46 protein-coding genes are annotated in these 52,304 nt (G+C 62.3%); 28 read left to right on the top strand and 18 right to left on the bottom strand.

Annotated features, from left to right (window positions below):
* Positions 1-230 (top strand): PQQ-binding-like beta-propeller repeat protein (locus GY725_08270; GenBank protein ID MCP4004174.1); only part of this gene is annotated, 230 nt, incomplete at its 5' end.
* Between the two features lie 57 nt (positions 231-287).
* Here the strand turns inward: GY725_08270 and GY725_08265 are convergent.
* Positions 288-1,100, bottom strand: a complete 813-nt coding sequence (locus tag GY725_08265) for an enoyl-CoA hydratase (GenBank protein MCP4004173.1) — start codon at positions 1,098-1,100, stop codon at positions 288-290.
* The gene (locus tag GY725_08260; protein ID MCP4004172.1) at positions 1,100-1,882 is read right to left on the bottom strand and encodes an enoyl-CoA hydratase/isomerase family protein; all 783 of its coding nucleotides are present in this window, start codon (positions 1,880-1,882) and stop codon (positions 1,100-1,102) included. Before GY725_08260 ends, GY725_08265 begins: the two co-directional genes overlap by 1 nt.
* 78 nt (positions 1,883-1,960) lie before the next feature.
* On the opposite strand from GY725_08260, the gene GY725_08255 reads away from it, so the two are divergent.
* The 3 genes from GY725_08255 (at position 1,961) to GY725_08245 (ending at position 4,251) form a co-directional block, all read left to right on the top strand.
* Positions 1,961-2,830 carry an SDR family oxidoreductase gene (locus GY725_08255; GenBank protein MCP4004171.1) on the top strand — a complete coding sequence of 290 codons (870 nt, stop codon included), beginning with the start codon at positions 1,961-1,963 and terminating at the stop codon, positions 2,828-2,830.
* A gap of 135 nt (positions 2,831-2,965) precedes the next feature.
* Positions 2,966-3,592, top strand: coding sequence for a cysteine hydrolase (locus GY725_08250; GenBank protein MCP4004170.1), 627 nt, complete (start codon positions 2,966-2,968; stop codon positions 3,590-3,592).
* Positions 3,589-4,251 (top strand): NUDIX hydrolase, encoded by a 663-nt coding sequence (locus GY725_08245; protein ID MCP4004169.1) that lies wholly within the window; start codon positions 3,589-3,591, stop codon positions 4,249-4,251. Before GY725_08250 ends, GY725_08245 begins: the two co-directional genes overlap by 4 nt.
* Before the next feature lie 12 nt (positions 4,252-4,263).
* Here GY725_08245 and GY725_08240 read toward each other — a convergent pair whose 3' ends face one another.
* A complete protein-coding gene (locus GY725_08240; protein ID MCP4004168.1) occupies positions 4,264-5,391 on the bottom strand; it encodes a hypothetical protein in 1,128 nt (375 codons plus the stop codon).
* Between the two features lie 32 nt (positions 5,392-5,423).
* A complete protein-coding gene (locus tag GY725_08235) occupies positions 5,424-8,894 on the bottom strand; it encodes an indolepyruvate ferredoxin oxidoreductase family protein (GenBank protein ID MCP4004167.1) in 3,471 nt (1,156 codons plus the stop codon).
* A 169-nt stretch (positions 8,895-9,063) separates the two neighbouring features.
* Here GY725_08235 and GY725_08230 point away from each other — a divergent pair, with 169 nt between their 5' ends.
* From GY725_08230 to GY725_08220, 3 genes are all read left to right on the top strand, one after another.
* Positions 9,064-9,897: an LLM class F420-dependent oxidoreductase gene (locus tag GY725_08230; protein ID MCP4004166.1), complete on the top strand. Its 834-nt coding sequence runs from the start codon at positions 9,064-9,066 to the stop codon at positions 9,895-9,897.
* Between the two features lie 267 nt (positions 9,898-10,164).
* A complete protein-coding gene (locus GY725_08225; protein ID MCP4004165.1) occupies positions 10,165-12,162 on the top strand; it encodes a response regulator in 1,998 nt (665 codons plus the stop codon).
* Between the two features lie 227 nt (positions 12,163-12,389).
* Positions 12,390-14,294 carry a beta-lactamase family protein gene (locus GY725_08220; protein MCP4004164.1) on the top strand — a complete coding sequence of 635 codons (1,905 nt, stop codon included), beginning with the start codon at positions 12,390-12,392 and terminating at the stop codon, positions 14,292-14,294.
* Between the two features lie 178 nt (positions 14,295-14,472).
* Here the strand turns inward: GY725_08220 and GY725_08215 are convergent, their stop codons facing one another.
* From GY725_08215 to GY725_08195, 5 genes are all read right to left on the bottom strand, one after another.
* The gene (locus GY725_08215) at positions 14,473-15,900 is read right to left on the bottom strand and encodes a hypothetical protein (protein MCP4004163.1); all 1,428 of its coding nucleotides are present in this window, start codon (positions 15,898-15,900) and stop codon (positions 14,473-14,475) included.
* Complete coding sequence (locus tag GY725_08210; protein ID MCP4004162.1) at positions 15,897-16,418, bottom strand: GNAT family N-acetyltransferase; 522 nt, start codon at positions 16,416-16,418, stop codon at positions 15,897-15,899. The genes GY725_08215 and GY725_08210 overlap by 4 nt, the downstream gene beginning before the upstream one ends.
* Before the next feature lie 199 nt (positions 16,419-16,617).
* Positions 16,618-17,703, bottom strand: a complete 1,086-nt coding sequence (locus tag GY725_08205; protein MCP4004161.1) for an MBL fold metallo-hydrolase — start codon at positions 17,701-17,703, stop codon at positions 16,618-16,620.
* A gap of 223 nt (positions 17,704-17,926) precedes the next feature.
* Entirely contained in the window at positions 17,927-18,844 is a 918-nt protein-coding gene (locus GY725_08200) for an LLM class F420-dependent oxidoreductase (GenBank protein MCP4004160.1), read from the bottom strand.
* Positions 18,845-18,848: 4 nt separating this feature from the next.
* Complete coding sequence (locus GY725_08195; protein MCP4004159.1) at positions 18,849-20,183, bottom strand: DUF1329 domain-containing protein; 1,335 nt, start codon at positions 20,181-20,183, stop codon at positions 18,849-18,851.
* A gap of 416 nt (positions 20,184-20,599) precedes the next feature.
* On the opposite strand from GY725_08195, the gene GY725_08190 reads away from it, so the two are divergent.
* Genes GY725_08190 through GY725_08150 form a run of 9 tightly spaced genes read left to right on the top strand, consistent with a single transcriptional unit; the run spans position 20,600 to position 29,840 of the window.
* On the top strand, positions 20,600-21,526 hold the full coding sequence (locus GY725_08190; GenBank protein ID MCP4004158.1) for a hypothetical protein: 927 nt from the start codon (positions 20,600-20,602) through the stop codon (positions 21,524-21,526).
* A 51-nt stretch (positions 21,527-21,577) separates the two neighbouring features.
* Positions 21,578-22,795, top strand: a complete 1,218-nt coding sequence (locus GY725_08185; protein MCP4004157.1) for an acyl-CoA dehydrogenase — start codon at positions 21,578-21,580, stop codon at positions 22,793-22,795.
* Between the two features lie 11 nt (positions 22,796-22,806).
* Complete coding sequence (locus GY725_08180; GenBank protein ID MCP4004156.1) at positions 22,807-23,784, top strand: acyl-CoA dehydrogenase; 978 nt, start codon at positions 22,807-22,809, stop codon at positions 23,782-23,784.
* A 9-nt stretch (positions 23,785-23,793) separates the two neighbouring features.
* Positions 23,794-24,684, top strand: a complete 891-nt coding sequence (locus GY725_08175; protein ID MCP4004155.1) for an SDR family NAD(P)-dependent oxidoreductase — start codon at positions 23,794-23,796, stop codon at positions 24,682-24,684.
* Between the two features lie 4 nt (positions 24,685-24,688).
* The gene (locus GY725_08170; protein ID MCP4004154.1) at positions 24,689-26,110 is read left to right on the top strand and encodes a 3-hydroxy-3-methylglutaryl CoA synthase; all 1,422 of its coding nucleotides are present in this window, start codon (positions 24,689-24,691) and stop codon (positions 26,108-26,110) included.
* Between the two features lie 3 nt (positions 26,111-26,113).
* Positions 26,114-27,271, top strand: a complete 1,158-nt coding sequence (locus GY725_08165; GenBank protein ID MCP4004153.1) for an acetyl-CoA acetyltransferase — start codon at positions 26,114-26,116, stop codon at positions 27,269-27,271.
* Between the two features lie 33 nt (positions 27,272-27,304).
* On the top strand, positions 27,305-28,111 hold the full coding sequence (locus GY725_08160; protein ID MCP4004152.1) for an enoyl-CoA hydratase/isomerase family protein: 807 nt from the start codon (positions 27,305-27,307) through the stop codon (positions 28,109-28,111).
* Positions 28,111-28,881 (top strand): enoyl-CoA hydratase/isomerase family protein, encoded by a 771-nt coding sequence (locus tag GY725_08155; GenBank protein MCP4004151.1) that lies wholly within the window; start codon positions 28,111-28,113, stop codon positions 28,879-28,881. The genes GY725_08160 and GY725_08155 overlap by 1 nt, the downstream gene beginning before the upstream one ends.
* Before the next feature lie 53 nt (positions 28,882-28,934).
* A complete protein-coding gene (locus tag GY725_08150; GenBank protein MCP4004150.1) occupies positions 28,935-29,840 on the top strand; it encodes a hypothetical protein in 906 nt (301 codons plus the stop codon).
* 46 nt (positions 29,841-29,886) lie between these two features.
* On the opposite strand, the gene GY725_08145 is transcribed toward GY725_08150, so the two are convergent.
* Entirely contained in the window at positions 29,887-31,278 is a 1,392-nt protein-coding gene (locus GY725_08145) for a phosphotransferase family protein (protein ID MCP4004149.1), read from the bottom strand.
* 75 nt (positions 31,279-31,353) lie between these two features.
* Between GY725_08145 and GY725_08140 the strand changes: the two genes are divergently transcribed.
* Genes GY725_08140 through GY725_08115 form a run of 6 tightly spaced genes read left to right on the top strand, consistent with a single transcriptional unit; the run spans position 31,354 to position 37,812 of the window.
* Positions 31,354-32,025 (top strand): TetR/AcrR family transcriptional regulator, encoded by a 672-nt coding sequence (locus GY725_08140; GenBank protein ID MCP4004148.1) that lies wholly within the window; start codon positions 31,354-31,356, stop codon positions 32,023-32,025.
* Positions 32,026-32,403, top strand: coding sequence for a hypothetical protein (locus GY725_08135; protein MCP4004147.1), 378 nt, complete (start codon positions 32,026-32,028; stop codon positions 32,401-32,403).
* Entirely contained in the window at positions 32,396-34,114 is a 1,719-nt protein-coding gene (locus GY725_08130) for an NAD(P)/FAD-dependent oxidoreductase (GenBank protein ID MCP4004146.1), read from the top strand. The genes GY725_08135 and GY725_08130 overlap by 8 nt, the downstream gene beginning before the upstream one ends.
* A gap of 37 nt (positions 34,115-34,151) precedes the next feature.
* Entirely contained in the window at positions 34,152-35,783 is a 1,632-nt protein-coding gene (locus GY725_08125) for an NAD(P)/FAD-dependent oxidoreductase (protein MCP4004145.1), read from the top strand.
* Entirely contained in the window at positions 35,780-36,274 is a 495-nt protein-coding gene (locus GY725_08120; protein MCP4004144.1) for a hypothetical protein, read from the top strand. The genes GY725_08125 and GY725_08120 overlap by 4 nt, the downstream gene beginning before the upstream one ends.
* Positions 36,271-37,812, top strand: coding sequence for an aromatic ring-hydroxylating dioxygenase subunit alpha (locus tag GY725_08115; protein MCP4004143.1), 1,542 nt, complete (start codon positions 36,271-36,273; stop codon positions 37,810-37,812). The genes GY725_08120 and GY725_08115 overlap by 4 nt, the downstream gene beginning before the upstream one ends.
* Before the next feature lie 49 nt (positions 37,813-37,861).
* Here the strand turns inward: GY725_08115 and GY725_08110 are convergent, their stop codons facing one another.
* The 4 genes from GY725_08110 to truD are packed head-to-tail and all read right to left on the bottom strand — an operon-like array spanning position 37,862 to position 42,747.
* The gene (locus GY725_08110; protein ID MCP4004142.1) at positions 37,862-38,317 is read right to left on the bottom strand and encodes a nuclear transport factor 2 family protein; all 456 of its coding nucleotides are present in this window, start codon (positions 38,315-38,317) and stop codon (positions 37,862-37,864) included.
* Between the two features lie 34 nt (positions 38,318-38,351).
* The gene (locus GY725_08105; GenBank protein ID MCP4004141.1) at positions 38,352-39,815 is read right to left on the bottom strand and encodes an AMP-binding protein; all 1,464 of its coding nucleotides are present in this window, start codon (positions 39,813-39,815) and stop codon (positions 38,352-38,354) included.
* Positions 39,816-39,862: 47 nt separating this feature from the next.
* Complete coding sequence (locus tag GY725_08100; GenBank protein ID MCP4004140.1) at positions 39,863-41,533, bottom strand: acyl--CoA ligase; 1,671 nt, start codon at positions 41,531-41,533, stop codon at positions 39,863-39,865.
* A 56-nt stretch (positions 41,534-41,589) separates the two neighbouring features.
* The gene (gene truD / locus GY725_08095) at positions 41,590-42,747 is read right to left on the bottom strand and encodes a tRNA pseudouridine(13) synthase TruD (protein ID MCP4004139.1); all 1,158 of its coding nucleotides are present in this window, start codon (positions 42,745-42,747) and stop codon (positions 41,590-41,592) included.
* A gap of 117 nt (positions 42,748-42,864) precedes the next feature.
* Here truD and GY725_08090 point away from each other — a divergent pair, with 117 nt between their 5' ends.
* The 3 genes from GY725_08090 to GY725_08080 all read left to right on the top strand — a co-directional run bounded on the left by GY725_08090 (position 42,865) and on the right by GY725_08080 (position 45,620).
* Positions 42,865-44,043: an acyl-CoA dehydrogenase gene (locus GY725_08090; protein MCP4004138.1), complete on the top strand. Its 1,179-nt coding sequence runs from the start codon at positions 42,865-42,867 to the stop codon at positions 44,041-44,043.
* 4 nt (positions 44,044-44,047) lie between these two features.
* Entirely contained in the window at positions 44,048-45,178 is a 1,131-nt protein-coding gene (locus GY725_08085) for an acyl-CoA/acyl-ACP dehydrogenase (protein MCP4004137.1), read from the top strand.
* Positions 45,179-45,278: 100 nt separating this feature from the next.
* On the top strand, positions 45,279-45,620 hold the full coding sequence (locus GY725_08080; GenBank protein MCP4004136.1) for a hypothetical protein: 342 nt from the start codon (positions 45,279-45,281) through the stop codon (positions 45,618-45,620).
* Between the two features lie 79 nt (positions 45,621-45,699).
* On the opposite strand, the gene GY725_08075 is transcribed toward GY725_08080, so the two are convergent.
* Together GY725_08075 and GY725_08070 are read right to left on the bottom strand one after the other, a co-directional pair.
* On the bottom strand, positions 45,700-46,053 hold the full coding sequence (locus tag GY725_08075) for a PilZ domain-containing protein (GenBank protein ID MCP4004135.1): 354 nt from the start codon (positions 46,051-46,053) through the stop codon (positions 45,700-45,702).
* Positions 46,054-46,115: 62 nt separating this feature from the next.
* Positions 46,116-46,730: a leucyl/phenylalanyl-tRNA--protein transferase gene (locus tag GY725_08070; GenBank protein ID MCP4004134.1), complete on the bottom strand. Its 615-nt coding sequence runs from the start codon at positions 46,728-46,730 to the stop codon at positions 46,116-46,118.
* A gap of 155 nt (positions 46,731-46,885) precedes the next feature.
* Between GY725_08070 and GY725_08065 the strand changes: the two genes are divergently transcribed.
* On the top strand, positions 46,886-48,247 hold the full coding sequence (locus GY725_08065) for a hypothetical protein (GenBank protein ID MCP4004133.1): 1,362 nt from the start codon (positions 46,886-46,888) through the stop codon (positions 48,245-48,247).
* A 204-nt stretch (positions 48,248-48,451) separates the two neighbouring features.
* Here GY725_08065 and gor read toward each other — a convergent pair whose 3' ends face one another.
* Together gor and GY725_08055 are read right to left on the bottom strand one after the other, a co-directional pair.
* Entirely contained in the window at positions 48,452-49,810 is a 1,359-nt protein-coding gene (gene gor / locus GY725_08060) for a glutathione-disulfide reductase (protein ID MCP4004132.1), read from the bottom strand.
* Between the two features lie 155 nt (positions 49,811-49,965).
* Positions 49,966-50,352: a dihydroneopterin aldolase gene (locus GY725_08055; GenBank protein ID MCP4004131.1), complete on the bottom strand. Its 387-nt coding sequence runs from the start codon at positions 50,350-50,352 to the stop codon at positions 49,966-49,968.
* 120 nt (positions 50,353-50,472) lie between these two features.
* Here GY725_08055 and GY725_08050 point away from each other — a divergent pair, with 120 nt between their 5' ends.
* Both GY725_08050 and GY725_08045 read left to right on the top strand, forming a co-directional pair.
* Positions 50,473-51,369, top strand: a complete 897-nt coding sequence (locus GY725_08050) for a LysR family transcriptional regulator (GenBank protein MCP4004130.1) — start codon at positions 50,473-50,475, stop codon at positions 51,367-51,369.
* Positions 51,369-52,151 (top strand): hypothetical protein, encoded by a 783-nt coding sequence (locus tag GY725_08045; protein MCP4004129.1) that lies wholly within the window; start codon positions 51,369-51,371, stop codon positions 52,149-52,151. The genes GY725_08050 and GY725_08045 overlap by 1 nt, the downstream gene beginning before the upstream one ends.
* The last annotated feature ends 153 nt before the right edge of the window (positions 52,152-52,304 follow it).

The following is a 52,304-nucleotide window of genomic DNA, read 5'->3' as shown; positions in this document are numbered from 1 at the left end:
TGATCTTCATCGGCGCGGCCCTGGAAAAGGCTTTCCGCGCCTTCGACGCGGAGACCGGTGAAGAGATCTGGAACACGCGCCTGCCCTTCGGTCCACAGGCCACACCCATGACGTATTCCGCAGGCGGACGTCAGTTCGTGGTCATCGCGGCGATGGGCTATCAACGGGGCGGGGTCGAGGTCGGCGACCGGCTTCTGGCTTTCGCACTACCGGAGTCGCAGGCGCGCTGAAACAGAGATCGGATTCGGCTTCGCTGAGTCGGCTTCCCGAAACGAATCTTCCCTGAACTACTGTCCCTTGAAGCGGGGTGGCCGTTTCTCGCCAAACGCCCGTACCGCCTCTCGGTAGTCTTCGGTCATGGCTCCGCGCACCATGCGATCGGCCTCGAAGTCCATGCAGGTCTGTAGGTCTTCTTCCAATGCGCGGTTGAGATTTTGCTTCATCCAGCCCAGCGCGATCGGCGGTCCCGCCGCGATCTGCCGCGCGAGATCCGAGGACTCCTTCGCGAGATCCTCGTCGGGGACCACTCGATTGACGATCCCCAGGCGCTCGCACTCCTCGGCGGCAACCCGGCGGGCCGTGAAATAGATCTCGCGCGCCTTCGCGGTACCCACGAGCCGCGTAAGAAACCAGGTACCACCGTAGTCGCCACTCAGGCCCAACCTGGCGAACGAGGTCAGGATGAAGGCACTCTGCGCCGCGATGCGGATGTCACAGGCGAGCGCGAGCGAACAACCCGCCCCGGCCGCGGACCCGTTGAGCGCGCAGATGACCGGCTTCTTCATCGTGTGCAGTTTCTTCGGAACCTCGTGCTCCCAGCGAAGCTGGCGCTGGCGGTCTTCCATCGACGGGGGATTTCCGTCTCGGGCCATGACTTTCGTGTCGCCGCCAGAGCAGAACGCGCGACCGGCTCCGGTCAGGAGTAGCGCACCGACTTCATCGTCTTCTTCCAGGATCGGAAGCAGTCGATACAGCCCCTTCTTCAGATCCATCGAGAGTGCATTGAGCGCCTCGGGGCGGTTCAGGGTCACAAACGCAACCCGCTCTTCCACGTGGCAGAGCAGTTCGGCCGTCCCGGTATCGATCGTCTGCGCTGCCATCAGCGGCCCCGATATCTGGGCTCCCGCCCCTCGCTGCGCGCCGCCTTCATCTCCGCGTAATCCTCGGACGCGAATACGAGGGTTTGCGTGACCGACTCCTCCTGAAGCGAGAGTTGTACAGCCGGATTCACCATGCGCTTGAGCGTGCGTCGGAACATCTTCACGGAAAACGGCGAGTTCTTTGCTATGCCGTGGGCGATCTCGAGCGCGACGTCGTCCAACTGATCATCGGGCACGACGCGCGAAACCACACCGTGTCGCAGCGCTTCTTCGGCGTCCATCGGTCGCCCGGTCAAAGCCAGATCTGCTGCGAGCCCATGCCCGGCCATCTGAAACAGTCGGGCCGTGCCTCCGGAATCGGGAACCACTCCGTGGCGCAGTTCGGGGAGCATCATGCGCGCACTCTCACCTGCGATGCGCATATCACAGAGCAGCGCTCTTTCGAACGAACCGCCGATCGTCCAGCCCTTCAACGCGCAGACAATCGGTGCGGGCATGCTGAAGAACTGTTGTGTTCCGGCATGTCCGCGTTCGATGAAATCGAACTCCGTGATGTCCTCGGTGCGCACGCCTAGTTCGCTGGTGTCGCGACCGGAAGAGAAGGACTTTCCGTTGCCGCGCCAGACCACGGCCCGCAAGCCTTCGCGCTGGTGAAGCTCGGCCAGGCATTCCCAGAGCCGGGTATCCATGGCGTCGTTTGCGGCGTTGTGCTTGTTTGGCCGGTTGTTGCTCATGACTGCAACTGGACCGTCGTATTCCAGTGTGATCAGTTCGGCGCTCATGTCCCATCCTCCTGGGCGGACAGGCTATCATGGGGAAAGCGACCACACCCAGATCGTCTGAGAAACGCAGGAGAAACCATGGGGCTTTGCGAACCACCCGCACTTGGCGCAGCCGCGCTTCCCGCGGGAACCTACGACGGCCAGGTCGTCGTCGTCACTGGCGGCGGAACGGGCCTGGGCAAGGCGATCGCAGTCGAGTTCGCGAGACTGGGTGCGAAGATCGCGATTCTGAGCCGCAAGGAAGAGCATCGTGCGGCCGGTGTGGCCGCGGTCGAAGCGACCGGAGCAAGAGCGCTCGCGGTCGAGTGCGATATTCGCAATCCAGAGAACATCTCCGCGGCCTTCGATGCGCTGACCGAAGGCCTTGGCGCACCGGGTCATCTGATCAATAACGCCGCAGGCAATTTCCCCGTTCCCGCCGAAGACATGAGTCCAAATGCCTGGCGAACGGTGGTCGACATCGTGCTCAACGGCACCTTCAATTGCTCGCGCGAGTTGGGCCGGCGTTTGATCGCCGCCGACTCTCCCGGGAGCATCATCAACATCGGCGCGTCCTACGCTTGGACGGGCGGGCCCGGGTTTGCCCATTCCGCTGCAGCCAAGGCGGGGGTCAAGAACATGACCGAGTCGCTTGCCGTCGAGTGGGCGCCTTATGGAATTCGCGTGAATTGCCTCGTACCCGGGCTGTTCCCGCACGAGGACGAGGCGCAAGCCATCCGCTCCGTCCCCGAGCGGCGCAAGAACGACGCCGCGCGGAGTCCGGCGCAGCGAGTCGGCTATCCACACGAACTCGGCTGGGCCGCGACTTTCCTCTCTTCCCCTTACGCGTCCTACATCAGCGGGCACACGATGGTCGTCGACGGTGCCAACTGGCAACGCCGCGCCATGCTCATGCCGGAGTTCGTCCCGATCCGGGAGCAACTGGGCAAGGGTCCCTTCGAGGCCTGAGTGCGGTCGAGTGATCCCGAAGCGAAGAAATGGCGCGGAGGGACCGTTCACGCGCAAAAGCCATGCCTGGACCTCGGCCTGGTCCCCGACTGGCGCTGAAAAATGAAATGGGTGGCGTGCTAGTGTGGAGATCGCATGCCCGTCGACCTCGAAGAACTCATTTCCCCGGACCGAACGGCACTGGTCACGCAGGAATGCCAACGCGCAGTGATCGGCGATCTTTCCGCCCTGCCCGACCTCTCCGCTGCAGCCCGGGGAGGCATGATCGAGAACGTGGTGCGCCTGGTCGAAGCCGCACACCTCGTGGGAATTCCGGTGATCCACTGCGTGGCCGAACGTCGCGCCGATGGCCAGGGAGCCAATCACAACGCGCGCTTGTTCCAGTACATGGCGCGCGCAGAGAATCCGTTGATCCCGGGATCTGATGCGGCGGCCCTGGTACCGGAGATCCCGGTCGCAGACTCCGACCTGGTGCTCACCCGCCTGCACGGACTGTCTCCGTTTCACGGCACTGAACTCGACTTCGTACTGCGCAACCTGGGCGTGACTACGATCGTGGGCGTAGGCGTATCGGTGAACGTGGCCATCCAGAATCTGGCCTTCGACGCCGTCAACTCCTCGTACCAGATGGTCCTGCCCCGCGACGCCGTCGCTGGGTTCCCAAAGGAATACGTCGATGCGGTGTTCGAGCACACACTGGGAGCGATCTCAACGCTCGTATCTACCGATCAGATCCTGAAACAATGGCGAGACCCCGCGTGAGCCAGGAACCGAAACCCTCGGCGACGGTCGTGCTCCTGCGCGACTTCGAAACATCCCTGCAACTGCTGCTCCTGCAACGTAGCCCGCGCAACGGAAAGGATGGGCCCTGGGTCTTTCCCGGCGGCAAGGTCGATCCCGGCGATGCCGTGGGCTCGGGCGAAGATGCGCAACAGAACGCGCTACAGGCCGCGCGCAGGGAGACTCGCGAAGAAGCGGGAATCGACATCAACCCTGCGGACCTCACGACGATCTCCCGCTGGATCACTCCCGATATCTCGCCGAGACGCTTCGATACCTGGTTTTTCCTGGGACAGGTACGCGGCGACGAAGAAATTCTTGTCGATGGCGAAGAAATCTGCGCTCATCGCTGGCTCAGCCCCGAGGGAGCTTTGAGCGGACACGAAAGTGGCGAACTGAGTCTGGCACCGCCGACGTTCGTCACCGTGACGTGGCTGGCCGGTTACCGCAATGCGAGCAGCGCTTTCGCAGAACTCCACGAAGAGCCTGTCATCACCTTCCGACCGCGCATCTGCATGCGTCCGGGCGGAGCGATCATGCTCTACCCCGGCGACGCCGGTTACGAAGCCGAAGAGCCCGAAACACCGGGCCCGCGACATCGCCTCTGGGCGATGCCGAACTACCGCTACGAACGCAGCTGAAACTCAGAAGAGTTACGGCGCACCGTCGAGCAGTGACTTGAAGCCCGACGGATCGTGGCGCCCGAAACAGATCGTCTCCAGGGTTCCAATACCCACCCGATCCCCCATGCGGGCTCGGCAGATCTGGTGAACGTGAATGTGTTTGAAATCCAGTGGATCGAGTTCGTGGAGCTCCCAGTGTTCTCCGGCCGTTACCAGTTCGTCATGCCAGACACCATGCCCCCATTCCGGGTGCTGGTAACCAATCCCCAGCAACTGCAGATGGATCATCGGCTCGAGTGAGATCACATGTTTCTCACCCGTGTGCTCCAGGAATTCGAATTCGGCACCGAGCGAGCGCCGTGTGCCCTTCTCCCAATCGATGCGGTGCGTAAACGTAGCCATCTCCCGGTGCCCGGGTTCCTCGTGTCTCGGAATGTCCTCGGGTCGGGAGTAGGTCGGCACAATCGCCGCGCTGACCTGCGTGGGCTTGCCGTCGTGATCCTGAAAAGTTCCGCACTGCGTGCACACGTCGTCGAAGTGAATCGGCGACCAGACCCAGTAGACACCGGGCTCCTTCATGTGCACACCCGTAGCGCCGCCGGCCGGTTCGCCGACGGGACGCACACCCCAGGAGCGGTCCCGCGTTCCCAGCGTCTGTGCAGGCGATACCTCCGTACGACTTCCGTTGACTGTGAAGTGACCTTCCCAGCAACCGAACTGGGTAAAGCGACTCGTATCCATCATCAGCCGCCCGTCCTCGTACATGACGTTCTTCGGTTCCTGTGACGGAAAGGTACGCGCTCGAAAGACCAGGTCGCACTCGATTCCCGTGTCGTTGGGGTCCAGGACGACGCGAATCGTTCGCAAGGGCTGGATGTGTTCGATGCGTAACGGACCGACCTGCGTTTCGGAGCGCTCACGAGGCGCACGACGCGAACCGTGAAAACTGTGCTGTTCCCCGTCAATAGAAACACTGAAGTGGGCGTCCATCACGAAACGATTCGGATACAGGCCAAAGCCGATTTCGAAAAGAAAGGCCGCTTCGCGATCGAACCCGTTGAACCAGAAGCGATCGTAGAAATTGCGGTCGCTCTGGCTGGTCTCGTTGATCGGATTGGATGTCTGGTGGATCAGATGGTCGTCGAAATCACTGATCATCGCGCTTCCCCTGGCTCTGCCCCGTCATACGCTTACGCCTCCCTCGTCCGTGCGCCAAAAACGCAAAGCAGTTCACTCTGCCTGACTCGCATCTCTTCGATCTTGGCTTCCTTGATGTCTCCGAAACCTCGAACTTGCAGCGGAAGCTCCGCGATCTCGACGGCCAGCTTCAGGTTTTCTGAACTCAGACCTTCCAGCAAGGCGTCGAGTGCCCGCTCGTAGTCCTTGATCAATTTCCGCTCGCTGCGACGGTGCTCGTTGAGCATGAGCGGATCCAGCGGCGTACCACGCAGGAAGCGCATGCGGGAAAACACTCCCAGCATCACAGAGACCCACGAGCCGAAAGCAATTTTGCGTGCTCGACCCGTGTGGGCATTTTTCGGCAAGAACTGAGGCGATAGATGATAGGTCAGCTGGTAATCGCCCTCGAATTCCGCTTCCAGTTGTTTGCGAAAAGCGTCATCGGTGTGCAGTCGACCGACCTCGTACTCGTCCTTGTACGAGAGCAGCTTGAAATAGGCGCGCGCGACGGCTTCGGCGAGGACGCGGCTTCCCCCTCCGAGCTCACGCTCGCGAGCGGCCAGAGCATCGACGCGTCTGGCATAGCGACGCGCCAGACGCTCTCCCTGATAGTCGACCAGAAAATCCCGCCTGCGCTTGACGATCTCATCGAGCCCATACGCGGGCCGTTCGCTCCTGGACATCCGCAGCGCCGGGCCGGCAGCTTCTTCGGCCGCCGCTGGATCGTGCGCAGCCAGGCGCCCCCACATCAGTGCGCGCTTATTGATTTCGACCGAGCGGCCGTTCAACTCGATCGCCCGCTCGAGCGCGGGTTGACCGACCGGAATGCGTCCGAGTTGCAACGCATAACCGAGCAGAAACAGATTTCCGGCAATCGCGTCGCCCAGCAACTCGGTCGCGAGTTCGCTGGCCGAAACGAAATGTGCGGCATCGTGTCCGACCGCGAGCCGAATCGCGTCCTTCATGCCGGTGGCCGACAGATCCATGTCGGGATTTGACGTGAAGTCCGAAGTGGGAGCCACGCGCTCATTGACCACGGCCACCGTGCGTTCTGACGAGAGCTTCGACAATCCCTCGATACCGGCGGCGACCACGATGTCGCAGCCCAGGAGCAGATCCGCCGAAGCACTGGAAATGCGCGTCGCGTGCAGATCATCGGGGTCTTGCGCGATGCGCACGTGACTCGTGACGGGTCCGTTCTTCTGCGCAAGACCGGTCACATCGAGACCGGAACAACCCTTGCCTTCCAGGTGGGCCGCCATATTGAGCAATGCACCCACGGTCACCACACCGGTCCCCCCGATGCCGGTAATCAATACGTTGAAGGGCTTGCTACAGGAGGCGACGGACGAGTCGGGCAGGTTGGCGAAAACGGAATCTTCGCCGGTGTCTGTCGCGATCAAGGCCTGCTTGCGAAGTCTCCCACCGCTCACCGTGACGAAGCTCGGGCAGTAACCCTTCAGACAGGAGAAATCCTTGTTGCACGAAGACTGATGGATGGTGCGTTTGCGTCCGAATTCCGTCTCGACCGGCTCAATCGAAATACAGTTGCTCTGCAGACTGCAATCCCCGCAGCCCTCACAGATCAGTTCGTTGATCACCACGCGTCTGTCTGGATCGGGCAGTTCCCCGCGTTTGCGCAACCGCCGGGCTTCTGCAGCACAGGTCTGGTCGTAGATCAGTGCAGAGACACCCTTCTCCAGACGCAACTCCCGCTGGACCCGGTCCAGTTGATCGCGATGGTGCACCGTCGTGCCGGACGGGAGCGCACCGCGCGCGTACTTGGCCGGACGGTCACTGACGACGGCAATTCGCTGGACGCCTTCGGCGCGAATCTGATGGGCCACATCTGGAGTGGCCAACTCACCCGCGAGTTCCTCTCCTTCGATCGGCTGTCCACCGGTCATGGCGATCGCACCGTTGAGCAGGATCTTGTAGGTGATATTCACACCGGCGTTGAGGGCAGCGCGGATCGCCAGGAGACCGGAGTGAAAATAGGTGCCATCCCCGATGTTCTGGAAGATATGCGACTCGTCGATGAACCCCGCCTGGCCCACCCAGTTCGCGCCCTCGCCACCCATCTGCGTGACGGCCAGAGTGGGACGATCCGGCATCCACACGGCCATGCCGTGACAGCCAATTCCACCGAATGCCACACTTCCGTCGGGTAGCGTTGTCGAAGTGTTATGCGGGCAGCCCGAACAGAAGCTCGGAAGACGCATGGGTGCGCCCGCAGGGGGTGGCCCGACAGCCGCTGTCTTCAAGGGTGCCGAGAACTCGGAAGCGTATCTCGACAACCAGCGGCCGAGTACATCGATCACCAGCGCGGGCGTCAACTCGCCTTCGGACGGCACCAGGAGCGCTCCGTCGACGTCGCGCTTGCCGGACAGAGTCGGGCGCTGCGCAAGGTTGTAGAGTACTCGCGCCAGCTGTTCTTCGATCAACGGACGCTTTTCTTCCACGATCAATAGCTGTTCGAGACCAGAGCTGAAGTCCTGGATTCCCTGCGCTTCCAACGGCCAGGGCATGCCTACTTTGTACAACGAGACACCGAGTGCAGCCGCGCGCTCCCGATCGATGCCGAGTTCATCGAGCGCCTGCAGCACGTCGTGGTAGGTCTTCCCCGTGGTCACGATCCCGAGACGACGCCGGGGAGAATCGAGGACGACTCGATCCAGTCCATTCGCCCTGGCAAAGGCCTGTGCGGCCGGCAGGCGCTGCTGGTAGAGACGCTGTTCAACAGCGAGCGGCAGGTTTCCCCAGGCAATGCTCAACCCGCCTTCGGGCAACTCGTGATCGCTCGGCGCAACGATCTGCACTCGCTCGGGATCGATCGAAACAGAGCGCGAGCTGTCGACAGTATCGGTCAGGCACTTGAACCCGACCCAGAGCCCCGAGTAACGCGAAAGCCCGAAGCCGAGAAGGCCAAAGTCGAGATACTCCTGAACATCGGCAGGGTTCAGGATCGGCATACCCAGATGGACCAGTGCGTATTCGCTCTGATGCGCAATCGAAGACGACTTTGCACCGGGATCATCCCCGCAGAATGCGAGCACACCGCCGTAGCGCGAAGTACCCGCGTAGTTCGCGTGTTTGAGTGCATCGCAGGAGCGATCAACCCCGGGGCCCTTGCCGTACCAGATCCCGAATACACCGTCGTAGCGCGCACCCGCGTGCAGATTCGCCTGTTGTGAGCCCCAGACCGCCGTGGCGGCGAGATCTTCGTTGACGCCGGGCTCAAAGCGCACCTGGTGTTGATCGAGGAACGACTTCGCCTGCCACAGGGCCAGGTCGTAGCTGCCCAGCGGCGAGCCGCGGTAGCCCGAAATGAAGCCCGCGGTATTCAGACCCGCGGCCGCATCGCGCTGGCGTTGCATGAGCGGAATGCGCACGAGGGCCTGCACGCCCGTCAGGTATGCGCGCCCCGACTCCAGGGCGTAACGATCTTCGAGCCGATAGTCGGAATCAAAGTCGGGAACCATTGGGGAGCCGTCGCTCAAGTTTGCTCCAACACCGTGGGGTGCTCGTCCGAAGCCATACGGTCCCACAAGATAGAACGTGTTTCAATCTGCTTCAGAAGGCGCGGATCGGCTTGCCCCGCAAGACTGCGGCCGAGACCCGGCGACAAATGCGGGTTAGGATCGAGCGTTCATGAAGATCGGCGTCACAATCCACGCAACGGACCGCTCCATGAGCCCGGTCGAACTGGCGCGCGAAGCCGAAGCGCGCGGATTCCACTCCCTGTACGTGCCGGAACACACGCATATTCCGGTGAGCCGGCGCACGCCCGCGCCGACCGGCGACGCAGAGCTATCCGAGGAGTACCTGCGCAGTCTCGATCCGTACATCGCCCTGGCTGCGGCGGCCGCCTGCACGGAGCGGATCCTGCTGGGGACCGGCATCGGCCTGGTTGCACAGCACGACCCGATCACACTGGCCAAGGAAATCGCGACCCTCGATCTTGTGGCCGGGGGCCGCCTGGTGCTGGGCATCGGCTATGGCTGGAACCACGAAGAGATGGAGAATCACGGCATCGAGGTGAAACGACGCCGCGCGCGCGTGCGCGAGACGATGCTGGCGATGCAGGCGTTGTGGTCGAGCGAAGTCGCGGAGTTCCACGGCGAGTTCGTGTCCTTCGAAGCTAGCTGGCAATGGCCCAAGCCCATCCAGCAACCCCGCCCGCGCACGCTGATCGGTGGCGCCCGGGGACCGAAGCTATTCGCGCACATCGCCGAGTACGCGGATGGCTGGATCCCGATCGGCGGCAGGGGCCTGAAGGAAGCAATTCCAGAACTGCACCGGGCGATGGAGGAACGCGAGCGGGAACCGAGCAGCCTGCACATCGTACCCATGGGCATCCTGCCGGACGCACGCAAACTGGAGTTCTACCGCAGTCTCGGGGTCAGCGAAGCCGTGCTGCGCCTGCCGTCGGCATCCCGCGATCGGGTCATGACGGTTCTGGACGAATTCACCAGCTACCTGTGAAGGGCGAGAAGCGCTCCCGCTGATCGACAAACTCCGCGCGAGTCTCGGAGTGGAAAAGCGGTCTCGCACAGCAATCTCGGGAGACGCGCGCCTTCGACATCGTCTCGCAGTCAAGAGACGAAGCGGTCGCACGCTCCGCGAACGTCGGAATCGATCTCTGAAAGCACTCATGCGGCCCGAAGGCGACGCCGATCATGGAATGGAGACGCCGCTCGATCCCTTTGGGAGGGCGATGCCCTCACTGGTCAGCGACGGGAAATCAGGGAGATGAAGGTGGGCCACGCTTCGCAAGCGGTGAGACGGTCCGGGCTTGGCATTCGCGGCAGGCTCATCCTCTGGTCCAGTGCTCTCATCTTGCCCGTGCTCCTCGCCATGGGCTGCGCCTGCTGGCTCGTCTGGCAGACGGAGAGCAAGATCCAGAGCCTCATGGCTGGTGAGGCCACCCAATCCGAGCAGGCGGCAAAGATTGCAAGCCATACCCTCCAGTGTCGGCGTTACGAAAAGGATGTCCTCCTCAACCTTGACGAGCGCGAGGCCAGGGAGAGCTACGAGCAGAAGTGGGCGGACAGTTTCGCAGAGCTCGAAATAGCTCTCGTCGAGCAGATCCAGAACGCTGAGACGCCGGGGGACGCCAGTCGGTTGCGTGCCTGGTACGCCGATGCTCAGAGCTACCGAACCCACTTCCTGGAGGTTCTCGAGCAGATTCGAAGCAAGGAGATCCGCGACCCGGTTGCGGCCAACTCGGCGCTCGCATTGCACAAGAAGGAGATCCGCAGGCTCATCGAGCGCAGCTCGGAGGCCCTGGAAGGCACCCATCAGGCACTCGCGAAGGCGCGCATTGCCCTACTCGCCGACCTCCGGGTGGGAGGCGTCACACTCGCCACGCTTGGAATCCTCGTGATCTTCTCCGGCATTTTCGTGAGCATCTTGACGGGATCTGCGTTCGCTCGCCGCGTGCTGGCCCTGGACGACGAGACGCGGCGCCTCGCCAGGGGAGATCCCGGGGTCCGGGTGGAGGTCCTCGGAAACGACGAACTCACCGAATTGGGAAAGCGTTTCAACGAGATGGCGGAGGGCATCGAGCAGCGCCAGAGCGAGCTCGTGCACGCGCTCCGCGACGCCCGCGCGGGAACGCGGGCGAAGAGCGAGTTCCTGGCAACGATGAGCCACGAGTTGCGCACACCGATGAACGGTGTGTTGGGAATGAACGAGATTCTGCTCGACACCGAACTCACCGACCAGCAGCGCGATTGCGCGGAGACGATCGCTGCTAGCGGAAGAGGCCTTCTCGAGATCATCGACCAGGTCCTGGATCTTTCGAGGATAGAGGCAGGGGCGCTCCCACTCGAGAATATCGCGTTCGACCTGCACTCGTTGTTGGCAGAGGCGCTCACGCCGATGCTCCCGTTGGCCGCGCAGAAGGAAATCGCGTTTCGCTGGGAGCTCTCCAAAGAGGTGCCGCAACGCATCCTCGGTGATCCTACGCGGATCCGTCAGGTTCTTACGAACCTCGTCGGGAACGCCGTCAAGTTCACGGAAACGGGAGAGGTGATGGTGCGCCTCGGGATCGTGGGAGAAGGAACTGCTTCACGGCTCTCCTTCTCGGTGAAGGATACGGGCATCGGTTTCGACCCCGAACAGCTCGAACGAGTTCTGGAGCCATTCACACAAGCCGACGGCTCGACAACGCGAGAGTTTGGCGGGAGCGGGCTGGGCCTCGCGATCAGTATGCGTCTGTTGGAGTTGATGCAGGGTGATCTGCGCGTCGAGAGCGAGCCGGGACGCGGATCACTCTTCTCGTTCGAGGTTCCCTTCCAAGTGGCGGATGCTGAGCTCGAGCCGATCGACTCTCCTCCGGATCTCGACCCCTCGGAGGACGCGGATCTGTGGGAGGACTGCTGCGTGCTGGTCGCAGAGGACAATGCAGTGAACGCAAAGCTCGTGACGTTGATGCTGAAGAAGCTGGGTTGCCGAGTGGAACTTGTCACGACCGGTCACGCAGCCGTCGAGCAGACCCTGAAGGGCGACCACAACCTCATCTTGATGGACTGTCAGATGCCGGAGATGGACGGCTACGAGGCCACGGCATCCATCCGCGCGCGTGAAGCAAAGGATGGGGGACACCTGCCCATCGTCGCGCTGACCGCCAACGCGATGGCGGGGGATCGGGAGCGCTGCCTCGAAGCCGGAATGGACGACTACCTGAGCAAGCCGCTCTCCCTGAAAAGGCTGCGCCAGACCCTGATGAGGTGGGTCGGCGTCTGAGTTGGACTCGACTCGAGGCTGAGTCGATGCAGCGGTGGCTCAGTCAGCAGCGTAAGCGTCCTGGTAGCTTCTGTCGGTAACCCGCGTTCGCCGAGCGGGACGCGTGCCGACGTGGTTCACCATCCGCTCTACACTCTCCCTACACCATCAGCCGGAGGGTCCGACATGGGCAAGGTCGTCGTCCGTGCGATGATGGAGCAACCGAGCAGCCAGGTTGGGGTGGGAAGATGTCGAACAAGTCACTGCTCCAGCTACTGATCCTGGCTGCGTGGCTGCTGGGCCAGTCCACCGCCTTCGCTCGCTCGACAGGTGACTTCGATGGTCTGGAACCTTACGTGGATGGTGTCATGCGCGCCGGGATGGCGCGGAATGACATCGCCGGGTCCGCCATTTCGATCGTAAGAGGTGGCGAGAGCCTGCTGTCAAAGGGCTATGGGCATGGCGACGTCGCCACCCAGACGCCGATCGACCCCGAGACGACGATGTTTCGCATTGGTTCGATTACCAAGACCTTTACCTGGTTGTCCATCATGCAGCAGGTGGAACGCGGCCGCTTGGACTTGAAGGCCGATGTCGGCGGCTACCTGAAACACTTCACCATCCCCGACACCTTCCCCGAAGCCATCACCTTGAGTCACCTGATGACGCACACCGCGGGCTTCGAGGACAAGATCATCGGGCTGTTCGCGCGAACGGCTGACGACCTGCTCCCGCTCTCGGAAGTGCTCGCCAGGGAACTCCCGGCCCGGGTCCGGGCTCCCGGTCAGTTCATCGCCTACTCGAATCACGGAGCGGCCCTGGGCGGCTACATCGTAGCCATGGCGTCCGGTACTTCGTGGGAAGACTACGTGGAACAGGAGATCCTGGACCCACTGGGGATGGTGCATACGACGCCCAGGCAGCCCATTCCGGAGGCTCTGGCACAGAACATGTCCCGGGGATACGTGTTTCGCAAAGGTGCCTTCATTGAACAACCCTTCCAGTTCGTTCCTACAGCTCCAGCGGGTGTGATGAGCTCGAGTGCGGCGGACATGGCCAGATTCATGACGATGCTGCTGCGCTATGGCGCGGCGCCGAACGGACGGATCTTGACCGAGAAGTCGGGTCGCCAGATGACTTCGACCCTGTTCTCACCCGACCCACACGTAGCGGGGAACGCACACGGCTTCGCAGAGCACCGGTTCAACGGAATGCGCTTCATCGGGCACGGCGGTAGCACGATGGTGTTTCATTCGTATTTCATCATCAACTTCGAAGAAGACTTCGGAATCTTCGTCACTAACAACTCCTCGGGCGCGACCTTCAATCTCTCCGTCATCCATGCGATCCTGGACCGCCTCTACCCCGCTCCCCCCCTCGAGGTTCTCGCCCCGGGCCCCCAGGCCGCCGAGACCGCGGCCCAGGTAGAGGGCGTATACAGCACGCTGCGCCACGAATACCGGGGCGCGGCCAAGATCAGCAGGATCATGCCCATGTCCAGCGTTTACGTAACGGCAGAGGCCGACGGGGCGATTCTCGTGGCGATGCCAGACGCCGGAACTCCGGTCCGCTACGTCGAGACCGATCCGCTCGTCTACCGGGAGGAGAACGGCCCGGAAGTCATCGCCTTCCGCAAGGGTGAGGACGGACTCCCCAGTCATCTCTTTCTCGGTAACACGCCCTACTACGCGTACGAGCGCCAGCAGTATTACGAGACCGCCGCATTTTCGGCCCAGCTAGTGGGTACGGTGCTGCTGCTGCTCACGGTTAGTTTGATTGTGTGGCCCATTCGCGCCGTTGTCCGTATTCGACGCGGCGAAACACCCGAAGCGTACCGAGGGAGCGCGATGCTGCTCAGGGCCTTTGCCTGGTTGGTCTGTGGGCTGCACGTCGCCTTCGTCGTAAGCCTCGCTTCGGCCCTCAGCGACCCGCTGGAAATCGTATTCGGGATGCCTGAAGCGGCCCAGCGCGCCTTCGCAATGACGATCCCGCTGGCCCTGGCGAGCGGTGTTCTGGCGCTGCTTGCCGTTCCGGCGTTTCGAAACAGATTCTGGAGCTTCGCAGGACGCCTACACTACGCCGCCGTCGCGCTGGCGATGCTGGCACTCGTCGCGTGGGAACACTACTGGAACTTCCTGGGACACCGGTACTAGGGAACCTCTGCACAGGGAGGCTGCGGCTGCGAAGCGCGATGCATCCGCCTGCGCTGCGTCGCCCGACCCTCTGCAGATCTACGGATCTGCGATCGGATCACGCTCGACTCCCGCTTCTCGCTCGAATCCTCCCTGTGCAGAGATTCCCTAGCAGGTTGCCAGGGCGTTGACTCGGAAATCACCCGGGCCCGCGCATCAGGGCCGGTGGCATCGCATGGGTGTCGTCGGTACCGGCGGTGAAACGCTCGATCTCGGGCGCGAGTAACGCACGCACCTTGTCGGCGGCGTGCAGTGCGTCCACGTCACTCACCACGTCGGCGAGCTGGCTCGCACCCGGGTTGCGCAGCAATCGAACCCAATCGACCAGACGCTCGATCTCGCCGAGATGGCTGTCGCGAACGCCGTCGCCGCGTTCGACCTGCGTCGGCATCGCGGCCAACAACGAGTCGAGTCGTTCGAGCGAAGCCTCCCATTCTTCGTCACCGTAGAGATCGATTCGGATTTCGGACTCCGTGTGCTCTACGCGCGCCAGCGCTACCAGGGGGCCACCTGCTAGCGAGTGGCTGATTCGATAGCGGATCGGGCCGAGCCCCGGTGACGACGGGTTGGAGGGCAGATCGAGTCGGACCTCGGCAAAGAGATCGCCCCGCGCATCCTTCAGGTAGTAGGCCGTTGCCCGTCGAGCCAGGTCACGCATACGTCGGCGGTCGCCGAGGCCGATCCACGGAAACCCGTCTCGCTGCTCGAGGCCCAGAAAGAATCCGGCCCCCACACGATCGTCGAGCCAATCCGCTTCGACCTGGTACAGGAGGTCGCCGAGCGTCATGGCATCGGCGGCAATCGCGTAGCCATAGCATCCGCAGTGGTGCGCTTGCAGTGCGTCCCCCTGTTCGTCGTTCGCGGCGATCGTGTCGGCGAGTTCCAGGCTGCGTCGGTGGTAGCTGAAGCGACCGTTTTCTCCGGTGCGCTTGTGGTGAATCTTGAGCTTCCCGTCTTCGCTGCGGTACAGCGAGTCAAAGCTTGCCAGGACATCGCCAGAAGAGGCGTCTGTGAAGATACCGTTCTTGCGGCGCCCAGAAACTTCGTACCAGACCGTCAGTTCGCGGCCCGCATCGGCCTCGTGTACCGCTTCGAAGGGCGCTGTGTTGCGAGCCAACTGCTGGCTCGCGAGCCAGGCACGCAACTCATCGTGTTGTTCCCGGTTCAGGCCGGGCTCGTCGCTGGCTACCTCGAGGCCCAGGCCTTCGATCGGTAGCGGTGCCGGAGGAGCGAGTCGAGTGTACTCCTGCCGGAAGGCGGCCCCACCGGGGCCCGCCAGGCGGCCCTCGATCACTTCGCGGCGCGGATAGGGCTGGTCCGCGTCGATCGAGCGCGCCGACGACCCGAGCGTTGCCGATACGTGGTCCGCTTGCAGTACCCAACCACCATCGGTTGCTACGAGTCGGGCAACGACATTGTCATCGATGCGGATCTGATCGGTTCCCTCCGCGCCCCGAACTAGCAATAGAACTGCGGCGCTGTTCGGCGGGGGGGGCGGCGACATCGGTGCGGAGCACGACAAGACGAAGAGCCATGCAATCGCGGCGGGTAGAGGATTTCTCATCACGGCGACGAGTCTAGAAGCGCTGGATCCAGAAATCGAGCAGCGCCGGTATCGAAGGGCTTTACCAGAATCAGCGCGGGGTTCTCAGGTCCCCAGATTTCGACCGATTCCAACAATGGGATGAAGCCGAGTGCGAGGTAGAACTCACGAGTGCGCCGGTAGGGTTCGCAGGGGTCGGAAGGGCCCAACGTTTTTACATGAAACAGCCGGACCCCTCCTCGTTGTCGCAGATCCGTCTCGAGTCGTTCGACGAGTCGTCGCCCGATGCCTTGTTTATGGAATGACGAATCGACCGCGAGCACTTCGATCTCGGCCGATTCGGAGCCGTGCATGCGCAGGCTCGCAAATCCGAGTACGCGGCCATCTCGCTCCGCGACAAACGAACTCAGCTTGCCCAACTCGGCGAGGTATTTTTGATTGCTTTCGGGAATCCCGAACCAATCCGACAGTCCATCGAATATGGTTGCGCAAGCTGCGCGGTCGTCCGGAGAAAACGAACGGATTGCGATATCTGTAGCCATGGCGAAAGACCTCTTGTCGCTTCGGCCCTTGTGGCCAAGCGGTGTCGATGGATCGGAATACGCGACCGAGCCGCGCGTAAGTGTCGATTTCCGAGAGATCTAGGCACGCATGACAACACGAAACTAGCACAATGGATCAATGGTCAGTCGCGGTTCCGGGCACTCGGCTTCTTCCTCCCAATGGAGGAGGACTGAGTCCTCAGAAGAGTCGCGTCTCCCCCACGTCGAGGAGCCAGATGCGGTCGGCCTCGATGCCCTTCTCTCGGGCCGCGGCGCGCATGCGGCGCGGGGGCTCGTCAAGGGGCTCGTCCGAGAGATCGAAGGTTCCGAAGTGGATGCCGAGCACCCGACGCGCTTTCAGGTCGATCGCGGCTTGTACGGCTTCTTCGGGATTCAGGTGAACCGCCTTCATCATCGCAACAGGCTCGTAGGCGCCGATCGGTAGGGCAACCAGGTCGAATGGGCCCAGGGCTGCGGCGATCTCACGAAAGCCGGAGAAGAAACCCGTGTCGCCACCGAAGTAGAAGCGTCGCTCCGGACCGGTGACCGCCCATGACGCCCAGAGCGCACGCCGCCGATCGTTGATTCCTCGCTGGCTCCAGTGCTGAGCTGGAAGACAGTGCACGCGCACACCGGCATGGTCCCAGGTTTCGCCCCAGTCGAGTTCGCGTACGTGGGTGAGGCCTCGCGCCCGGAGCAGGTCAGCGTTTGCAAGCGGGACCAGGAAGACTGCATCGGGGTTTCGGGACGCGATGGCTTCGAGGCTTTCAAGGTCGAGGTGGTCGTAGTGGTTGTGGGAGATGAGCACGAAGTCGATCGGAGGAAGATCTTCGAGGGCGATCCCCGGCGGGACGAAGCGTCGCGGTCCTGCGAAGGAGATCGGGCTCGGTGTGTCGGACCAGATCGGATCGGTCAAGAAGGTGACGTGACCCATCTGCACGAGCAGCGTCGCGTGGCCGACCCAGGTAACGCTGGGCTCGCTGTGGAGCGCGTTTTCGCGCAAGAAGGCGCCGTCATTGCCCACGCGATTCGGTGTGCCTTCTCGAGCTCGAAAGCTGCCGCCGATGCGTCGCAGAAAAAAGGGAAAGCGAACCGCCAAGGAGCCGTGGTCGAGTTCGCCGATCGCATTCGTGAAAAGCCCTGCGTCGTCGATCGGCGCCGGTCCGAGGCTCGCGATGGCTTGGGAGAGTTCGGGCTGAGCCTGGATCGGCGACAAGAACACCAGGAAGGCGAGCAGGAGCGCTCCCGTATGGAGTCGGCGAAGCGGTCGCTCAGCATTCGTCATAGGAGTCTCCCGATCGGACAGTAGGCCCAGAACATCCAGGGCGCCCCGAACCACCCGGGATTTCGCGGATTTCCACCACCTTGGGCGGACTGACGGGTACTATACAGGTAAGGTGCCGCGCTGAGCCGGGGGCCTTACATGGAGGCTGCATTCGTTCGGATGCTCTGACGAGTACCTGCTGGCCGACTAGCCGGATTTCGCGCGAAAGAAGGCACAGCTCGGATCATTCCGATCGTGTTGTGAGGGGCGAGAAGCGCTCCAGTTGATCGACGAACTCCGCGCGGGTCTCCGCGGGCAGCGTCAGGGTCAGCCAGGTGACGCCGCACTTCTGTAGATCCTCGACCGTTTGCGAAAAGGCCGATACATCGACCGCTCCGCGCGCCGACATCTCGAAGCCAAACGGTACGAAGCTGATGTCTAGAGGGGTCGTGCGCCCGACCTCGCGCGCGTGTGCGCGAGCGTAGTCGATGCCCTTCTGCAGATCGGCGAGTGTTTCGAGCGAAGCCGTGCGCAGGTGGCGGGCTGTCTGCGCGGGAGCGGGAAACGGCAGCCAGCCATCCGCCAACTCGACCGCGCGCCGGATGGCCCGGCGACTATTGCCTCCGACCCAGATCGGGGGACCCGGTTGTTGCAGCGGGCGCGGCAACATCGTATTGCCCGACGCGGAGAAGTGGCGGCCTTCGAGCTTCACACCGCTCTCGCTCCAGGCGCGGCGGATCGCCGTGATCGCTTCGTCGGTCAGTTCGTTGCGCTGCTCGAAGTCGACTCCCAGCGCCGCGAATTCGCCCTTCAAATAGCCCGCAGCTACGCCCAGAATCAATCGCCCCCCCGAAAGCACATCCAGGCTGGCAGCCGCTTTGGCCGTCAGAAAGGGATTGCGGTATGCGAGCACCGCAACCTGCGTCTGCAAGCGAATCGTCGACGTGGCTGCAGCTGCGAACGAGAGTGCGACGAACGGATCGAGCGCGTGATGTCCGCCGCCGGCCAGCCAGCGATCGTCGGGCATGGGGTGGTCCGTCACCGAGCATGCGTCGAACCCAAATGACTCGGCCGCCCTTGCCATCTCGGCAAGGGCGGCCGCTGTCAGAAACTCATCCGCTCGATCGATGCGATCGGTCGGAAGCAGGACCGCGAACTTCAGAGGGTTATCGACCCTTGTTCAGACGGCCGATATCGATGTAGCGACGAATCTTGCCCTTGCTCTTGAGGGGCCGGCCGTGGCTGTTCCAGAACTCGATACGATTGCCGGTACCCGTCTGGACGTTCACGATGATGTCGCTGATAACACGCTGGTCGTTGACCTTGGTGATGCCATCCCAGACAGGATACCAGCCACCGGCGCTGTCCTTCGGGTCCGCAACCTGGTCCTCGCTGTAGCGATGGTTGTGCCAGATGACCTTCCACAGCTCCTTCTTGCGATCGAATGCGAAGCTGTACAGCGGCTCGCCGGACTCCTTGTCGATGTAGATGTCCTTGTGGTGGTACGGGTGATCCTCATTCCTCGGATCGAAGCGCACGATCCACGCGTGGCGCAGCTCCCACTGGTCGTTCGCGAAGCTGAAACCGTACGGACCGAAGTTGTAATCGTCCTTGTACGGGTAGGCGAGATCCTGGGTGTTCATCGGCGCGACGACATCGGCTTCGCCCAGGCACTCCCACTCGTACTGAGGGGGCTTGCCCGAGAAGCTGCGCAGGTCGTCCATGGTGAAGTCCGTACCCTGTACGGAGTCGGTGCGCTGCGCCGTCGATATGCGGCGCACGCGCCGCAGGTCGGGAAGATACACCCAGGTGTCGTCGTTCTTGGCATCCTTGAGCGGACCGTCCGACGTGGCGTAGGTATAGGTCAGGAGCTGGATGCCGCGCGCATCAAAGGGAGCCTCGACCTCGATGCCAAACACGCCCTGGCGCTTCTCCTTGGCGAAGATATTGCCCTCGTTCTCGTCGAGATACTTTGACTCGACGCGCTTGGTCAGGGAGATCCCCTTGGCCTTGCCCTCGTAGTACAGCGGCAACTGCTCTCCGCGATCCCAGTAGGTATACGACCAGGTGGACTGCGCCCCATCCCCGTTCCAGGCCTTGTTGAAGTTCCAGATGATCTTCGCACCGGCATCCGGGTCGCCCTTGCAATCGATCTTGTCGTTGTCAAAGGGCTGGCCGGCCTTGTGCCCGACCAGAGAACCATCGGGGCCGATCGACGATTTTCCGGCGAACTTCTTGGTCGCGGCTTCGTACTCCGGCGAGGCGCCGTACTCGCGGTGCGCCGGGCCGATCGTCAGCTCCATGCCCTCGTAGAAGAAATACTCGCGATGCTCCCAGAACAGCGGGGGCAGGTAGTTCTTCAGGCTTTCGAGCTTTTCGAAACTGATGGTGTCGCCTTCCTTGAAGGGAACACCTGGAATCGCGTCACTTCCGCTCTCCTGAGCGGATCCGATCGCTGGCATGACCAGAACGACCGCGAGAAGCATGGCAATGCGCCGCATACCGATTTCTCCTGTACCTGGGGAGAGAAAATTCTGACACTACTGACGGACTACGAAGCCCGAGCGGATGCGGTAATGCGAAAGCAGAACGCTCCACCTTCCCTCCCGGGGGTTTCACCGTACCCCATTGTTCGCTTCCAGAGGGCACAAATGTCAAGTGACCTCGGGTGCATTCCCGAGCCCAAGCACCTCCGGGCAGCGACGAAAATCCGTTCAAACTCGCGGCTCTAGTCTTCAGAGAGCGATGTGATCCAAAGACTGGGCTCAACGCCCCGAACCCCAGAAACCCGGCCGACCCCATGAGAATCCCCGGAAATCCGCGAATTCTGCTTTTGGCGTACCTCTGGACGGGTATTTCCGCGTGCCAGCCAGGGGACGGACCGGTACCCGCATTCTCCGGCCCCGGACGAATCGCCGTGATCTGGCACCTGGGTGAAGCCGACGAGCTACCGGATCGCCGGCTCTGGATCTACGACTCGGCGGGAGCAACCGCGGTCGAGATCGATGACCCGCGCGAAGTGCGCTGGCTCGGACCGCGGCGACTTCTGGTTGGCCGCGAGATCGCCACCGATGTACCGGGCGAGTTGCCCGCGACGCAGCTGCTCCTCGTAACCCTGGACGGTTCCGAGCCCGTAGCGATCGGAAACCCAGGACACATCTACGGTGCCGAGCCTTCCCCCGACGCCACATCTCTGGCGCTGAGCGTCGATATCGACGACGCGGGCGAGAGCCGCCTCGAAATCTGGTCGCTCGAAGAACCCAGCCCGCAGCTGATCGCCCGACGGGAGCAGAACCTGGACGAACCGCGCTGGAGCCCGGATGGCGAAATGCTGCTGGTCGCGCGCATGGTGAATCCAGACGCTGGGGACGACGGCGGCGGGCTTTCGTTTGCGGGCCAGAGCGTTCCTTTCCCGAGACTCTTCGCACTGCCGTCGGATCTGCTCGGAGACCTGGTTCCGATTCGCGACGGCGCGAACCCCGATCGTCCGGCGCCGGGCGGAAGCATGCCCGCCTGGTGGGACGAACGAGGTGTATTCGCGCGCCAGAACAGCGGGTTGATGCTGTGTAGGAGCCCCGAATCGGGCTGCGAAGCCCGAGTCCGGGTTCGGGATGGCGCCAGAATGGTCGATGCCAGGCCACTCTCGGCTGACCGGGCTCTGATTCTTCTGGCCGATTCCGCTGTCGAACACGCCGGCTTGCCCAGTGAGATCTGGATCGAAAGCCTGGTTGGCGGAATTCCTCTACGACTGCTGGGACCGGGTCCGATGGCCTATCCGCTGGACGTGGACTGGACGGGCGAGACTCCGGAGAAGGGTGCCGGAACCGCAGAAGCGGAGTTTTGACGCCGTAGGGTGTTTACGATACGCTGCGGATCGTATCTCAAGGAGGCCCCCGTGGACTTGCGCTACTCCGAAAAAGACGAGGAATTTCGCGCAGATCTGCGAACCTGGCTGGAACGGGAGGTGCCCGCTCACGGCGCCCCACCGCCGGTGAATGACTGGCCGGCGCGACGCGCCTACGACACGGGCTGGCAGCGCAAGCTCTTCGATGCCGGATACGCGGGGATCAGCTGGCCAAAGGAGTACGGCGGTCGCGATGGCTCCCCGACCGAGCAACTCGTGTACTACGAAGAAATCGCGCGGGTAAACGCCCCGTACATCGGCGTGAACTTCGTCGGCATGCTGCACGGCGGTCCGACGCTGATTGCCGAAGGCACGCCAGAGCAGAAAAAGTGCCACGTTCCGCAGATCCTGACCGGTGAACAGGTCTGGTGTCAGGGATTCTCCGAACCCGGCGCGGGCTCCGATCTGGCTGCGCTCGCGACCCGCGCCGAGGTCGACGGAGATCACTACGTGGTCAGCGGTCACAAGATCTGGTGTTCGTTCGCGCAGGCCGCCGATTACTGCGAGTTGCTGGTCCGCACCGATCCGGAGGCCAAGAGCCGCGGCATCACCTGGCTGATCATGGACATGAATTCCCCGGGCATCGAGATCCGCCCCCTGCGCACCCTCGCGGGCGAGGGCGAGTTCAGCGAGGTCTTCCTCGATAACGTGCGCATTCCGGTTTCGAATCGCGTCGGAAAAGAAAACGACGGCTGGCGCGTCAAGGAAGTCACCTTCCGTTTCGAACGCGGCGCCGCCTTCGCCAGCGACATGATCCATCTGAAGCAGTTCGTTTCCGAGCTCGTCGATCTGACCCGGCGCGCACCAGAGGGCCCCCAGGGTTGGAACGACCGAGCATTGCGTCGCCAGCTCGGTCATTTCTCCGCTGAACTCGACGCACTCTGGGCGATGGTCAAGCTCTCGGTGTGTGAATCGAGCAAGACCGGAATTCCGGGCGTGGGCGCATCTGCGGTCAAGCTGTTCTACACCGATCTGTACCAGCGCATCACCGAGTTCGGCGTGCGTCTGCTGGGTCGGGCTGCGTTGAGTCGGGATGATGTCGCGGGTCTGCCGAGTGAGCGCATTCTGGCGCGCTCGATGCAGGCTCTTTCGCTGACGATCGCGGCCGGGACTTCACAGATTCAACGCAACATCATTTCCGAGCGCATTCTCGGACTGCCCCGAGAGCCGCGACCGGCGCCGCCGCCGCGACCGGCCGTGGAAAGCTGAGGCCGCACGAAATGGACTTTCAACTCGACGAAGACCAGCTCGCGCTGCGCGAAGGCGTGCGTTCTTTCTGCGACGGACGCGTGCCGTTGGATTCACTGGCGAGCTTCGAAGAAACTGCGGGCTTCGATCGCTCCCTGTGGACTGAACTCGCCGAACTCGGAGTTTTCAATCTTCGCGAACCCGAGTCGGCCGGTGGTGTGGGACTCGGCACGGCCGACGCCGTACTGGTGTTTGCCGAACTCGGTCGCCGGGTCGTTCCAGGGCCTCTGGTCTGGAGCCATCTGGCCGCGGGTCTGGTCAAAGGTGCAGCCACCGGCGAGACCGTCGTGGGCGGAGTCGAAGCCGACATCGAACCGGTGCTCGTCGAACATCTCGAGAGCCTCGACGTGCTGCTCGCACTGCGCGACACCGGCGTGTTCCGCATCGATCCGCGGGAACTCGAGGCCGCAGCGATCGCCACGCCACTCGATCCGCTGACTCCGCTGCACCACGTCGCGAATCTGCCAGCCGGTGAGAAGATCGCCGGACCCGAGGTCGCGCAGCGCCTGCGACTGGAAGGCGCGACGCTCGCCTCGGCCCTGCTTCTGGGGATCGCCGAAGCCACACTCGAAATGGCCCTCGAGTACTCGAAACAGCGCGAACAATTCGGACGGCCCATCGGCTCGTTCCAGGCCATGAAGCACATGATGGCCGATATGTTCGTCAAGCAGGAGGTCGCACGCGCGGCCGCTTATGCGGCCGGTGCGACGCTCGACCAACCGTCGGTCGGCGATATCGATCGGGCCGTCGGCAGCGCCAAGATCATTTCGAGTGAGGCGGCCTTGCGAAACTCCGGAGCCTGCATTCAGGTTCACGGCGGAATGGGATTCACCTGGGAAGTTCCGGTGCACTACTACCTGAAGCGTAGCTGGGTACTCGAGAACTGTTTCGGTTCGATCGACGAGCATTCGGAACGGGTCGCAATCGCGCTCGCAGACGCGCGCGAATAGGAGTCCAACGTGGGAATTCTGGATGGCAAGGCGGCGGTCGTGACCGGCGCGGGACGGGGCATCGGACGGGGACACTGCCTGCATCTGGCTGCAAACGGCGCCTCCGTGATCGTCAACGACATCGACCCGACCGAAGGCCAGAAGGTCGTCGACGAGATCTGCGAGCAAGGCGGCAAGGCCGAAGTCAACGATAGCGACATCGGCACACGCGAAGGCGCGCAGGCGCTGATCGCTCAATGTGCGGATTCGTTCGGCGGTATCCAGATCCTGGTGAACAACGCGGGTAATATGCGCGACCGTTCGTTTCTGAAGATGAGCGACGATGAGTTCGGCGACGTTTTGCGGGTCCACGTGCACGGCACGTTCATGTGCTCCCAGGAAGCAGCCCTGCGCATGAAGGATCAGGGCACGGGCGGCTCGATCGTCAACACGGTGTCGGCTGCGCACTTCGGGAATTTCGGTCAGAGCAACTACGCTGCCTCCAAAGGCGCGATCGCTTCACTGACCTACACGTGGGCCCTGGAACTGGCGCGCTACGGGATTCGCGTGAATGCGATCAGTCCGACGGGCACGACCCGCATGTCGGCGACCTACAAGGGTCCCGACGGCAAGGATGTCGAACTGCCGTTCATCGACCCGACCCGCAACGGAGCCTTCGTGGCATTCCTGTGCGGTGATAAAGCAAACTGGGTCAGCGGACAGATCTTCGGCAGCGGTGGCGAGCGGGTCGTCATGCTCGAGCAACCGAGGTACGGTACTGGCATGTACAAAGAAGGCGGCTGGGGCGTCGAAGACCTGGAAAAGCACTTCGAGACGCATCTGAAAAACCATATGGAAGCCGTAGGACTGATGAAGACCCCCTACCCGTTCTACGACGGCGTAAAGCCGAAGGGAAAATGAATCCGTGACCGGTATCCAGTGCTACGGCGCCTACGTTCCGCGCACCCGACTTCCGCTGGCCTTGATCGCCGGCCGACCGGCCAAGGAAGACGGGCCCGAAAAGTCTGTCGCCTGGAACGACGAGGACAGCGTGACCATGGCCGTGAGTGCGGGCCTCAACTGCCTGCGCGGATTGGACCGATCCCAGGTCGACGCGCTCTTCTTCGCTTCGACCACCTATCCGTTCCGAGAAAAACAGGGAGCCGCACTGATCGCCAAGGCCCTCGACCTGCGGCGGGATGTGCGGACCGCAGACCACAGTGGTTCGCTGCGCGCCGGCACGATCGCGCTCCGCAGCGCAGCAGACGCGGTCACGGCCGGATCGGCCCGCTCGGTACTCGTGATTGCGAGCGACTGCCGGATGGGCGCGCCTGGATCGAGCCTGGAAGCGGACTTCGGCGATGGCGCCGCAGCTTTCCTGATCAGCGACCGCGATGTGATTGCGACGCTCGACGATTCCTTCAGTGTGTCCGATGAGATCGTCGACGTCTGGCGCGGGGAAGGCGAAGCATTCGTCCACACATGGGAAAACCGTTTCGTCGTCCAGGAGGGCTATACGCCGCGCAGCGTCGAGGCAGTGAACGGACTGCTCGAAAGAACGGGCAGCGCGATCTCGGACTTTCAGCGCGTGGCGCTCTACGGCCCGGATAGACGCAGTCACGGCGGTGTGGTGCGGGCCTTGAAACTCAATCGAGAGCAGCTGCAAGATCCGCTTTTCGGAAAACTCGGCAACGCGGGCGTGGCCTTCGCGCCCATTCAACTCGCTGCAGCACTCGAAACGGCCCAACCTGGTGAGCGGCTGCTCGTAGTGAATTACGGCGACGGCGCGGAAGCCACCGCCTTTACAGTGACCGAGCACGTCGAGAAACTCGAACGACGCCGCGGCGTGGGCTGGCATCTGAAGCGACGACGTCCGCTGTCGAGCTATGACAAATACCTGAAGTCGCGAACACTCGAAGCCAGTGAGTGGCAACGCGCCAAGGACCCGGGACTTCCGGCGACCATCCACTTCCGAGAGCGCGACGAGGACGTGAGCCTACGCGGCCAGAAGTGCCGCGCCTGCCAGACGGTGCAGTTTCCGAACCAGCGCGTCTGCGAGACCTGTTTCGCCAAGGACGACTTCGATTCGTACCGGCTTTCGGATCGCATCGGCAAGGTGGTCACGTTTACCTTCGACTTCTTTTTCCCGACACCTGACCCGCCCACGATCGTCACGATAAGCGAAGTCGACGGCGCGAGAATCCACCTGCAATTGGTGGACTGCACTCCGGAAGACACGAAGATCGGCCTGCCGATCGAATTTACCTTCCGGCGCATCCACGAGGGTGGTGGAAGACCGAACTACTACTGGAAGGGCACCCCAACGCCCTCACAGGATGCGGAGTAGCTGATGGCACGCGAGGGAATTCGAGACAAGGTCGCGATCGTCGGAGTCGGTGCGTGCAAGTTCGGCGAGAACTGGGATCAGTCACCCTCCGATATGATCGTCGATGCCGCCTATGGAGCCTATGCGGATGCTGGAATCGAAAATCCGCAGGAGCAGATCGATGCGGTTTTCAGCGGAAGCCTCTACTCCAACAAGGGACCGCACGAACTCAGCGACGCGTTGAAGCTGTTCAACAAACCGATTACCGAGGTCTACAACTACTGCGCCACCGGCACCGATACGCTGCGCTGCGGCGTGATGTCGATCGCCGCTGGCATGTACGACACGGTACTGGTGCTGGGCTATGACAAGCCGAAGGATCGCGGAGTCTCGGGGCCGTCGGTCATGATGGACGGCGTTCGGGATCTTCCCAAGACTCCGGCCAGCTGGTTCTCGCTCTGCGCCGCCACCTACTTCGACAAGTTCGGGGCCAGCCGCGAGGACCTCGCGCGCATCGCGGTCAAGAATCACCACAACGGAACGCTCGCCCCCCTGTCGTTCTTGAAGCGCGAGATCACGATCGAAGACGCATTGAATGCACGCATGGTCTCGTGGCCATTCGGCCTGTACGACTGTTGTGCCCAGACCGACGGCGCCGCCGCCGCGATCATCACGCGTGCCGATCTGGCAAAGAACTACAGCGAAAAGCCCGTGCTGGTGAAGGGCGTCACGGTGATCGCAGGCCCCAATCCTCAGAAGGATCCGAGTAACGACTTCCTGTCGTGGAAACCCACGGGTTGGGCCGCCAAGGACGTCTACGAGCAGGCCGGCATCACAAATCCGCGCGAGCAGATCGACGTGGCGCAATTGCACGATTGCTTCACACTGACGGAGTTATTGAGCTACGAAGACCTGGGATTCTGTGAGAAGGGTGAGGCCCGCCATCTGGTGAAAGACGGCGTGTTCGAACTGACGGGGGAGTTGCCGGTGAACACGGACGGAGGCCTGAAGACCTTCGGCCATCCCACGGGTGCTACCGGAGTGCGTATGCTCTACGAGAACGTGCTTCAGTTACAGGGGCGTGCCGAGGGGCGTCAGGTGAAGAATCCCCAGATCGCCTTGAGTCACAATATCGGTGGACATCCCACCGCGTGCGGTATCGCGATCCTGGGCCTGCCCTGATTTCAGCGGCCCGATTTCACTTCGGGAGACCTTATGAGTTTCGAAACGCTGCTCTACGAGAAGAGCGACGGGGTCGCAACCATCACCCTGAACCGTCCGAAGGTCTACAACGCGTTCAACCTGACAATGGCGCACGAACTGAAGCAGGCCTGGGAGGATGTGAAGTCCGACGGCCAGGTCGTTTGTGCGATCGTCACGGGCGCGGGTGAAAAGGCGTTCTGTACCGGCATGGACGTGGCGGACGTGGCCGCGGGCGAGACCCAGGACACCACGGGGATGTCGCGCGAGGACGCACCGTGGTTCCAGTTGACCGCGATCCAGAACAAGTGCTGGAAACCCGTAATCACGGCGGTCAATGGGATGGTCAACGGCGGTGGACTGCACTTCATCAGTGACAGCGATCTGATCGTGTGTTCGGAGCAGGCGAGTTTCTTCGATACGCATGTAAAAGTCGGATTGATCGCAGGCCTGGAGCCGGTCGGACTCACGAGACGCATTCCATTCGAAGCCGTGATGCGCATGGCCTTGCTCGGCGGTGCGGAGCGCATGAGCGCGCAGCAAGCACTGGAACTCGGACTGGTAGGCGAAGTCCTGCCCCCCGATCAGGTCATGCCGCGCGCACGACAACTCGCCGAGATGATGACGCGACACTCGCCCACGGCATTGGCGCGAACCAAGAAAGCGCTCTGGCAGGGACTGGATACGGGCCTGGACGAAGCACTCGAACGCACCTGGGCCGCAATCGACGAACACACTTCACACCCGGACCTCGACGAGGGAGCCAAGGCCTTCGTCGAAAAGCGCAAGCCGCGCTGGGCACCATACTCGGACAAAACGTGATGGGCGCACCGGACTACCGAAATATCCGTTTCGAGTGTGACGAAGCCATCGCCACGATCACATTGAACCGTCCCGACAAGCTGAATGCCTACACCACCGAGATGGGGGATGAGGTCGTCGATGCCTTCTCACGCATCCGCGCCGACGATGCGCTTAGAGTCGTGATCCTGACGGGTGCGGGCCGCGGCTTCTGCGCAGGCGTCGACCTGGAACACCTGAAGGCGCATCAGTCAGGCGCCAAACCATCGCAGAGTGCGAAGTTAGGCGAGGAAGACTTCCTGAAGAAGCTACCCCTCGACCTGGTCGAATTCCCCAAGCCGGTGATCGCCGCAATCAATGGCGCAGCCATCGGCGTGGGTGTGACGATGGTCCTGCCCTGCGATCTGCGCATCGCCGCAGATCACGCGAAGATCGGACTGACCTTTGCCAAGCTGGGCATCCTGCCCGGACTCGGCAGCACTCATCTCCTGCCCAGATTGGTCGGTCCTGCGAAAGCGCGCGAACTGGTGCTCACGGCGAAGATCGTACTCGCGCCCGAAGCCGAGCGTATCGGCTTGATCAACAAGTCCGTGCCCGGCGACGAACTGATGAAGGAAGCCCGCGAGTGGGCCCGTGCACTCGCAGAGATCGACCCCGAGGTACTGGCCGCAGCCAAGCGCGCGCTCGACTTCGGCAGCGCGAATTCAATGGCCGATGCGATGCGCAACGAGCAGGAACAGAGCGAGGAACTGCGCAAGCTACGCGCTTCGAAGTCCCAGCAATCCGAGTAGAAGTCGATGGTGAATCTACTCCGGCGATGCGTGGACTCGCCCAGAGGAGAATCATGACCGAGGTCAGCGAGCAGGACGATCAATTTCATCTGCCTACCGGCGACGAACCGTTCTGGACTGAAACTTGCTGGTTCTCCTTCGACCAACCGGAGCGGAACCTCTCCGGGACGTTCTATCCGGTGTTCCGTCCGAACCTCGGCGTGGCCTCGCTCACTGTCACGCTCTGGGACGCCGATGCGATCGAGCCCTGGCGCGCTCGCTACCACCGTTCGTTATGGCACCTGGCCATGCCGAAGGATGAGCTGACCGATCTCGTGTTGGGGGGACTGCACTACCAGATGCTCGATCCGCTGGAGAGGTACCGCGTCCAGTACGAGGATGGCGATCTGCTTCGGGTCGAATTGGAGTACCAGGGACTGGTGCAACCGCACGGCGTGGGAATCGGCGGCGGTCGCGGCCACCTCGACCAACCGTGTAGCGTGCGTGGCGAGGTCGTGCTCGCTGGCGAGAAGATCGAAATCGACTGCCTGGCAATGCGGGACAGGACCTGGCACGTACGGGATGATCTCAAGAGCACGCGCTCGAGTTACAGCTACGGACTTGTATCAGAGCGCGACGGCTTCATGGCGATGGCCCGGCACCACGAGGGTGCCGACGTCGTGATCGCGGGGTTCCTGTTGCGCGACGGAAAGAAGGCCGACCTCGTGCGAGGTCTGCGGCGTGTCGATCGCAATTCTGCGGGTTGGCCCGAGCGCGTCGAGATCGAAGCCACCGACGCGCTTGGCCGCGAACTCCACGCGCGCGGCCGCTGTCGCAGCCGACTCGCGAGCCAGGCCACGCCAGGCATGTTCGCGTGGATGAGTTTCAGCGAGTGGGAGATCGTGGACGGGGACTCGACCCTTCGGGGATTCGGCGAGGATCAGGACATACGATCACCCGATCAGCTGCGAAGCGAATGATCCGACCTGTATCTGTCCGTGGAAAACGGAGCACCGACCCGTGTTGTCACGACACGTCGAACGCTTCGAACGATACGAGGGGACGCGCCGCAACAGGGATCAGATACGGCCAGAGCGCGAGTTGACGCTGGCCTAGCCTGGCAAATAGCCGAATCGTCCTGACGTCGTCAGGTGGAGCCGATTCGGCCAGATGGGCTTCGAGCGCGCGACGCGCCGCAATCGGATCGTCACTTCGCTTGCCGATAAAGCCAGCCAGGTCTTCGAGTTCCGCATTGCGCACGGCCTCGCCCAGCCGATCCGCCGCCTGTAGGTGGATCAACAAGAGATTGAGACCTTGTGCGCGTCGCGCCGCTTCGCCGGAAAGTTGCGGCGCGAAAACCGAAGCGACATCGCTGGCGATCGATGCGAGAATCTCTGCCGTGTCGCTCTCGCGCGGGACGGGTGGCGCTGGATCTGGGTCCAACTCGACTTCCGCCAGCTCGGCCAGCGCGCGCGGCAATAGAGCGCCTAGCAATGGAACGATATGGAAGTAGATGTTCCGGTCGTGTTCTTTGGCACCGCCGTCCAGCGCCGAAAGACACGCAACCAGCCAGCGCAGCATCACGAAAGCGCGATAGTACGCGATGCGCCCGGGGTCGATGGCCAACCCGGTGCGCTCGCTCCAGCGCCGTAGTTGCTCCGCGAAATCACCGACATCGGCATTCATGTGGTGGCCCCGAAACGCGAGCCAGGCCAGATCATCCATCGGATCGCCGAGGTGTGCGAATTCCCAATCGAGGAGCGCCGTCACGAGGCCGTCCTCATGCAGAAAATTTCCAGGCCCTACGTCACCGTGACAGAGCACGGTGCGCTCCACTTGTTTGGGAGCGTGGCGTCCGAGCCAGTCGAAGGTGAAGCGGGCCAATGGCGCTGGCCGCGTGACTCGCGCATCGAAGACCCGCCGCCACAGTGCGAGATCACCGAGGGCATGATCGATTCCTGTTTCGGGTCGGTGGAAGCCCGCCAGTTCGAGGTCGCGCGCGGGTACGCAATGAAGGTCAGCGATGGCATCTGTGTAGTGCTCCATCACCTGCGCGCGTGTGGCGCTATCGAGATCGTCGAGGGATTCCCGACCGGTGGCGCGCTCCACCAGGATCGCGTCCCCCTCGGGCGTGGTCGCAATCAGCGCGGGGATCGCAATGCCCTTGCCCGTGAGCGCTCCGTAGACCTTGGCCTCGCGAGCCAGCGTGAGTTCCGTCCCGGCGACGGGACCACTGCCGGTGTCGACGCGAAGCACGCACTCGCGTAGCGTCCCGTCCGGCTTCTCCAGACTCAATAGATACGTCGCACGCGACGATCCGGTTGCGGGTCGCTCGCTCCCGCGAATTCTCCCACCCGCCGTGCTCTCGACCCAGCGGATGAGCCGCTCGTCGAGGTCGCCCGTGATTTCTTCGGCCAAGTTCGCCCCCGGGATCGTTGTACTTGAAACTTTAACATGATAAAGTTTTCTCTTGCAAGCCAGCTCGGAGAAGCAGTGCGCGACCCCTCGATGAACCTGCGAGAAGCTCACAAGGCCGGACGCCGCGAGCGCATCCTCGAATCTGCGCGGCAGATCATCGCGAGCGAAGGCCACGACGCCCTCACGATGCGCGCGCTCGCCAGCGAGTGCGGCGTCTCGGTCCCGACGATCTACAGCCTGGTGGGAGGTCGCGACGACGTGCTCTTTGCGGCGGTCGAAGACCACTTCGTCCGGTTGCTCGGGGGAATCGAGACGGGCGAAGCCGCTACGGCCATCGACAAGGTGTTCTCGATTCTCGAGGCGTGCTGCCGCGAACTGGTGCACTCGCCGGGCTACTCGCGCTCGCTTCTGCATCTTTTCCTCACGTCGCCCGGTCACGGCATCGGCCGGCGCGTGTCCGAGGCACTCCACGCCCAACTCGTGGATGCGCTCGAAACTGCACGCGAGACCGGAGAAATCGTCGACTGGGTCGACCCGAAACAACTCGCCCATCTCATTGGCGCCCAATCCTCACAGGCCATGCTCCAATGGGCGAGTCGCGATCTCGGGGCAGAACGACTTCGCGCACTCGCCGAACTCGCTGCCAGCCTGTTGTTATTGGGTGTCGTACCTGAACCCACGGCCGAGTCGTTGCGGGCACGAGCGCGTCGTACGCAGCGCACCTGTGCGGGAATCAGGAGCCACTGAATGGAGTTATGGTCCAAAGGTCTGGGCAGAATGGTCCTCGAGGTGCGCTTGTCCGACCGCAATGAGATGCGCAGCGAAACAGAGGGCGTCGTCGTTCACGGAACGATGGGGCCTCCGGTCTACTGGGGATACGCGGTCACTCTGGGCGGCGGAGACGTCGTAGATTTCATCGCGCTTCTCGAACAACCCGCCGCCGTTTCTTTTCTGGTCAAGAGTCGCCAGCGCTGGAACATCCTGGGATCGGCACTGCTCTCGATGCTTGTGTTTGCGGGAGCATTCGCGCGCCGACTACTCGTCAGCCCCCGAGCTCGCACCACGACTGCAAGCTCACACGCCGAAGGCGAAACCGTCCGCCAGGGAGAGAACACGGATGCCTAGCACCGGACCCGAACGAGAATACGATGTCATCATCGTCGGAGGCGGAATCAATGGCCTCACCGCCGCCTGCTATCTGCAGAAGTCGGGGCTCCAGGTCGCGTGCTTCGAACGCAGACTGGAAGCGGGTTCCGGATGTTGCACCGAGGACATCCTGCACCCGGGCGTCAAAGTGAACCTCTGTGCCTGCAATCTGCTCACACACTGGTCACCGGCCTTCGGGGATCTCGAACTCGACAAGTACGGTCTGGAAATGCTGACCTCGGGTGAGTGGGGAATGTTCCACCCCTTCAAGGACCGAAGCGCGGTGATGTTCAACTCTTTCAGCGCACGTCGCCAATACGAACACATGCAGAGTATCAACGCGCACGACGCGGAGATCTTCAAATCCACTTACAACCTGGTCGCACCCTTACTGTCGGGGGTCACCATGAGTTCGTCTTTCACTCCCGCCACACGCGGTCCGGAAGAAGCCGTGGCTCCGGGGGGCTTGATCGACGTCCTGCGCTCGATCATTCCCGACATCCCGGAGAACGCCCACGAGCTCGACGGCATACAGATGGCGGAGGCGGTCTACCAGGACGAAAAACTGCGCACGGCGATCCTGTCCAATTGCATCATGATGGGAGTTCACCCGTGGGAGCGGGGCTCCGGCACGTTCATGCCCCTGCTCTTTCCCGTGATCCAGTCGATCATGAGTGCCACATGGACGGCCCGAGGCGGAAGTCACGCGGTGACCCACGCGCTGTGTGCCTGTTTCGCGGCGCATGGGGGCCGGCTCTTTACCGGCTGTCCCGTCGAAAAGTTCATCATGAACGGCGACGAGGTCCAGGGCGTCGCTCTTTCAGCCAACGCGGTCTACCCCGAAGCCGAAGTCTGGGCACGTCGCGCCGTGGTGAGCAATCTCTCCTGTCATCCGACATTCAAGGGACTGATCGGTGAGGAGAAGTTGGCTCCCTGGATCAAGAAAGGCGTCGACGACTACAAGAACGACGAAGTCGTGTTGTTCACCAACTACTGGGTGCTCGACAAACCGCCGCATTGGGAGGGGTATCCCGAAGAAATCAATCGTGGGTTCGGTTTCAACTTTGGAATCGAGAGCATTGCCGATATTCGTCGCCTGGAGCAGAACTTGAACGACAACGTACTCCCCGACCCACCGATCGTCGCGGGCTTGTCGGTTCAGGGCTTTTCGCTGGCAGATCCGACTCAGGCCCCGCCGGGACAGTACACGGCGATGTGCTGGGCCAACGTGCCCTGGGAGCTGCCAGGACACGGCGGCCCCGAGAAGTGGGACGTGATCAGAGAGGACTACGGCGACCGCGTGGATCGCCTGCTCGCCGAGTACAACCCGGGCTTTCTCGACTCGGTGGTCGCGCGCTACTGCAACACACCCCTCGACTACTACCGCAAGAACCCGAGCATGGTGAAGGGAAGCACGTGTAGCGGCCCTGTTAGCTTGAAGTGGTTCGGAACGGCTCGCCCCTTCCCGGGTTGCGGGGCCCCGCGCACACCGTTTGGAAACCTCTATCTCAGCAACGGGATCTGGCCCTACGGCACTTCGAATCTCGGTTCCGGGTACTGCGCTGCACTGGTGGTGGCGGATGATCTCGGGGTCAAGAAGGACCAGGACTGGTGGCGACACGACGCACTCGGGGCGGGCTTCGAGATGCTGCGCGGTCGGGGCATCGAAATCGATCTTCACCTCGACTGAACTTCGGGCAACGAGCAGACGAGGGCTTGGGTGAAACGTGAAAAAGCTGGATGAACAATACGATGTGATCGTGATCGGCGGGGGACCCAACGGCCTAACAGCCAGCGCCTATCTCGCGCGCGCAGGAGCGAAGGTACTGCTCCTCGAACGCCATCACGAAGGCGGGGGCGGCCTGATCACTGAAGAATGGTCGGGCTTTCGTTTCAACACCCACGCCAAGCTGATGTTGATGATGGACGTGATGCCGCCCTACCGCGACCTCGATCTCGGCGGCTGGGGCTGTCGCTATGTGCAACCCGACGTGGCGGCCTCCATCCTGACTCGCGATGGCCGGGCCATGACGTTCTACTCGGACATCCAGAAGACGGCCCAGAGCATCGCGCGCTTCTCTCCCGACGACGCAGAGCGCTACGTCGGGGTCATGGAAGACTGGTACACGATCGTCAACGAGGCGCTCATTCCAGCCACCTACGCCCAGCCAATTCCCATGCTCGACATGGTCGTGAGCTATCAACAGAGCGAAGTCGGCGCCCTCATCAACGAGATGGCGGAAGAGACGTTCCTCGAAACACTGGATGCGGCGGGATTCGAAAACGAGTTGCTCAAGACTGCCCTGCTCTACCTGGGCACCATGTACGGAATGGATCCTGAGGGCGGTCTGGGTTTCATGCTTCCGCTGTTCGTGACCCGTCTCCTTCACGCCAGCATCGTGCAAAGTGGTTCCCACCAGTTGGCGGCTTCGATCTCGCGATTCGCCACGCGACACGGCGCGACGATCGAACGCGCAGCCGAGGTCTCGCGGATCCTCACGGATGGCACCAAGGCGGTCGGTGTGCGACTGACCAGCGGCGAAGAGATTCTCGCGCAGAAGGTCGTCACCACCACGAATCCGCAGACGACCTTCCTAGATCTGATAGGGGAGGATACCTGTCGCGCCGCTTCCGATACGTTGGTTTCGACGACGAAGGCCTGGGAATGGGAATCGACGAGTCTCATCAACGTCCACTACGCCCTCTCCGAGAGACCGCGCCACGATGCCGCGGCCTTCGACCCCGATGCCGACAGAGCTCTGATCAAGATCATGGGCGTCGAGACGTGTGACGAACTCCTGGAACACATCGCGGCCGTGAAGCAGGGGCGCTTCGGCTTTATCGGCGCCGGACTCACGATGACCGACTTCGATCCCATGCAAGCCCCCGTCGACGTCGAGTCCGGAAGTGCCGTCGCATGCTGGGAGGCCCTCGCACCGTACGAGAACGCGGAAGGCAGCTGGGACGCACTCGAGATCGACTACGCCAAGAAGATCCTGGAGGTGTGGAGCGCGTACGCGAGCAATCTCGAGAACGCGACCGTCATTCGCCAGTACGTGAATCATCCCCTGCACATCGAGAATCGGCTTCCGGACATGAAACAGGGATCGATCAAGCACGGAGCCTATCTTCCCACCCAGATGCTCTCGAATCGGCCGAATGCCGACTGCTCCTCCTATCGCACGCCGATCGAAAATCTCTACGTCTGCGGCGCGAGCGTCTGGCCCGGTGGCATGGTCCTGCTCGGCGGCGGGTACAATGCAGCGGGCGTCGTTGCGGACGATCTTGGCCTGGAGCGCTGGTGGACCGAACCGGAGTATGTCGCCGAAGCGCGAAAGAAGGGGCTCGTGGGCGGATGAACTTCTGGTCGAAGGGACTGGGCGAGAAGACGATCGATCTTCATCTCGGCAAGGGCGAGGCACACCCCGGCGCCGACCAGCTCTACGTGAAGGGACAGACCGAGGCGCCGGTTTCCTGGGAGTACATCGTGGCCCTGCGGGGCGAGGACTTCGTGGATTTCTTCGCACTCCTACGCGACCCGGCGATGGCGGACTTCATCTACGACTCACCGGATCGCTGGCGCTTGCTCGGAGGGATGATCGCCGGAGGGATTCGAGCCGGAGGCCGGATCGCCTTCGCCGCGCTGCGTAACGCATCGAGAACTGGCGTCACGACGGAACTGGTCGAACTCGAGCTTCCACCTCGTTCGGTCGCGAAGAAGACGCGCGGACAAGGCAGGCGACTCGGGTCCAGGCGGCTTGCCGGCGCCACAGGAATTGCAACGGACACGAAACCCGCGATGACCGGACAGAAGCCACAGACCGGTCGAGAAGAGGAGAAGAAGTCATGACCGAAATTCTGACGGGAACGGATCGCTCGGCTGGGATCAACTATCAGAAGCTACTGGACACCGACAGTCATCCCGTTCGCGATATTCTTCGAGTCGAATCGCCCATGCCGCCGGGCCCCACAAGAGTTCCCGTTGAGCGCTACTTCTCGCAGGAATTTCACGACCTGGAAGTGGAGAAGGTCTGGAAGCGCGTCTGGCAGATGGCCTGCCACGAAGACGATATTCCCGACGAAGGCGACTATCTCGTCTACGACATCGCCCATCTCTCTTTCCTCATCGTTCGCTCCGGACCCGATGAGTTCAAAGCTTTTCACAACGCCTGTCCCCACCGTGGACGACTCTTGCGCGATGAACGTGGCAAGTGGGCGGGCGAACTGCGCTGTGCGTTTCACGGCTGGAGCTGGCGCCTCGATGGATCACTGAAAGAGATCCCGTGCCAATGGGATTTCCCGTCGATCAAGGAGGATGAATTCGGTCTCCATGACATAAAGGTGGGGCGCTGGGGAGGCTTCATCTTCATCAATCCCGATCCGGACTGCGAACCGCTGGAGAGCTATCTCGGCAATCTATCGGATCATTTCACACTTCTTCCCTACGAGAGACGATACAAGGCGGTTCATGTCGCCAAGGTCCTGCGTTGCAACTGGAAGGCCGCGCAGGAGGCCTTCATGGAGGCCTATCACGTCGTGGCCACCCACCCCACCATCCTCGGCGCCATCGGCGACGCGAATTCCAAGTACGACGTCTTCGGCAATTTCTCGCGAGCGATCTCGCCAAACGGAACACCGAGTCCCCATCTAGCGGGTATGCCGGCGGCGGAGCCGCTTCCAGATGCCACTCTCTACCGGAAGCTCAGGCACGCACTCAGCGGACATATCTTCGAGGCCGGCGATGACGGGCTCGTTCACGTGACGACCAAGGATGGAGCGGTCAGCAAGTTCACCGCTGAAGGCCTTCACGTCGAAGGTCCGCTCGGGCAGGCCGATCCGAACATGTGCGGTTGGATCGGTGGACGCCACCTTCCCGACAGCGAAGGCACACCCGCCTTGCCACCGATTCCAGCGGGATCCGAGCAGAACGTACGTTCGGCTTTCGCGGCCCCGGCGCGCGAAGGACTGCGAGCGACGCTCGGCGATCAGGTCGACGGATTCAGCGACGCCGAACTGATCGACTCGATCTACTACACGGTTTTTCCCAATTTCCATCCGTGGGGATCGTTCAACAACATCGTCTACCGCTTCCGACCCAATGGGAGCAATCCAAACGAGTGCATCCACGAGTGCATGTTCTTCTTGCCGCGGCCAACGGGCGAATGTCCTCCGGCGGCTCCGATCCACTGGTTGGGAGTAGACGACGATTGGGTCGACGCACCGGAACTCGGCATGTTCGCCAAGGTTTTCAACCAGGACGTGTACAACCTGCCGCGTGTGCAGCGGGGACTGAAGACCATGAAGCAGCCGTTCGCGATCTTTGCCGACTACGGTGAAACAAAGATCCGGCACTTCCACAAGCTGCTGGAAGAGCGGCTGCAGAAATAGACGAGCCCTACGCGGCAACTCGCGGAACCGGGTGCGGTGCCCCGTCAGCTCAGCTGGGGACCTGTAGCGCTCTGGGCAGGCTGCCGTCCAGATAAGCCTGCTCTTCCATTCGTTCGGCGATGCGCCAGCCTTCGGGCGTGCGGACGAGCTTGTCTATGTAGTACGCACCTACCGTGAAGATGTGCAGGGAGCCGTCCGGATTGGGAAAGCCCATGGGATTGACGACCAGGGTCTTGCCCGTTGCGGTATCGCCGTCGAGTTCAATGACCGAATTGCTGATCGCGTGCACGGTCATCGGAAACGCGGCGAGTGCCTTGCCTAGCCACTCGCGAACCTCAGGGTAGCTACCCGCTACCCCGCCGGAACTCACGTAGTCGATTTTCGCATCGGGCAGAAAGCACTGGTCGAGCAGATTCCAGTCCTTGTCGTCGATCGCAGTGGTGTAGCGGATCAGCAGATCGTCGATTTCGATGCGGTCCGAGATTTCCTGAAGCGAGAGCGCCATGGGAGTCCTCCGGGTCTTGGGTTCGTCGATAATTTCAGTCGGATTCTTGTGCTTCGCGTATGCGCGCTTCGCGCAGCGCCGAGCGGCGCACCTTACCAGCATCGTCGCGCAGCGGCTGTTTCACGTATTCGAAACTGCGCGGGATCTTGTAACGCACGAGGTGTTCGGAAAGATGGGCGCGCAGCTGGTCGTCCGTCACTCCGTCGGGCGCGTCGACGATCGCATGCACAGCAAGACCCAGGTCTTCTTCGGGCAGGCCGATGACTGCACTGGAGCGCACGGTCGGATAGGCGTCGATCGCGGCTTCGACTTCGGCGGGATACACATTGGCTCCGCCGGTCACGATCATGTCGGTCTTGCGATCGGCCAGGTAGAGATAGCCATCCTCATCCAGGTAACCCATATCGCCCAATGTCTCCCAACCGTCGTCGGTCGACCGGGCTTGCGCACCGATGTAGCGATAGGTGCTGCCCTGCCCGCCCGGCGGCATCATATAGACCTCACCGATCTCTCCGGTGGGAACGTCCTTCCCCGCCGAATCGAGGATGCGCACCTTGCGCCCGGCGGTGGGCTTGCCGACCGAGCCGGGGTGTTCGAGCCATTCGCTGCCCGAGATCAGCGTACCGCCGATGCGTTCGGAGCCGCCGTAGGCTTCCATGATCTTCTCCGGACCCAACCAATCAATCCAGGCGCGCTTGAGCCAATCCGGACTCGCCGCTCCCGAACTCATGACCACTTCCAGTGAACTCAGATCGTAACGAGCGCGCACTTCGTCTGGCAGTTTCCAGATGCGCTGCATCATGGTCGGCACGAACAACACCCAGCTCACGCCCTGCTCTTCGATCCGCCGCAGACAGGCCTCCGGTTCAAAACGGGGCATGAGCACGATGCGCCCCCCCGAGAAGAGCGTCTGCCAGGATGTGATGAAAGGTCCAGCGTGGTACAGCGGTCCGGGAACCAGAGTCGTTCCCCCGACGCGCATGCCGTTCTCTGCGACTTCGGGATCCGTCACTCCTGGCGTCTTCTCGACGATCACCTTGGGCCGACCGGTGCTTCCCCCTGAGGTCATGGCGCGCGCACACTCGGGCGTAACCTCGGGCAGGATCGCGTCGGAGAGCGCTGTGTCGGGTTCAAATCCCGCAACGAGGCTGACTCGAGCGGACTGTTCTCCCGGTTGCGCTCCGATCAGGAGTGCGGGGTTCGTCGTCTCGATGATCGCGCGTCGCTCGATTTCCGGCAGATACGAGGAGATCGGAGAAGGCGTAGCTCCCAGCTTCCAGACGGCGAGCACGACCTCGAAGAACTCGATCGAGTTGGGCAATGCGATCGTGACCAGATCGCCCTCCTTCACACCCATTTCCCGATAAGCGCGAGCCAGGCGATTGGAACGGCGTTCGAGTTCTGCGCGCGTGGCGCTTCGGTCTTCGAACACGATCGCCTCGAAATCGGGCGCCTGCTCGGACAACCAGCCGAAAGCTCGTCCAAAAGACATCTGCATGCGGCCGATCCTAACAGGAATCCCCGAAGCTCACGGCGGGTTGCGCTCTACTCGGCAACGAAGCTGTTCTCCGCCTCACCGGCGAGCACCTGCTTGAGCACCTTGCCCGTTGCATTGCGGGGCAAGGGGGCGTCGCGCAGCTCCCAGTGTGCGGGCACCTTGTAAGTGGCCAGGGTTTTGCCCACGAAGAGCGCCAGGGCGTCCGTGTCGAGCTTCACACCTGCACGCGCGACGACGAAGGCCTTCACCTCCTGGCCAAGTTCCGGATGGTCGACACCGACGACGGCCGCCTCTTCGACGTCTGGGTGAACTTCGAGCCGGTGCTCGATCTCCACCGGATAGATGTTCTCGGCGCCGCGCAGGATCAGATCGCGCGCGCGCGCGTTGATGTACAGGCGCCCGTCTTCGATACGGCCGACGTCGCCCGTGAACAGCCAGCGACCCGCTCCAATCGTCTCTGAAGTCGCCTTCGGATTGCGCCAGTACTCGAGCATGATCAACGGGCTGCGGATACATACCTCGCCCTCTCGTCCATCGGGGAGGGTGCGGCCTTTTTCATCTCGGATCTCGACCTGCACGCTGGGCAGAGGGCGTCCGACCGTGGCCGGGAATTTCTCGAGTTCGTCGGCCCAGGCGATCGTCGCGATCGCACCCGACTCCGTCAGACCGTAACCGGTCCCCATGCCCGCACCTGCGACCGGGAACTGCTTGCGAATGCGCTGCATCAGATCGGCACTCAGGGGTGCACCGCCGGAACCGATGCCGATCAGGCTGGATAGATCGTACTTCGCGAGGTCGGGGTGGTTGAGGACCCTGTGCGCCATATCGCCCATCGGAGACCAGTTCGTGACCTCTTCCTTTTCGACCAGGCGCATCACGTCGACGGGATCGAAGCGACCGGAACGCCAGACGGTTTTTGAACCACTCGCGAGCATCATCAGAGCGCCCGTGTACAACCCCGAAACGTGAAAGAGCGGACTGGTCACGAGCACGCAGGTCGGCCGGCGCGGACCGGATGCCTGAATGCCGCGCTCCGCGGCGAGCAGCATCGCCCGCAGCCCGTGTAAGAACTGCAGACCGAGTGCCGCAATCAGATTGCGATGGCTTGCGACGGCCCCCTTGGGTCGGCCGGTCGTGCCGCTGGTGTACAGGATCGAGGCGGGATCGTCTTCGTCGATCGCGGTCTCGGGCAACTCCGCATTGGGCGCGTACTGCACGAGCTCCCTGAACTCGGCTTCCATTTCGACGACGGGTACGCCGACGTCTTCTCCAGCGAGCCGTGCGATGCGTTTTCGATCGCCGATCAGAAGCTTCGGCTCACTATCGGCAAGGCCGTAGAGGATCTCGTCGGCCGCCCACCAGCCGTTCAGGCCGACCGCGATTGCACCCAGGCTCGTCACGGCCCAGTAGCTGATGATCCACTCTGGACAATTCGCAGCCAGGATCGCCACGCGATCGCCCTTGCGCACATCGAAGCGTTCTTGCAGTGCGCGCGCGACCGACGCCACCTGACGGGCGTGCTGCGCGAACGTGATACGACGATCCTCGTACACGATGTACTCGGCATCTCCTCGTTCTGCAGACTGGGCGAGGAGTTCGCGCAGGTTGCCGGCGCGATTCCTGAACACCGCTTGCGTCTCACCGAGCACGTCTTCTTCGGCGAGTTCGAATGGACCGCCGGGGCCGGTGAGCTGAGCTTCGATCTCCTGGATACCCAATCTATGAACTCCGCCTGGTCTTCGAGGCCACGCAGACGCGCGAGCTTCGAACGGGCTCAGGTAGCGCGGTTCAGGGGCAAATCGATACCCGCCTGCCGCAGTACTTCCGTTGCGTAGCTTCCGGAGCGGAGTGCGAACTGCAGCCAGCAGCGTTCTCCCTCGACCTCGACTTCCGGCGTTTCAAGGAACGGGACCAGCAGGGGCCGGCGTTCCCCAGGACTGCGCATGACCCCCTCGCGCTCGAACGCCGCCCAGTCAATAGCCACGTCCGCGCTCCACGCGCGTTCTTCAGCGTCGATTGCGGGATCGGGACGTTGTTTCGCGGTACCCGGAAGCGGTCCGGTCGTGAAAGCATCGAGCTCACCCGGCTGCGCGCGGCGCGTCGTGCTCTCGGCATCTTCAGCCGCACAGCGAAACACGCCACCGCGCGGAGAACGTCCCAGGTCTCCTTCGCGGAGTGTGTAGAGCAATCCAGCGCGCTCTCGTTCCGCGAGTACGGCGTTGAAGATCGCGCTCTGCCCGGCCGACGCAATCAGCTTCAAGTACGCGGGACCGGCCGAGTGCAGGGCCTGGCGGGGATCACCACCCTTGCGAAGCTTGCCAAGTACACGCCCGTCCGCGCCGTGTCGATAGCCGTCGGGGAGTTCGTCCTTCAGAGTCCATACACCGGTCGGGTCGATCACCCATTCCACGGCGCGGGCGAAATCAGCGCGGGCCCAGGCGCGTGCGATCTCCAGCGATGCACCGTTGAAACCGAAGCGCTGCGGACCGAAGCCATTGCGCAGTCCCTGGTGTTGCAGATTCCGCAGTACTTCGTGCAACGTGGTGACTTCGTCTGGCGAAACCTCGAGACACAGGCGAAAGCGGTTCCCGCGCAGATGTCCGCGCCGAAGCTTGTTGCGGTGGCGCGAGACGAGCAGGATCTCGATACGAGCACCGCCCCGGTTCAGTGAAGCGAGGCCCTGAAGGGACTCTTCGGAACCGGACCGAATACTGAATCGTTGTCGGGTGATCGCGTGGCGATCCTTGCGCCCCGCGTAGCCGATGTTTGCGCGGGGAAGCCCGGTGCACTGGGCCAATCGCTCCGCGACGGCCTCGGTGGTCAGGCCTTGCTTCTCGATCTCGACGTACAGGTGTTCGCCGTCGCCCGAAGGTTCGTAGGCGGGGATCTCATGAACGAGGAAGTGTTCACTGCCAGCCAGGAGTTTAGCCATGGGGAGCTACATGCTTACCGGAAGCTGAAGTTGACCGCTCCGATTGAAACACGTTCTAATAATGGAATCCAGTCGAAATCAGCGCTCCGCTGGGAACCTCGATCAGGGAGAGAGGCCATGTACATCGATCTGACCCCGGAATTGAAGACCCTGCGCGAGGAACTGCGCAGCTACTTCGCCGACCTGATGACCAGCGAGTTGAAAGCGGAACTCGCGGCGGGCGGCGAAGGCGGTGGCCCCGAATACCGCAAGGCCCTCAAGAAGATGGGTGCGGACGGCTGGCTCGGGATCGGCTGGCCGGAGGAGTACGGCGGACAGGGGCGCACGCCGCTGGAGCAGTACATTTTCGCCGACGAGGTCCAGCGCGTTGGCTACCCACTGCCTTTCCTCACCCTGGGCACAGTCGGCCCAACACTCATGAAATTCGGCAGCGAAGAGCTCAAAGCAGATTTTCTGCCGAGAATCCTGGCCGGCGAGCTGCACTTCGCGATCGGTTACTCGGAACCCGCCGCGGGCACCGATCTGGCGAGCCTCACCACCCAGGCCCATCGCGAAGGCGACGAGTGGGTGATCAACGGACAGAAGACCTGGACGAGTCTGGCCGACTTCGCCGACTACATCTGGCTGGCCGCGCGCACCGATCCCGACGTGAAAAAGCACCGCGGTATTTCGATGTTGATCGTCCCCACAACGGCGCCGGGGTTCAAGCTGACCGAAATCCGCACGATGGCCGACGTGCGAACGAATGCCACCTATTACGACAACGTCCGCGTGCCCGCTCACTATCTGGTCGGCGGCGAGAACAACGGCTGGGGATTGATCACCAGCCAGTTGAACCACGAGCGCGTCTCGCTGTTCCCGATCGGGCCTTTTCAACGCATGCAGGCCGAACTCCGCGAGTGGGCACAGGAGACCAAGCTGGCGGACGGGCGCCGTGTGATCGACCAGCCCTGGGTTCGACAGAACTTTGCACGCGCACACGCGGGTGGCGAGGCGATCAAGCTCATGCTCTGGAAGCAAGCCTGGACGCTCACGCACAGCACTCTGCACCCGGCAGCAGCTTCGACGGTCAAGGTCTTCGCAAGCGAATTCTTCGTCGACGCCTACCGCTGGTTGCTGGAAATCCTGGGTTCTGTCGGAAAGTTGGAACGCAGCTCACCGGGTGCGGTTATTCAGGGTCGAATCGAACGCATGTATCGCTCCGCACTCATCCTGACGTTCGGCGGCGGAACCAACGAAGTGCAACGCGACATCATCGCGATGGCCGGGCTCCAGATGCCCAACTACAAGGAATAGTGGGATGGACTTTTCGTACTCGGAAGATCAGGAAGCCCTGCGCAACCTCTCGCGAGAAATCCTCGCCGACAAGGCGACGCACGAGCGCCTTTGTGAGATCGAAGCCGGCGACGAAGGCTGGGATCGCGAACTCTGGGCCGAGTTGTGCAAGGCCAGTCTCGTCGGCGCCTGCCTGCCGGGAGCTTTCGGCGGAATGGACCTCGGCATCATCGAGATGACCATCCTGCTCGAGGAAGTCGGCCGCGCTGTCGCGCCCGTGCCGCTCTGGGCAACTCTCGCACTGGCCGCACTGCCGATCGCCGAACTGGGGAACGATGAGCAGAAACAACGCTGGCTGCCCGGTGTCGTTTCGGGTGAGGTAATTCTGACGGGCGCCTTTGAGGAACCCGACTCGGTGAATCCCCTCGAACCTTCGACGAAGGCCGATCGGGATGCCAAGGGCTGGCGTCTGTACGGTACGAAGATCTGCGTTCAATCCGCGCACGTGGCGGCACGTGTGCTCGTACCCGCGCACGCTGAAGACGGAAAGATCGGACTCTTCCTGATCGATCCGAAGGCTTCGGGCGTGAAGCTCGAGCGGCAACGCGCGACCAATCGCGAGCCGGTCTTTACGCTGGTGCTAGAAGGCGCCCGCGCCGAACAACCCGACGTGCTCCAGGAACCGACGAGCGACGAGTCGATCCTGCGTCGAGTCGTCGAGCGAGCAACCGTGGGCCTGTGCGCGATGCAACTGGGCGTGGCCGATCGCGCGCTGCGTATGACTGCGGAGTACACCACGGAACGCGAGCAGTTCAACCGGCCAATCGGCAGCTTCCAGGCCGTGCACACGCGCGCAGCCGATGCATATGTACAGGTCGAAGCCATGCGGGTAACCCTCCAGCAAGCGGCTTTTCTGCTCTCGGAGAACCGGCCCGCTTCAATCGAGGTTTCGGTGGCGAAATACTGGGCCGCCCAGGGCGGCAGTTTCACGACGTACGCCGCACAACACCTGCACGGCGGCATCGGGATCGACAATGACTACCCGCTCCACCGCTCCTACATCTGGTCCCGGCATCTGGAGCTGACGCTGGGCGCAGCCGCCAATCATCTGGAATGGATCGGCGACCAGCTCGCGGAAACACCCTCCGTTTCGTAAGTGATGCCGATCACCGCTGGAATGTGATCTCCACCCGACTCTCTTTCGCAGACCTGCCGATAGACTGGATTGAAGGCAGAACCTTGGGGGAGTGGACAGCGTGCGAAACAAGCGACGAATCCATCTTTCAGAACCGATTCGCGCCGCCTTTGTGGCGGGCAACTCGGAAGGTCGAGGTGTGGTTCAGGACGTGTCTCTCGAGGGCTTCTTCGTTCGCAGCCCTCTTCTGCCCAGAGAAGGCACATCGATCGTCGCCGCATTCAAGACACTTTCGGGCGGTCGTGTATCCGTTCACGGTATCGTGCGCTGGAATACGGCCAACCTCGACACCACCACACTCGGCACCTGTGGTTTCGGCGTGAGCGTGACCCGCCGCAGCGGAGACTACATCGGCTTCGTGGATGGCGCACTGGCGGCAGCGGCCGATCTCGTTCAGACCTGACTCACCTCGGAGTTCTGGTTCCGACGGGGATGCTCTTTCGTTACAGCGCAACGGGCGCAACAAACGCAGCCCGCGCCTGCTATTCGACTTCGGGCTTGCGAACCGAGAGCAGGAGTTCGAAATAGGCTTCGGGTGCCGAGACGATGCGCAGCCCGAGACCGCCCATTTCCAGCGCCGCGAGGGAACGATGTGATGTGCGCCGGCGAGCGACGCGGGCAATCAGATCGATGGGGTCGGAGTCGACGTCGTAGAGGCGTACTTGAACCTCGGTGTCTTCATCCGCGACGGTTTTGGTTTGGATGAACAGGCCTCGAGCAGACAGGTCAGTCACCACACCCCGGCAGTTCTGACCCCGGATGCGCATCTCGCAGGTGATCCTCCGGGCGCTGCGATCGAAATCCCGTCGCGACTTGTCAGATTCATTCCGGGCCACGGATCGGATCATCGGAGTCAGAAGCCCGACGCTTGAGCGACCGATCTCGAAGCGAGGCCAGACTAGTCGGCGGGCCAGACGGCCCGTCGCGCGATGGCCCGCTCGAGCAGCTCCAGATACCGCTCGCGTGAAACCTCCAAGCAGCCTAGACGCTTCAGGTGGGGCGTGCTGAACTGCGTGTCGAGCAGCTCGAAACCACCGGAATTCAGTCGCTCCACGAGATTCACCAGACAGACCTTCGACGAGTCTGTACCCCCGTCTTCGGGCCGACTGAACATGCTCTCACCGCAGAACGCGGCACCGGCCTGAACACCGTAGAGCCCACCTACTAGCTTGTCGTCGCGCCATGCTTCCACGCTATGGGCATGCCCGAGTTCGTGCAGTCTCACGTAGAGGCGAATCAGCCGCTCGTCGAGCCAGGTCTCCTCCCGCCCGGCGCGCGAAGCGCTACAAGCTCGGATCACCTGCTCGAAATCGCTATTCGTGCGCACCTCGAAGCGCCCGCTGCGCACCACGCGAGCCAGACTGTGCGGCACATGCAGTCCGTCGAGCGGGATGATGGCGCGGGGATCCGGACTGTAGAAATCGAGTTGCCCGGTGCGCGAGTCGGCCATGGGAAAGATGCCACGCCTATAGGCCCAGAGGAGCATCTCGGTTGTGGGCCGCTGGGGATCCATACGCGCGCCAGAACGTGTCACAGGGCTCGTGTCCGGGCAAGCGGGGCATATGGCAGGCCAGCAACGGTCTTCACCATCCTGTCACCTACTCGACACGCCTGCGTGAACGCCTCCGGCTAGAATCGCCGGAAAATGAACCCCAAAGGAGAAAACGGATGTTCTTCACAGAGTGCGCGCGCAGAATCGGCATCATCGCGGCATTCCTGCTGTCGACGGTATTTCTCGCCCTGCCCCCCTTCCCGGTCAGTGCTGAAGAAACCACAGTCGAAGAAATCGTCTCGATCCTCAGGGAAAAGGGACTGATCGACGAGGCGCAGGAAACCCAGCTTCTGGACCGGCACATGGCCGAACGGGCGACGTCCCCGGCGTCGGTCGCTGCGGGAATCAGCAAAGGCATCGAATTCACGGGCGATTTGCGCCTGCGACACGAGACATCCTGGCAGGATACGAATGCGAACGGTTTGAGCAAGAACGATGATCGATACCGCTTTCGCTATCGCGCACGCATCGGTTTCAAGAAGCGAATCAATCCCTGGGCCAAGGTGGGAATGCGCCTTGCGAGCGGTTCCTTCGAAAACGACAGCACGAACCGCTCCGCGGGTACGGAGGTCGTTGCGAGCACGACGAGGGACCGCGGTGAGGACTTCGATTTCGGCAATGATCCGCTCTTCATCGATCGCGTCTGGGCGGAGTTCAAGCTGCCCACTGGCGAGATCGACACGAAGCTGGTGGCCGGAAAGGTCGGCAACCCGTTCATCTGGAAAAATGGCAAGGACCTCTTGCTCTGGGATCGGGACATCAGCCCCGAAGGACTCTATTTCAAGACCTCGCTCGAACTCAATGACGTCGCGTCCGTATTCGCCACGGTCGGTGGCTTCGACGTGGACGAGAACAGCTCCAAAGCCGATGGCATGCTCTACGCAGGTCAATTCGGTTGCCATTTCCGGCCCGGAGGAAGCACGAAGGCCGGGATCCGCGCCTCGCTGTATCAGTGGAAAAACCTCGATGCGGACAACGTGGCTAGAGCCGTTGCGGATGGAAATACGGCTGCGCAGACCTTCGATCTGAACGCGAGCGGAATCGGCGACGCAAAGATCGGCGAGATCAGTGGATACCTGACGCTTGCTGGCCTCGAGGACTGGCCCGTGACGATCTACGGAACTTTCGCGCAAAACTTCGACGCGCAATCCATCGGCGCGGCCGACAAGGACGAGGATGCCTACAGCTTCGGTTTCGAGACGGGTAACAAGAAGAAGTGGGGAAAAATCGGCATCGGCTACTTCTATGCCGAAACCAACTCCCTGATCGCGAACTTCATCGACAGCGATGTTCTCGATTCCAACACGAATCGCAAGGGAATCATGGTCTACGCCTCGAAGCGGCTGGGAAATCACGTCGTTCTGAAACTCACCTATTTCGACAGTGACGAAATCAGCGCTGGCGTGGGCAGCGGTAGCAATTCGCTCGACGGTGCGGATCGCAAGCGTTTGAACAGCGATATCGTATTGAAGTTCTAGGGAATCTCTGCACAGGGAGGAATCGAGCGAGAAGCGGGAGTCGCCGTCTGAGCAAGAAGCGTGATCCGATCGCAGATCCGTAGATCTGCAGAGGGTCGCGCGACGCAGCGCAGGCGGATGCATCGCGCTTCGCAGCCGCAGCCTCCCTGTGCAGAGGTTCCCTAGGCGGATTGGGGTCTCCACCAGGGGAGGAGTGACGGATCGTCAGTCGGTTACTGGCTCACGCATCGTCACGAACTCCTCGGCGGAAGTCGGGTGGATACCGATTGTCGCGTCAAACTGCTGTTTGGTTGCGCCGCATTTCACGGCAATCGCGATTCCCTGCATCAGCTCTCCCGGGTCGGTACCGACCATATGAGCGCCCACGACGCGTTGCGATGCGCGGTCGACGACGAGCTTCATCATCGTCTGTTCTTCCCGTCCGGTCAGCGTGTGCTTGAGCGAGCGGAAAACGGAGCGATAGACATCGAGTTCCCCGTAGGCCGCCCGGGCGGCGCTCTCGGTCAGGCCCAAGCATGCGATTGCGGGCTGGCTGAAGACCGCCGAGGGAACGTTCTGATGGTCGGGCTTCATCGGCGTGTCGTTGAAGAGGGTGTTCGCCAGGCAGATTCCCTCGTGGATCGCCACTGGCGTGAGATTCTCCACACGATGGGTCACATCGCCGATCGCGTGGATACTGGGCACAGATGAGCAGGAGTACTCGTCGACCACAATCTCGCCGGATTCATTGAGATCGACCCCCGCACTCTCCAGCCCCAGGTCGTCGGTCAATGGATCGCGGCCAATCGCGTACAGAATCTGCTCGGCTTCGAGCGTCTCGCCGTTTGTACAGCTTGCAACCAGACCCGTTTCCGCGGACTTGATCCCGTCGATCGAGAGGTCGAAGCGCAGATCGATGCCCTGTTTGCGCATCTGATCGGCGAGGGTCGTGCGCACATCGTCATCGAAGCCGCGCAAGAACAGTGGCCCCCGGTAGGCCAGCGTGGTTTCCACGCCCAGTCCGTGGAAGATTCCAGCGAACTCGACCGCGATATAGCCACCGCCCACAACGAGAACCCGCCTGGGCAGTTCCTTCAGGTAGAAGGCTTCATTGGAGCTGATCGCGAGTTCGATTCCGGGGATCTCAGGCATACGCGGCCAACCGCCGACCGACACCAGAATGTGACGAGCCGTGTATTCCTTGCCCGACACTTCGACACGATGGGCATCGACGATACGAGCGCGACCTTCGATGCGCGTGACCCCGGCCTGATCGAGAAGGCGCGCGTAGATACCGTTGAGGCGTTCAATTTCGCGGTCCTTGTTCGACAGCAGTGTGTTCCAGTCAAAGCCGATCTGGCCGACCGACCAGCCGTAGGCCGCAGCATCCTCGAAATCCTGACGGAAGTGCGCCCCGTACACGAAGAGCTTCTTGGGAATGCAGCCGACATTCACACAGGTCCCACCCAGGTAGCGTTCCTCCGCCACCGCGACGCGTGCGCCAAACGATGCGGCAACCCGGCTACAGCGCACACCACCGGAACCCGCACCGATGACGAAAAGATCGTAGTCGTAATCCGGCATTCCGATTTCCCTTGCTGATTCTGGAACCGGCATCGGTGCCGGTCGGAAGTCCGGGATTCTAGCCTGCATTCCTCGCCACTGTGCGCAGCAAGACGCTGGAAATGCGCGGGTTAGCAGGTCGTGGAAAGCCTCCTGGGAAACCTCCTGGGAAACTGTTAAGGAGACGCTCGAAAACTGTCGCTTTCGGGGTCTCCGAGGCTGAAGCTCACGCCCCCTGTCAAACCCGCCACTGGGGGATGCACCTTGGTCACCTTGAGCCAAAGTTCGGCGTCGGCGGGAAGCATGGGCCGGATTCGCACATAGAGCTCGCGGGCGAGTCGCTCGATGGTCTGGAACTCCCGACGCGCAGCAATGTCGCTCGCGAGTTCGATCAATTCTGCATAACAGACGGTGTCCTTGAGCGCGTCGGTCTCGCAGGCGGACGGGGGCTGGGCGAATCGGATGCGAATCCCCAGATCCACGTCCTGTGGAATCCGCCGTTCATCCTCGCTGCAACCGAGGCGCACGTGCAATCGGGCGGCTTCGAATTCCAGAACACTCATGGGGTCTCCTCGCGGTCGGGCTTGCTCGCGAGAAAATCCTAGTCCAGAATCAGATGATTAGCTGCATTAGTCCTATTTTCCATTTTGTTTACTTGTACTGAACAACTGAGCCGCGACCTGATGGACGTCGACCTGAACAAGATGAAGGTTTTCCTGGCCGTACTCGATGCCGACGGCATCAGCGGCGCCGCCAGGGAACTGGGCTTGACCCGCTCGGCCGTGAGCCAGAGCGTGTCGTCCCTGGAGCGCTCGCTGGGCTTGCAGTTGTTCAATCGGCTGGGTCGGCGCCTGGTACTCACCGCCGAAGGTCGACTCCTGGGTCGACAGTTCCGACACCACCAGGACCAGTTGCGCGAAACCCTCGACGAGATCACGCGGGGCCAGCAAGAGGTTCGCGGACTGATCCGCCTGGGGGTATTCGTCGGGGCCTCGCGTTCGAGACTGGCACGTCTGGTGCGTTCGTTCCTCGCCAAGAACGAACACGCGCAGGTGAAACTACTCTACGGATCGCAACGCGAGCTGACACAGATGCTTTTGGACGGAAGACTCGATTATTCCGTAGTCATCGAGCCTTCAGCCGATACGGCGAGCAAGCTCACGGCAACCCGGCTGTACGAACAGGAACTCGTGCTCGTTTCGCGCGAGAACTCGATCCGAGGATCCGCACTCCTCGCCCAGGTGCGCGATCTTCCAGTGGTCGATTACTACCAGAGCGCGCCCCTGATCGATCGCTGGCTGCGTCACCACTTCGGACGCAAAGCGAGTGCAAGCAACGTCCGAGCCTGGGCCGCGAGCACAGACCTGGTACTCGAGCTGGTTCTGGAAGGTGCGGGCGCCGGTGTCGTTCCGAGACACATCGCCAACTCCTTGCTGAAAGACGGGCATCTGCATTTGATCCGCTCCGGAAAAGCGGAACTACAGGACGCCATCTGGCTCGAAGAACCGGCGGGGGCGTTTCGCTCCGCGGCTCTGCGCGCGTTCCGGGAGTCCCTGCTCGACGGCTTCGGAAATACTTGATGTTCCACATCGCTCACGAGATTACGCCGCCAAAGGAACCGCAAAACGCGATTCTCCTGCGCCGTGCGCGCCTGTTCGAAGACCGCGCGGACGCCATCCACGTCATCCAGCGCCCCGAACGCTGGTCGAGTCTCGAGGCCTCGATCGCACTCGTCCGATCGGGCATGCACGCGGTATGGCATGTGGCAAATCGCGGAAGATCGGAGACCGAGATCCGCTGCGATATCGAGCGGGCGCTCGAAGGCGGAGTGCGTTCCGTTCTGTGTCTGCGCGGCGAACACGATGCGGTCGACAAGCCCGACACACCGAAACTGCGCGAACTCGTGGATCTGCTGCGAACGGCGGATCCTGAGCTGCGCATCGGGGTAACCGCGAACCAGTACGGATCTGCTGAACGCGTGCTGGCAAACCTGCTGCCGAAGCTGGACGCGGGCGCGGATTTCGTCCAGATGCAGCCGGTCTTCGGGCTCGACGATCTGGAGAACCTGGCCGAAGCAATACGAAGGCACGCGCCGCAAGCGCAGATCCTGGCGATGCTCATGCCGCTCTGCTCCGAGCAGGACGCCGAGCGGATCGCCTCGCGACTGGGCGTTCGCATCCCGGAGACGGTGCGAGACGAACTGAGCGAAGGCGGGGCCGAAACGGGCTGGCGAGTATTCGCAGAGCATTTGCGAGAGCTGCGTGAGAGCCAGCTCGTCGACGGCGTGGCACTGATGACCCTGCGCGCGGATCCGGCCCCCGGCGACATCGAGCGCATCGCCCATCTGCTCCAACATCCCTGAGGCCTGCGGGCTAGGGAACCTCTGGACAGGGAGGCTGCGGCTGCGAAGCGCGATGAATCCGCCTGCGCTGCGTCGCGCGACCCTCTGCAGATCTACGGATCTGCGATCGGATCACGCTGCTTGCTCAGGCGGCGACTCCCGCTTCTCGCTCGA

Source organism: bacterium, assembly GCA_024226335.1.
Taxonomy (GTDB): domain Bacteria; phylum Myxococcota_A; class UBA9160; order SZUA-336; family SZUA-336; genus JAAELY01.
The sequence above is the reverse complement of the archived record's forward strand: the minus strand, read 5'-3'. Positions and strand labels throughout refer to the sequence as shown.

Excerpts from the sequence above, each read along its gene's own strand:
- GY725_08265 (MCP4004173.1), bottom strand. The coding sequence starts at position 1,100 with ATGGCAGCGCAGACGATCGATACCGGGACGGCCGAACTGCTCTGCCAC.
- GY725_08260 (MCP4004172.1), bottom strand. The coding sequence starts at position 1,882 with ATGAGCGCCGAACTGATCACACTGGAATACGACGGTCCAGTTGCAGTC.
- GY725_08255 (MCP4004171.1), top strand. The coding sequence starts at position 1,961 with ATGGGGCTTTGCGAACCACCCGCACTTGGCGCAGCCGCGCTTCCCGCG.
- GY725_08250 (MCP4004170.1), top strand. The coding sequence starts at position 2,966 with ATGCCCGTCGACCTCGAAGAACTCATTTCCCCGGACCGAACGGCACTG.
- GY725_08240 (MCP4004168.1), bottom strand. The coding sequence starts at position 5,391 with ATGATCAGTGATTTCGACGACCATCTGATCCACCAGACATCCAATCCG.
- GY725_08235 (MCP4004167.1), bottom strand. The coding sequence starts at position 8,894 with ATGGTTCCCGACTTTGATTCCGACTATCGGCTCGAAGATCGTTACGCC.
- GY725_08230 (MCP4004166.1), top strand. The coding sequence starts at position 9,064 with ATGAAGATCGGCGTCACAATCCACGCAACGGACCGCTCCATGAGCCCG.
- GY725_08225 (MCP4004165.1), top strand. The coding sequence starts at position 10,165 with ATGAAGGTGGGCCACGCTTCGCAAGCGGTGAGACGGTCCGGGCTTGGC.
- GY725_08220 (MCP4004164.1), top strand. The coding sequence starts at position 12,390 with ATGTCGAACAAGTCACTGCTCCAGCTACTGATCCTGGCTGCGTGGCTG.
- GY725_08210 (MCP4004162.1), bottom strand. The coding sequence starts at position 16,418 with ATGGCTACAGATATCGCAATCCGTTCGTTTTCTCCGGACGACCGCGCA.
- GY725_08205 (MCP4004161.1), bottom strand. The coding sequence starts at position 17,703 with ATGACGAATGCTGAGCGACCGCTTCGCCGACTCCATACGGGAGCGCTC.
- GY725_08195 (MCP4004159.1), bottom strand. The coding sequence starts at position 20,183 with ATGCGGCGCATTGCCATGCTTCTCGCGGTCGTTCTGGTCATGCCAGCG.
- GY725_08180 (MCP4004156.1), top strand. The coding sequence starts at position 22,807 with ATGGACTTTCAACTCGACGAAGACCAGCTCGCGCTGCGCGAAGGCGTG.
- GY725_08165 (MCP4004153.1), top strand. The coding sequence starts at position 26,114 with ATGGCACGCGAGGGAATTCGAGACAAGGTCGCGATCGTCGGAGTCGGT.
- GY725_08160 (MCP4004152.1), top strand. The coding sequence starts at position 27,305 with ATGAGTTTCGAAACGCTGCTCTACGAGAAGAGCGACGGGGTCGCAACC.
- GY725_08155 (MCP4004151.1), top strand. The coding sequence starts at position 28,111 with ATGGGCGCACCGGACTACCGAAATATCCGTTTCGAGTGTGACGAAGCC.
- GY725_08150 (MCP4004150.1), top strand. The coding sequence starts at position 28,935 with ATGACCGAGGTCAGCGAGCAGGACGATCAATTTCATCTGCCTACCGGC.
- GY725_08135 (MCP4004147.1), top strand. The coding sequence starts at position 32,026 with ATGGAGTTATGGTCCAAAGGTCTGGGCAGAATGGTCCTCGAGGTGCGC.
- GY725_08130 (MCP4004146.1), top strand. The coding sequence starts at position 32,396 with ATGCCTAGCACCGGACCCGAACGAGAATACGATGTCATCATCGTCGGA.
- GY725_08120 (MCP4004144.1), top strand. The coding sequence starts at position 35,780 with ATGAACTTCTGGTCGAAGGGACTGGGCGAGAAGACGATCGATCTTCAT.
- GY725_08115 (MCP4004143.1), top strand. The coding sequence starts at position 36,271 with ATGACCGAAATTCTGACGGGAACGGATCGCTCGGCTGGGATCAACTAT.
- GY725_08110 (MCP4004142.1), bottom strand. The coding sequence starts at position 38,317 with ATGGCGCTCTCGCTTCAGGAAATCTCGGACCGCATCGAAATCGACGAT.
- GY725_08105 (MCP4004141.1), bottom strand. The coding sequence starts at position 39,815 with ATGCAGATGTCTTTTGGACGAGCTTTCGGCTGGTTGTCCGAGCAGGCG.
- truD (MCP4004139.1), bottom strand. The coding sequence starts at position 42,747 with ATGGCTAAACTCCTGGCTGGCAGTGAACACTTCCTCGTTCATGAGATC.
- GY725_08090 (MCP4004138.1), top strand. The coding sequence starts at position 42,865 with ATGTACATCGATCTGACCCCGGAATTGAAGACCCTGCGCGAGGAACTG.
- GY725_08085 (MCP4004137.1), top strand. The coding sequence starts at position 44,048 with ATGGACTTTTCGTACTCGGAAGATCAGGAAGCCCTGCGCAACCTCTCG.
- GY725_08070 (MCP4004134.1), bottom strand. The coding sequence starts at position 46,730 with ATGGATCCCCAGCGGCCCACAACCGAGATGCTCCTCTGGGCCTATAGG.
- GY725_08065 (MCP4004133.1), top strand. The coding sequence starts at position 46,886 with ATGTTCTTCACAGAGTGCGCGCGCAGAATCGGCATCATCGCGGCATTC.
- gor (MCP4004132.1), bottom strand. The coding sequence starts at position 49,810 with ATGCCGGATTACGACTACGATCTTTTCGTCATCGGTGCGGGTTCCGGT.
- GY725_08055 (MCP4004131.1), bottom strand. The coding sequence starts at position 50,352 with ATGAGTGTTCTGGAATTCGAAGCCGCCCGATTGCACGTGCGCCTCGGT.
- GY725_08050 (MCP4004130.1), top strand. The coding sequence starts at position 50,473 with ATGGACGTCGACCTGAACAAGATGAAGGTTTTCCTGGCCGTACTCGAT.
- GY725_08045 (MCP4004129.1), top strand. The coding sequence starts at position 51,369 with ATGTTCCACATCGCTCACGAGATTACGCCGCCAAAGGAACCGCAAAAC.